This is a genomic window from Citricoccus sp., assembly GCF_032154715.1.
In the GTDB taxonomy this organism is placed as follows: domain Bacteria; phylum Actinomycetota; class Actinomycetes; order Actinomycetales; family Micrococcaceae; genus Citricoccus.
The window spans coordinates 1-42142 of record NZ_JALDXU010000019.1 but is presented as its reverse complement, the minus strand read 5'-3'; the positions used below and the strand labels follow the sequence as shown (position 1 = coordinate 42142).

The window sequence follows — 42142 nt, the reverse complement described above, 5'->3', positions numbered from 1 at the left end:
CACCGAGGGTCGTTCCCGAGATATAGGTTCCGGCCGCCAGCGCTGAGGAGGCGGCGCTGACCTCCTCGTTGAGGTAGGCCAGCGCCAGCGCCGGGACGCCGCCCAAGGCGAAACCCTCGAGGAGGCGGAACGCCAGGATGGCCTCGAGACCCGGCACCACGACCGCCGTCAGCGAGAAGGCGCAGGCCGCCATGATGGCCCACCCCATGACCCGCTTCCGGCCGTAACGGTCACCGGCGTAGGACCACGGGATCACGCCGATAGCCAGTCCCAGAGTGGCCAGGGAGACCATGAGGGCGGCATCGGAGGCGGTGATGCCGAGGTCCCCGCTGATCAGCGGGAGCAGGCCCTGCGGGGAGTACAGCTGGGCGAAGGTCGCGACGCCGGCCAGGAACAGTCCCAGCAACAGGCGGCGGTATCCGGGGGTCCCGGGGATGTGTCCGGACCACGGTCCTGATGCGCCTGTCTCCACGGCCCCGACTCTAGCGCCGTGACCAGGGCGGAGGCGCCGCGCTGGCCTAGGATTGACTCCCATGACGACTTCTGTGGATCTGAGCCAGTCCTTCAAGGCCTACGACGTGCGTGGCATCGTCGGGGAGACCATCACTGAGGGATCCGTCCGGGCCGTGGGCGCGGCCTTCGTGGACGTGCTGGGCCTGGCTGGTTCGCGGGTGCTGGTCGGCGGGGATATGCGTCCGTCCTCTCCCGGGTTCGCCCGGGCCTTCGCGCAGGGGGCGACCTCCCGCGGCGCGGACGTGGTGATGCTGGGCCTGATCTCCACGGACATGCTGTACTACGCCTGCGGCGTGGAGCAGGCTGCCGGGGTGGTGTTCACCGCCTCCCACAATCCTGCCGCCTACAACGGCATGAAGATGGCGAAGGCCGGCGCCGTGCCGGTGTCCTCGGACACCGGCCTCTACGAGATCCGTGATGTGGCCCAGCGCTACTTGCAGGCCGGTGACATCCCCGCGGTGGAGGCCACGGGTGTGGTGAGCGAGCAGGACATGCTCGCCGCATACGCCGCCTACCTGCGCTCCCTGGTGGACCTGTCCGGGATCCGGACGTTGAAGGTCGTGGTGGACGCCGGCAACGGGATGGCCGGCAAGACCACCCCGGCGGTCCTGGGAGACACCGTGCTTCCGGCGCTGCCCCTGCAGATCGAGCCGCTGTACTTCGAGCTGGACGGCACCTTCCCGAACCATCCGGCGAACCCGCTGGAACCGGAGAACCTGCGGGATCTGCAGGCCGCCGTCCTGGCCCACGGCGCGGACCTCGGCCTGGCCTTCGACGGCGACGCCGACCGCTGCTTCGTGATCGACGAGAAGGGAGCCCCGGTCTCCCCCTCCGCCGTGACCGGGCTGGTGGCCCGCCGCGAGATCGCCCGTGCGCAGGCCGGGGACACCGTCAACGGGGCCGTGCAGGCCCCCGAGTCCGAGCCGGTCATCATCCACAACCTCATCACCTCCCATGCCGTGCCCGAACTGGTCGCGGCCCAGGGCGGGCGTGCCGTGAAGACCCGGGTCGGACATTCCTTCATCAAGGCCGTCATGGCCGCCGAGGGCGCCGTGTTCGGCGGGGAGCACTCCGCGCACTACTATTTCCGCGACTTCTACAACGCGGATACCGGCATGCTCGCCGCCATGCACGTGTTGGCCGCCCTGGGCACCCAGGAGGTGCCGCTGTCCGAGCTGGCGGCCGAGTACGACCCGTACACCGCCTCCGGAGAGATCAACTCCGAGGTCGAGGACAAGGCCGGCGCCGTGGACCGGGTCCTGGAGGTGTTCGCCTCCGGGTGGATCGAGGGCGGCCGCGTCGACGGCGGCCTCGCGACGACCTGCGAGCCGTGCCTGCAGGACCAGCACCTGGCCGGCGTCGACGTGCTCGTGGACCGCATGGACGGCACCACCGTGACCGCGGTGGACGGCACCTGGTGGTTCAACCTGCGCCCCTCCAACACCGAACCGTTCCTGCGCTACAACGGCGAGGCCCACGACGCCGAGACCATGGCCCGTGTCCGCGACACCGTCCTGAAACTCGTCCGCCAGGACGCCTGACGTACTTTGCGGGCAGAGAAGAGTACTATTCTCTGCCCGCAAAGTGGTCGGGGTCTGGGGTGCGGGTGATGCGGACGCGGCCGACCCGGTGGCCGTCCATGTCCAGGACCTCCAGGCTCGCCCCCTCGGCCTCGATCCGGTCCCCTGATTCGGGCACGCGTCCCAGCTGGGCCATCACGAAGCCGCCGACGGTCTCGTAGGAGCCGTCATCCGGCAGTTCCACACCCGTCTGTTGGGCCAGCTCCTGCAGGATCAGCCCGCCGTCCACCTCGGCATCCTCTCCCCACGCCAGGGCATTGTCCTCCGCGGCCAGGCTGTCATCGAACTCGTCGTAGATGTCCCCCACGAGTTCCTCCAACAGGTCCTCCAGCGTGACGATCCCGTCCGTGCCACCGTATTCGTCGATGACCAGGGCGATCTGGTTGCCGCTGGAGCGCATGCGGCTCAGGGCCTGCAGCACGTCCACCGTGCCGGGCAGGACGGTGATCTCGCGGGCGATCCCGTCCAGGGTGGTGGACGGGTCCGGCACCCGCAACAGATCGCGGATGTGGATGAAGCCGAGGACGTCGTCCGAGTCCTCCCCGGTGATGGGATAGCGCGAGTTGGGCAGGTCGGCCAGCTGCCGCATGGCCTCGGCCACACTGAGGTGCCCGGCCAGGAAGTTCACCTCGGGCCGGGGCCGCATGACCTCTACCACCGTGCGCTCGGCGGCGTCGAACACGGACTGCAGCACGTGCCGGTCCGTGTCCTCGAGCGCCTCCGACGTGGACACCATCGAGCGGATCTCCTCGGCGGAGACCGCCTCCTGGTGGGCCTTCGGATCGCCGCCGAGCAGGCGGACCACCAGGTTGGTGGATACCGAGAGCAGCCAGATGGCCGGACGCATCAGGACCGCGAACGCTCCCAGCGGCGGGGCCAGGACTTTGGTGAAACCCACCGCGTTCTGCATGGCCAGCCGCTTCGGGACCAGTTCACCGAAGACGAGGGAGAGATAGGCGATGACCAACGTCATGCCGATGAGTGCCGCCGTGCTGGCGGTCTGCTCCCCCAGCCCCCAACCGACCAGGACGGGTGCGAGATCCGGTGCGATCGTCGAGGCCCCATAGGCCGAGGAGAAGAAGCCGGCCACGGTCACGCCGATCTGCACGGCGGACAGGAACAAGTTCGGGTCACGGACCAGCGCCGCCGTCTTGGCACCCCGCGGCCCGGTGTCCTCGATCGCCTGGACCTGGGATTGCCGCAGGTTGACGATGGCCATCTCTGTGCCGGCGAACACGCCGCCGATCAGCACGAAGAGCAGCACGAGGGCCACATTCAGCAGGGTGTTGAGGTCCATGGGACCACGTTATCTCCCGGCGGGACTGGTCAGCCGTTCAACGCCAGGACGAAGGGCAGCACCCCGCTGGCCCCGGCCTCCCGCAGCACACGGCCGGCCTCGGTCAGCGTCCAGCGGCTGTCCGTCCGATCGTCGATGAGAAGCACCGGACCGTGCTGACCAGCCTCCCTGGCCGAGGCCAGCTGGGAGGCCAGCTCCTCGGGCACGGAGAACATCCGCCAGACCGAGGCCAGCCGGAAGGCGCTGTTGCCCCCGGACTCCCCGCGGGGCCCACCGTCCACGAGGTCGAGCGAGCCCAGGTACGGCAGGCGGCCGATCCGGGCGATGCCCTCGGCGAAGGAACCCACCAGGTCAGGACGGGTGCGGGACGGCACGGAGACCACGGCGATGGGCCGTTCCGCCCAGTCCCAGGACGCCAGGACCTGGACGGCCCCCTGCAACAGGTCCTGCTCCACGGGGGCGTCCTGCACGCCGCCCTCCGCGGCGGCGAACAGGCTGCGCAGCCGTCCGCCCCAGCCCAGGTCCGTCAGCCGGGCCACGGCCCGCCCCTCACCCGCCTGGGACTCCTCCGGGATGCGGCCCTTCAGCGGCACCCCCAGCCGGTCCATACCGCTGGGCCAGCTCCGGCGCGGCTCGATGGGCACCCCCACCCGGCCCAGTGCCTTCGAGGCACTGCCCTTGGCCGTCTCGTCGATGCCCGTGGGGAACCATGGGCCGGCGCAGTTGTCACACCGGCCGCAGGGGGCCGCCTCCGGATCGTCCAGGACGTGCGAGAGGAACTCCATGCGGCATCCGGACGTGTTCTCGTAGTCCAGCATGAGCTTCTCTTCGGCCAGCCGGGCCTGGGCCACCCGGCCATAGCGTTCACCGTCATACGTCCACGGTTGCGCGGTCCGCTGCCAGCCGCCCTGGGTGCGTTCCACGGCACCGTCCACGGCCAGGACCTTGAGCAGCAACTCCAGCGGGGTGCGCTTCAGATCCACCCGGGTCTCCAGGGCGGGGACGGACAGCGGTTTCCCGGCGGCCTCCAGCTCTCCCAGCACGGCCCGGGCCCGGTGCTCCTCCGGCATGGACGTGGTGGCGAAGTAGCGCCAGATCTCACGGTCCTCGGTGCCGGGGAGCAACAGCACATCGGCATGGTCCGTGGCACGGCCGGCGCGGCCGACCTGCTGGTAGTAGGCCACCGGGGAGCTGGGTGCGCCGAGGTGGACCACGAAGCCCAGGTCAGGCTTGTCGAACCCCATCCCCAGGGCGGAGGTGGCGACCAGGGCCTTGACCCGGTTGTCCTTCAACGCCTGCTCGAGTTCGGCCCGCTGTTCCGGGTCCGTCCGCCCGGTGTAGGACACCACCTCATGGCCGGCGTCCCGCAGGGCACGCGCGGTGTCCTCGGCGGCCGAGACGGTGAGCGAGTAGACGATCCCAGATCCGGGCAGCGAGTCCAGGTGCGTCAGCAGCCAGGCGAGCCGACTGGCCGGGCTCGGCATGCGCAGCACGCCGAGCCGCAGCGAGGAACGGGCCAGCGGGCCGCGCAGGACGAAGACCTCCCCTGAACCGTCTGCGCCGGCCACGCCGAGCTGTTCGGCGACGTCTTGGACCACCCGCTCATTGGCCGTGGCCGTGGTGGCCAGCACCGGCACACGGCGGTCACCGGCACCGGGCAGTTGGGCGATGAGGTCCCGGATCCGCCGGTAGTCCGGACGGAAATCATGCCCCCAGTCCGAGATGCAGTGCGCCTCATCCACCACCAGCATCCCGGTCCGGCGGATGAGGTCCGGCAATTGCACATCCCGGAACTGGGGGTTGTTGAGCCGCTCGGGGGACACCAGCAGCACGTCCACCGTATCCGCGGCGAGCCGCTCCCGGATCTGGTCCCATTCGGTGGCGTTCGCGGAGTTGATGGCCTCGGCGCGCACCCCGGCCCGGGCCGCAGCGGAGACCTGGTCCCGCATCAGGGCCAGCAGCGGGGAGACGATCAGCGTGGGCCCCGCGCCCCGTGCACGCAGCAGCAGGGAGGCCACGAAGTACACCGCGGACTTGCCCCAGCCGGTGCGCTGGACCACCAGGGCCCGGCGCCGATCGGCCACCAACGCCTCGATCGCCTCGAACTGGCCGGGGTGGAAGTCCGCGTCCTCGCGGCCCACCAGCCGGCACAGGACTTCACGGGCCTCGGTCCGCAGAGCCTCCCGCGCCGTCGTGGTCTCGCCAAGGAAGTCACCGTCGTTGTCATGGAGCGCCATACGGCCAGTATTCCAGCCGGGACGGACACCCCAGCGCCCGGTGCGCCGAACGGTGGAGGACGGGGCCGTCGTCGTGCCCTGTGGAGGAGGCGGACGGCCGGGTCCGGCCCGGTTAAACGCTTCCGCCCGGCACCGAATCGGCACCGGGCGGAGGCGTAGCCAACACAGTCGGCGTGGTCAGCCGTTGACGCGCTGGCGCAATCCGTCCAGCTGACCGGCGATCGACGCCGGCAGGGAGGCGCCGAAGCGGGCGAACCACTCCTCGATGGAGGCCACCTCGTCCTTCCACTCCTCGGTGTCCACGCGGAGGGCGTCCTCGAGGTCGGCGTCAGACAGGTCCAGGCCGGACAGGTCCAGCGCGTCCGGCGTCGGGACGTAACCGATCGGGGTCTCGGTGGCGCCCGCCGTGCCCTCGAGGCGCTCCACGACCCACTTCAGCACGCGGGAGTTCTCCCCGAAGCCGGGCCACGCGAAGCCGCCGTCCCGGTTGCGGCGGAACCAGTTGACCAGGTAGATCTTCGGCAGCTTGGCCTGGTCCACCTCGCCGGAGACCTTGACCCAGTGCTCCAGGTAGTCGCCCGCGTCATAGCCGATGAACGGCAGCATGGCCATCGGGTCGCGGCGGACCACGCCCACGGCGCCGACGGCGGCCGCCGTGGTCTCCGAGGAGAGGGTGGCGCCCTTGAAGATGCCGTCCTCCCAGTCGAAGGACTCGGTCACCAGCGGGATGGTCGTCTTGCGGCGCCCACCGAAGAGGATGGCGTCCAGCTTGACCCCGTTGGGCTCGTTGTACTCGTCGGCCAGCATCTGTGTCTGGTCGATCGGGGTGCAGAACCGCGAGTTCGGATGGGCGGCCGGGGTACCGGACTCCGGGGTCCAGTCGTTGCCGCGCCAGTCGGTCAGGTGGGCCGGGACCTCGTCCGTCATGCCCTCCCACCACACGCCGCCGTCGTCGGTCAGAGCCACGTTGGTGAAGATCGAGTTGCCCTGGGAGATGGCCTTCATGGCGTTCGGGTTGGTGCCCCACCCGGTGCCGGGCGCCACACCGAAGTAGCCGGCCTCCGGGTTGACCACCCGGAATTCGCCGTCCTTGCCGGGGCGGATCCAGGTGATGTCATCACCCAGGGTCTCCGCCTTCCAGCCGTCGATGGTCGGCTCGATCAGCGCGAGGTTGGTCTTGCCGCAGGCGGACGGGAAGGCGCCGGAGATCGTGTAGGACTTGCCCTCCGGGTTGGTCAGCTTAAGGATCAGCATGTGCTCGGCCAGCCAGCCCTCGTCCCGGGCCATGACCGAGGCGATGCGCAGCGCGTAACACTTCTTGCCCAGCAGGGCGTTGCCGCCGTAGCCGGAGCCGTAGGACCAGATGGAGCGCTCCTCGGGGAAGTGCACGATCCACTTGTTCTCGTTGCAGGGCCATGCCACGTCGGCATCCCCCTCCTCGAGCGGGGCGCCGACGGAGTGCAGGGCCGGGACGAAGAACGCCTCGGTCTCCTCCATCTTCTGCAGCACGTCCGTCCCGATGCGGGCCATGATGCGCATGGAGTTCACCACGTAGGCGGAGTCCGTGATCTCGACGCCGAACTTCGGATCATCGGCCTCGAGGTGCCCCATGACGAAGGGGATCACGTACATCGTGCGGCCGTGCATGGATCCGGCGAAGGTGTCCTGGAGGATGCCCTTCATCTCGGACGGGTCCATCCAGTTGTTGGTGAAGCCGGCGTCCTCCTCCTTCTCGGAGCAGATGAACGTCCGGTCTTCGACGCGAGCCACATCGGCGGGGTCGGAGAAGGCGGCGTACGAGTTCGGGAACTGGTCCTCGGAGAGCTTGACGAACGTGCCCGCCTCGACCAGTTCGCCGGCCAGGCGGTCATATTCCTCCTGGGAACCGTCCACCCAATACACGGAGTCGGGCTCCGTGAGCTCGGCAACCTCCTTCACCCAATCGAGAAGCTTGCCGTAGCTGGTCGGCGCTTCCGCCACAGCGCGATCTGCGAACGCGAGTGAGGAGTTTTTGGCCATGGGGGTTCCCTCCATTGGGTTGCGGGTGCATTCCGGTTGGGCACAGGGGAATGCGGCCGTCAGCGGCCGGCACTCCATTGTGCGTACACCGTCTCCACGAGTCATTCTACCCACGGAGATTTCGCAGACGTTTCGGTGACGCCACCTGACATCTACGCACCCTGACACCGCGGACGACGGCGGCGCACCCGGCCCGCACCCGCCGCCCGCCCGCGCGGCGCACCTCCCCTCCGGATTTGGTGAACGGCCACCGGGCCGGTATAGTCTTTCAAGGCCGATCGTGGTCGATGCGCCCTTAGCTCAGCTGGATAGAGCGTCTGTCTACGGAACAGAAGGTCAGGGGTTCGAATCCCTTAGGGCGCACTCAAAGGTCTGAATCCATCAGGCCAGGTCAAGCCCGGATCCACGACGGATCCGGGTTTTTTGCTGTCGAGCGCGGCCTGGTGGCGTGAGACCCGGCCCCGTCGTCAGGGGCGGGGCACCACGAAGTGGGTCATCCGCGCGTCGCGCCCGTCCAGTGACGCCCACTCCCCCGGAACCGTGAAGACCTGCAGGCCCAGCGTGGGATAGCGCTCCGCCATGGACACGACAGCCTCCTCGTCGGACTCCACGGAGGCGATCCGCATGCCCAGGTCCTGCACCCATGGCATGTGACCGATGACCATCAGCGACCGCACCCGCTCCTCGGTCTCATTGATGACGGCCAGGGCGCGCGTGGCATCAGCCTCGTAGAGACGCGAGTCCAGGTAGGGGGTCGGCGCCTTCTCCCCCAGCTCGCCGCAGACCCAGGTGCAGGTCTGCCGGGTGCGCACGGCATCGGAGCACAGGATCATATCCGGATACACGCCCTGGTTCACCAGCCACTGACCGGCGGCGGGTGCCTCACGATGGCCGCGGCCGCCCAGGGGACGGTCGTGATCATTCACGCCGTCCGGCCAGTCCGACTTGGCATGGCGCAGCAGGATCAGCGTCTTGTCACCGGAGGTGTCGATACGGTCGGGCGTCGCGGCGTCGGCAGGCATACGGCCAGCCTACGTGCCCGCCCTGACTCAGATGCTGTATTCGGGGGCAGCCCAGACGACCACTTCGGGGTGCTCGTAGAAGCGGTACCCCTGCCCGCGCACGGTCCGGACCGTGCCGGAGAGCCGGCCCAGTTTGGACCGCAGCCGGCGGATGTGGACGTCGATGGTGCGCTCGTTCGGCACCTCGTCCGAGTTCCTCCACAGGGACTCGAGCAACTCGTCCCGGCCCACGGTCCGGCCGCCGTTCTCGACGAGGTAGTTCAGCAACTCGAACTCCTTGTAGGTGAGGTTCAGCCCCTCACCGTCCAGCTGGACCTCGCGGCGGGCCAGATCGATCAGGACGCCCGGCTGGCGAGTCGAGACGGGAGCAGGGGCCTGGAGCAGGTCCGGGCGGGTGCCCTGCTGAATGGTCGGATCTCCGAGGACCTGGCGGACCACCTCGAGGTCGGAGCCGGGAGCACCTGCCGGAGCGATCGCCACGGCCGCGGCGGACTGTGAACCGGGCACCAGGGATTCGACATAGTGGCGCAGCTCGTTGGCCAGCCGGGTCAGCGAGGTACCGGCGGCCGAAGCAGCCGACTCGTCCATGCCCACGTAGATGACGAAGCCGCGGGCCTCAGTCTCAGTGGCCACCGCCTGAGGACCCGGGATCCCGTTGGGGGCCAGGACCGGCATCGGTGCCGTCTGGGGCGCCTGCTGCTCGGCCTCCCCTGCGGGCTCCACGACATTCTGGACCGAGTGGAGCTGCCGGCTGGCCGGCGTCCCATAGGTGCCGCCGTGCTCACGGTAACTGCGGACCCGTGCCGCACGACGCTGGGCGTTGCGGACCGAGATGTGGACGTATCCCTGGGGGCTGGTTGTCATGTCGATGAATCCTTGCGTCAGTGTCCTGTTCGGCGTGAGGGCTGCGAGTCAGGCCGGATCACGGCCGTTCCCCGCCGCGGACACCCCGGACAGGAGCCGGCCCGGCCAGACTGCCGGCACCATCGCCGAACTGTCGTCGCCCCCGAGGGGACCGCCGAGTCGCGGAAGTTCATGTGACAACACTCAGCCGTCACATTCGTTCCTGGCAAGTAACAATGGGACGGAGGTCTCACTATGTGAGACGAATACCCCTCTTCGTGAGCAAGATCACACCCATTCCCGGTGGTGAGACACCTATTCCGGCGCAGTGGGGGCAACCTACTGCGAACAGGCCGCGTTCGCACTTTTGTTACCGCACCGGTGAGCGCCCCGGGTTACTCCGCCAGGCCGTAGAGGCGGTCGCCGGCATCGCCGAGGCCGGGGACGATGTAGGACTGCTCATCCAGGCGCTCGTCGATCGCGGCCAGGTAGATGTCCACCTCCACGTCCGCCAGCTCGCGCTCCAACCGGGAGATCCCCTCGGGAGCGCCCAGCAGGCAGATGCAGGTCACCCGCTGCGCATTGCGGGCGTACATGAACCGCACCGCCTCCACCAGGGTGCCCCCGGTGGCCAGCATGGGGTCCAGCAGGAAGACATGGCGGTTTGTCAGGTCCGCCGGCAGCCGTTCCGCGTAGGTGACGATGTCCAGGGTCTCCTCGTTCCGGGCCATGCCCAGGAACCCCACCTCGGCCGAGGGCGCCATCCGCACCATGCCCTCGAGCATGCCCAGACCCGCCCGCAGGATGGGCACCACCAGCGGGGTCGGCTTGGCCAGCGCGACGCCGGTCATCCTCGCCACCGGGGTCTCGATCTCCACGGGCTGGACTTTCACATCCCGGGTGGCCTCGTAGGCCAGCAGCATGACGAGCTCCTCGGTGAGTTGCCGGAAGATCATCGACGGCGTCCCCTTCTTGCGGAGAACGGTCAATTTGTGGCTGACGAGCGGGTGTTCCACGAGCTGTACGCGCATGGGGCCAACCCTACCGGGCGCACGGGGACCACCATCGGCCACCGGACCGCCGAGCCGGCAGGAGAAGGCCACGGGACGGCTAGGGTCGGCCCATGAAGACCTCGCACCACGAGTGGATGGGCGCGGCCCTGGACCAGGCCCGTGCCGCGCTGGACACCTCCGACGTACCGATCGGCGCCGTCGTCGTGGGCCCGGACGGGACCATCCTGGGCACCGGACGCAATGAGCGCGAGGCGACCGGGGATCCCACCGCCCACGCCGAGGTGCTCGCGCTGCGCGAGGCCGCCACCGCGCTCCGTGACGCGGGCGACGGGGACGGCTGGCGGCTGGGCGACTGCACGCTGGTGGTCACGCTGGAACCGTGTGCCATGTGCGCCGGGGCCCTGGTGCTGGCTCGCATCCCCCGGTTGGTGTTCGGTGCCTGGGATCCCAAGGCGGGAGCCTGCGGATCCGTGTTCGACGTGGTGCGGGAGCCCCGGCTGAACCACTGGGTGGAGGTCCACGCCGGCCTCCGCGAGGAGGAGTGCGCCGGGCTCCTGACCGCTTTCTTCCGGGAACACCGCCGCTGAGCGGAACGAGCTTGCCTGAGTGGTTTGGGCAGGGCTGGCCCCCTCCGGTACAGTGGTGCGGTCTGGTGACGTGTCCGAGCGGCCGAAGGTGCAACACTCGAAATGTTGTGTAGGTTCACCCCTACCGTGGGTTCAAATCCCACCGTCACCGCCAGTTAAGAAGGCCTCCACGGCCCGGGTTCCCGGGTGGTGGAGGCCTTCTCGCATGTCCGGACCGGGGCGGACCCAGCGGAACCAAAGCGGAACAAATCAGGGCCCCCCGGTGCTATGCCAGTGGTGCACACGGCAGACGACCCCGTCGAAAGGCAGCGCAGATGACCGGAACCTCCCAGACGACCCCTCCCCCGACGGCGGCCGAGATCGAGCGGTGGCGTGAGGACTTCCCACTGCTGGCCGCCGAGGTGAACGGCCATCCGCTGGCCTACCTGGACTCGGGCGCCACGTCGCAGAAGCCGCGGGCCGTGCTGGACGCCGAACGCGAGTACTACGAGAACCTCAATGCCGCGGTCCACCGCGGCGCCCACACCCTGGCCGCCGAGGCCACCGTGCTCTTCGAGGACGCCCGGGCCACGGTCGCCGAGTTCGTGGGTGCCGAGGAAGACGAGATCGTCTGGACCTCCAACGCCACCGAGGCGCTGAACCTGGTGGCCTATGCATTCTCCAACGCCAGCGTGGGCCGCGGTGGCGTTGCCGCCGAACGGTTCCGGCTGGGCGCCGGGGACGAGATCGTGGTGACGGAGATGGAGCACCACGCCAACCTCATCCCCTGGCAGGAGCTCGCCTTCCGCACCGGAGCCACCCTGCGCTACCTCCCCGTGGGCGACGACGGAGCCCTGCGGATGGAGGCGGCGGACGAGGTCATCACCCCCCGCACCCGCCTGCTGGCCTTCACCCACGTCTCCAACGTCCTGGGGCTGATCAACCCGGTCGAGGACCTCGTGGCCCGGGCCCGCGCCGTCGGAGCATTCGTGGTGCTGGACGCCTGCCAGTCCGTCCCGCACCTGCCCGTGGACCTGAAAACACTCGACGTGGACTTCGCCGCGTTCTCCGGTCACAAGATGTTGGCCCCCACCGGCATCGGCGCGCTCTACGGGCGCCGCGAACTGCTGGCGGCCATGCCACCCTTCCTCACCGGCGGCTCCATGATCACCACGGTCACCATGGAGGCCGCGGAGTATCTGCCGCCCCCGCAGCGCTTCGAGGCGGGCACCCAGAAGGTCTCGCAGGCCATCGCCCTGGCCGCCGCCGTGGACTACCTGAAGGGCATCGGCATGGAACGCATCGCCGCCCACGAGGACGAGCTCGGCGCGCGCCTGCTGGCCGGGCTCGCCGAGATACCCGGCGTGACGGTCCTGGGCGGATCCGCTCAGGGACCGCGCGTGGGCGCGGCCAGCTTTGACCTCGCCGGGGTGCATGCCCACGACGTCGGCCAGTTCCTGGACGATCAGGGCATCGCCATCCGCGTGGGCCACCATTGCGCCCAGCCCCTGCACCGTCGGCTCGGGTTCACGGCCTCCACCCGTGCCAGCACCTACCTCTACAACACCACCGAGGAGGTGGACCGCTTCCTGGAGGGGGTGGCCGCCACCGCGAACTTCTTTGGAGTGAAGGCGTGAGCTCGTCCGATCTGCAGAACCTGTACCAGCAGGTCATCCTCGACTACTCGAAGAATCCCTATGGCGTGGGCCTGTTGGGCGGTGCGGCTGGACAGTCGCACCAGCTGAACCCGACCTGCGGTGATGAGATCACCCTCGAGGTGCACCTGAGCGGCGAAGGGTCCGGCCGGGTGGTCGACCGGATCCGCTGGGAGGGCCACGGCTGCGCGATCTCGCAGGCCTCGGCCTCCCTGCTGACCGAGCTCGCCGAGGGGCTGACGGTGGAGGACTTGCGCACCCGCATCGACGCCTTCCGCACCGCCATGCAGTCCCGCGGCAAGGTCGCCCCGGACGAGGACCTGCTCGGCGACGCCGTGGCCCTCGGTGGGGTCTCGCGCTACGTGGCCCGGGTGAAGTGCGCGATGCTCGGCTGGGTCGCCGCGGAACATGCGCTGACCATGGCCGAGACCCGTTAGTTCTTGCGGTAGTTCTCCCGGGCGAAGGCGGAGTACGGGGCCGGCTCCACGGTGGCGCGGATCCGGACCTGGCGGTGGTTCTCCACCGCGGGTTTGGCCGAGGGCGTCGTCTCGCCCCACACCACGGTGACCTCGGTGCCGGGGGTGGCCACGTCGTGGTCGAGGCTCGCCAGCGAGACGAAGGCGTGCTCGTTGGTGAGGTAGCCGGCGTCGTGCGAGACCCCGACGTCCCGGCCGTCCACCATGACCCGGTCCACCTGGAATTGGCCGTAGCGCGCCTTGGGCATGTCGATGTACTTCGCCGGCACTCCGGGTTCGAACTGCGTCTGGATCGCGGCGGCGACGTCCTCCGGCCGCCACACCAGGGTGACTTTGTGGCGCTGCTGCCCGGCCGCGTGGCGTTCCAGGGCGGCCCGGCCGATGAACTCGTGGTCGAAGGACACGCTGCGCCCATAACCCAGGTCGTACGGCGTCAGGTAGTAGTCCTCCACCGCCGCGGAGTCGAAGCTGCCCGCGAGGGATCCGGCCCGGCTGGCCGGCAGCCACTCGCGGTAGGCCTCGGTGCGCTCGCCGCTGAAGATCGCCGGGAACGGGGAGGGCACCCAGGCGGACTCCAGATTGGAGGAGGAGTAGGCCTTCGAGCCGACCTGGACCAGGTCCAGCCCCTCCCCTGCGGCCAGCAAGGCGGACCGGACCCGCTCGCCCTCGGCCCACGGACCGAACAGCTCGAAGCCCGGCTGTCCCGCCATCCCATGGCGCAGCGAGCGGACCTGGACGCCGTCGATCTCGAAGGTGGCCATGCCGAAGAACCTGGTCTCCGGGACCACGGCACCCGTGGCCTTCTCCATGAGCTCGAGGGCGCGGGGGCCCTGGACCTCGAAGCGGTACTGCTTCGGGTCGCCCTGGCGCACGGCGGAGCTGGCATCACGTTCGAAGGTGACGTCATAGTCCCCGGTCTCCCCGTGATACTGCACCCAGTCCAGGACCATGTGCCAGCCGACCAGGTCGAAAGAGTCCTCCTCCAAGTAGAACAGGATGGCGTCGCCGATCAGATAGCCCTCGTGGTTGACGGCGATGAACTGCTTGGCCTTGTTGGGGGCGAACTTCGCGAAGCTGTTGACGCCCACGTCCGAGAGCAGCCTCAGCGCATCTGGGCCGGTGATGAACAGGTCGGTCATGTGGTGTGACTGGTCCAGCAGGGCCACCGAGGTGCGCCAGGATTCCTGCTCCGAGCGCCAGTTCGTGAACTCCGGCTGCACGGGGAACACGGTGGGCTTCGACGGGGCATGGCGCAGGTACTCGACGGGGGAACCAGCGCGGGCGATGGCTGCGGCCAGGGATTCGGGATGCTGAGACATAAAGGACTCCTGCGGTAGCGACGGTGCTCGGGTGGTGATGTCACCGTCAGCCTACGTATAGTTGCCTGAGTTGATCATAAGAATTGCTTATCCACCGATCTCCCAGATTGAGTCACGGAGCCATGGATCTGAACCTCTTGCGGACCTTCGTGGCCGTCTACGAAACGCGGAGCCTCACCTCGGCCGCGGCCCGGCTCTTCGTCACCCAACCCGCTGTGAGCCAGGCTCTGACGCGCATGCGGCGCCAGTGGGATGATCCGCTGTTCCACCGGGTGGGCCGGGCCATGGAGCCCACCGCGGCGGCCCAGTCGATCTACCCGCTGTTCCGCGACGCACTGATGACCATCGACCGGGCTCTGGACACGATCCACTCCTTCGACCCCGCCACCTCAGACCGCCGCTTCACCGTCGCCATGTCCGAGCTGGGCGAGATCGGTTATTTCCCGGCACTGTTCGCCGCCGTCCGTTCCGCCGCCCCAGGCACCGGGGTCGATGTGATCTCGCTGGACCTGGATCTCGTTCCCGACTGGCTGACCCGGGGAACGGTGGACCTGGCCGTGACCTCCCTGCCGATCTCCGGGGCCTTCGACCACCAGGTGCTGAAATCGGAGCGCTATGCCGTGCTCATGGGCGAGGACCATCCGCTGGCGGCCCCGCCACTGACACTGGAGGCCTACCTGAAAGCTGATCATGCCGTGGTGGCCGGGGATTCCGGCCGGCCGGCCCTGGACGCGGCGCTCCGGCGGTTCGGCGCCCCGATCCATCCAGCGGTCTCCGTGCGTCATTTCGCCTCGCTGCCGTCGCTGCTATCCGCGCCGAACCACCTGCTCGCCACCGTGCCGGCGTCGATCGCCCGGGGCTGGGCGGAGACCTGGCCCGTGGTCCTGAGGGATCTTCCGTTCGAGCTGCCGGGAGTCGAGATCTCCCTGCTGAAGCGGACCACCAGTCAGCACACCGCGGCGCTCGACTGGTTCCACGGCACCGTGCTGCACGCCCTGCGCGGCGACCCGGGCGAGTTCTCCTCCATCGGGGCGCGGAAGCCCCCCGACTCGAGGTCCTGACAGGATGGTCCCATGAGCGTGAAGGTCCTGGCCATCGGCAAGAAGCACGAATCCTGGGTGTCCGGGGGCATCGACCGCTACGCCAAGCGCCTCAAGAAACCCTTCGACGTCACCTGGCAGCTGCTCCCCCACTCCTCCCGCGAGGGCGACGCGGCCCGCGAGGAGGAATCGGCGCGCATCCTGGCCAAGGTCGGCGAGCGCGATCACCTGATGCTGCTCGACGAACGCGGCACCCACCTCGACTCCCCCGGCCTGTCCCGCCACCTCCAGGGCCGCTTCGACGCCGGTCAGGCCGTCACCCTCGTCATCGGCGGCGCCTACGGCGTGGACAGCTCCGTGCACACCCGGGCCAACACGATCTGGTCATTGTCCCCGCTCGTCTTTCCCCACCAGCTCGTCCGCCTGATCGTGGCCGAACAGCTCTACCGCGCGCAGGAGATCGCCGGCGGCCGGCCCTACCACCACGTGTAGGGCGGTGGACCCGAGTTCCTACGCGGTCGGGCCGGAGTCCCGCACCAGGAGGTTCGGGTGGACCTGGGTCCAGCCCTGATCCGCCAGCTCCGATGTATCGTCTCCGTCGCGGAACACAGCAGCCGCGCCCGTGCCATAGTCGAGGATGAGAACCGCCGCATCAGCCGGAGCGCCCTGAGACGGCCCTCCACAGGCCATCGCCCCCGGCTCCACCACCGTGAGGCAGAGACCTCCAGCGAGCTCCGGGTCCCGGGGTTCGGCCAGGTAGTAGGTCACGCCATCGTGCTCGGCCACGAAGCGAACGCTCTCGGGATCGGCGCCCTGCCACGCGTCCGCTTCCAGCGGCCCGGCCCCGACATCGATCGAATCGGCATCCGCCGCAGGCTCGTCGAGGAGGGCGATCCCGGTCTCGCTCTGGCTGCATCCGGTCACCATGAGCAGGGCTCCGAGACCCAGCATCCATCCGATCCTGCGCTTCATCGTCGCTCCCGGCTGCTCAGCGGTTCATGGTCCACCCACCCTAGAGGACCAATCGAAGAGTGTCCGGGGCCCGGCGTAGCATGGCCGCGATGGCCCGAAACTCTCGACCCGACGCCGCAGATCCCGCTGCGGACGAGGTGCTTGCCCGCTTCACCCCTGCCACCCGCGAGTGGTTCGAGGGGGCCTTCGCCGCGCCGACCACCGCCCAACTCGGGGCCTGGGATGCCATCTCCTCCGGCCAGCATGCCCTCGTGGTCGCGCCCACCGGCTCCGGCAAGACGCTCTCGGCGTTCCTCTGGGCCCTCGACGGGTTCCTGCGCTCCCCAGCGGCCAGCCAGCGCACGGAAACGCCGCAGAAGGCGAAGGCCAAGAACCAGACCCGCGTCCTCTACATCTCCCCGCTCAAGGCCCTGGGCGTGGACGTCGAACGCAACCTGCGGGCCCCGCTCATCGGCATCACGCAGACGGCCAAGCGCCTCGGCGAGGCCACACCGGAGGTGCGTGTGGGCGTGCGGTCCGGGGACACCCCCGCCCGCGAGCGCCGGCAGCTGGCCAGCCATCCCCCGGACATCCTCATCACGACCCCGGAATCGCTCTACCTCATGCTGACTTCCCAGGCGCGGTCCACCCTGGCGGGGGTTCAGACGGTGATCGTGGACGAGGTCCATGCCGTGGCCGGAACCAAGCGGGGCGCCCACCTCGCGGTCTCCCTCGAACGGCTCGACGCCCTGCTGGCGCATCCCGCCCAGCGGATCGGGCTCTCGGCCACGGTGGAGCCGAAGGAGGAGGTCGCCCGCTTCCTCGGCGGCGTCCAGCCGGTGCGTGTCGTGGCCCCGGCCTCCACCAAGTCCTGGGACGTGCACGTGACCGTCCCGGTGCCGGACATGACCGAGCTGCCCTCGGCCTCCTCCGCGCACGATCTGGGACCGGGGTCCGGGCTGCAGGCGAACGCCTCGATCTGGCCGCACGTGGAGGAGCGGATCGTCGACCTGGTCGAGGCGAACCGCTCCACCATCGTCTTCGCCAACTCCCGCCGGCTCGCCGAGCGGCTCACCGGCCGCCTCAATGAGATCTGGGAGGAACGCCAGGTCACGCAGACACCCCCGGAGACGCCGGACGCCGGACGGCCCGGTTCCCCGGCCCAACTGATGGGCGGTGCGGGACAGTCCGCCGGCCATGCCTCGCAGGGAACCGGCACCGAGTTCGCCCGCGCTCACCACGGTTCGGTGTCCAAGGAGCAGCGTGCCCTCATCGAGGACGCGCTGAAGTCCGGTCAGCTGCGCTGCGTGGTCGCCACCAGTTCGCTTGAACTGGGCATCGACATGGGGGCGGTGGACCTGGTCATCCAGGTCGAATCGCCGCCGTCGGTGGCCTCCGGGCTGCAGCGGGTGGGCCGCGCCGGCCACCAGGTCGGCGAGACGTCCTCCGGCTGGTTCTTCCCCAAGCACCGCGGAGACCTGGTGGACACCACCGTGGTGGTCGAGCGCATGCTCGCCGGCCGGATCGAGTCGATGTCCATTCCGGCCAACCCCCTGGACATCCTCGCGCAGCAGACCGTGGCCGCCAGCGCCCTGGACGAGCTCGACGTCGAGGCCTGGTTCGACCTGCTCCGCCGCTGCGCCCCCTTCGCCACCCTGCCGCACTCCGCGTTCGAGTCGGTGCTCGACCTGCTCTCCGGCCGCTACCCCTCCGACGAGTTCGCCGAGCTGCGCCCGCGTGTGGTCTGGGACCGGGAAGCCGGCACCCTGTCCGGCCGCACCGGTTCGCAGTGGCTGGCGGTCACCTCGGGCGGGACCATCCCGGACCGCGGCCTCTTCGGCGTCTTCCTCGCCGGCACCGAGGACGAGAAGGCGGGCGACACCACCGCGGGCGCCGCCAAAGCGTCCTCCGGCACCGCCCGCACGGGCGGACGCCGGGTGGGTGAGCTCGACGAGGAGATGGTCTACGAGTCCCGGGTGGGGGACGTGATCGTCCTCGGCGCCACGAGCTGGCAGATCCAGGACATCACCCATGACCGGGTCCTCGTGATCCCCGCCTTCGGGCAGCCGGGACGTCTCCCCTTCTGGCGGGGCGATGCCGAGGGCCGTCCCGCCGAGCTCGGTGAGGCGGTCGGGGCCTTCCGCCGCGAGGTCTCCGCCGGACTGGGCCCCGGGCTGGGCGAAGGCGAGGCCGGCGCCGGGAGCCCGAGGTCCGAGCGGCTGGCCGCGGCCGGACTGGATGAGTGGGCCCAGGACAATCTGACCGCGTACCTGACCGAACAGCGGGAGGCCACCGGGCAGCTGCCCACGGAGAAGACGCTCGTGGTGGAGCGGTTCCACGACGAGCTCGGGGACTGGCGCGTGGTGCTGCACTCCCCCTTCGGGATGCCGGTGCACGCGCCGTGGGCGCTGGCCGTCGGCGCCCGGCTGCATGCCCGGTACGGGATGGACGGCTCCGCGATGGCCGCCGATGACGGCATCGTGCTGCGGGTGCCGATGATGGAGGATGAGCCGCCCGGAGCGGACCTATTCCTTTTCACGGCGGAGGAACTCGAGGAACTCGTCACGGCAGAGGTGGGCGGGTCGGCGCTGTTCGCCGCCCGGTTCCGGGAGAACGCCGCCCGGGCGCTGCTCCTCCCCCGCCGGGATCCCGGCAAACGCACTCCGCTGTGGCAGCAGCGCCAACGATCGGCGCAGCTCCTGGAGGTCGCGCGGAAGTACCCGCAGTTCCCGATCATCCTCGAGACCGTCCGCGAATGCCTGCAGGACGTCTACGACCTCCCCGCGCTCAAGGATCTCGCCACCCGGATCGAGGCGAAGTCCCTGCGGCTGGTGGAAACCACCACCCAGACCCCCTCGCCTTTCGCCCAATCGCTGCTGTTCGGCTACGTGGCCCAATTCATCTACGAGGGCGACTCCCCCCTGGCCGAGCGCCGGGCCGCCGCCCTCTCCCTGGACCCCGGCCTGATCAACGAGCTGCTGGGGCGGGCTGAACTCCGGGACCTGCTGGACCCGGACGTCATGGCCACGGTGGAGGCGGACCTGCAACGGCTCTCCCCGGACCGCCGGGTCAAGGGTGCCGAGGGACTCGCGGACCTCCTCCGCCTGCTCGGCCCCCTGACCGCCGAGGACGCCGCCGCCCGCTTGCGCCCCCCTGAGACCAGCGATCCCCCAGAGACCAGCTATCCCGCAGAGAGCAGGGACGCAGGGACAGACGAGGCAATCGGCTTGCTGGACCAGCTCGTCACCGCGAACCGGGCCCTGCAGGTCAGGATCAACGGCGAGATCCGGTATGCCGCCGTGGAGGACGCGGCCCGGCTGCGCGATGCCCTCGGCGTGGCGCTGCCCCTGGGCCTTCCCCTGGCCTTCATCGAGCCCGTGGAGGATCCGCTCGGAGACCTCGTCTCCCGCTACGCGCGCACCCACGGGCCCTTCACCGCCGCCGAGGCCGGGGTGACGCTGGGACTAGGCGCCGCCGTCGTGCTCCAGGTCCTGCAGCGGCTCGCCGCCGAACACCGCGTGACCGAGGGGCAATTCCGCCCCACGGCCGGCCACGGTACTGACGGGGACGGCGCCCGGCCCTCCGGCCCGCACGAGACCGAGTGGTGCGAGGTCGAGGTGCTGCGGCGCATCCGGCGGCGGTCCCTGGCGGCGCTGCGGGCGGAGGTGGAACCGGTCGAGCAGGCCGCCTACGCCCGGTTCCTCGCCGACTGGCAGCACCTGTCCCCAGCCCGTGGGGGCGGTTCACCGGCCACGCTGTCCGGGATCGACGGGGTGGCCGCCGTACTCGATCAGCTCTCCGGCGTCCCCGTGCCCGCCAGCGGGTGGGAGAGCCACGTCCTGCCCTCCCGCGTCCGCGACTACACGCCGGCCCTCCTGGACGAATTGCTGGCCAGTGGCGAGTTCCTCTGGTCCGGCACCGCCGCCGCCAGTGGCAACGACGGCTGGCTCGCCTTCCACAGCGCCGACTCCGCGGACCTGTCCCTGGTGCGGGCCGAGGGCCTCGAGCTCGGTCACGTGCACCGGGCCCTGCTGGATGTGCTCGACGGCGGCGGGGCCTGGTTCTTCGGCCAGCTCGCCGAGCGGGCGCGCTCCGTCCTCGCTGCGGCAGCGTTCACGCCCGACGCACCCGGTGCGCCGACGCCGCGGGTCTCCTCCGGTGACCTCCTCCGCGCCCTCTGGGACCTGGTGTGGGCCGGGCTCGTGGGCAACGACACCTTCGCCCCGATCCGCGGGCTGCTGGGTCAGGGCCGCACCGCCCACAAGTCCAGGTCGCGCTCGCCCCGGGCCCGGCCGGCGCGGCCCGGCCGCAGCGCGAGGCTGTCCCGGTTGGCACGACTCCAGGAGGCCTCCGGCAGTCTCGGCGCCGACGCGGGACGGACCGACGCACTGGCGCGCCCGGCCGGCGGCCTGCCCGCGGATCTGGGCCCGATGGAGGTCGCCCGGGCCGCGGGCCGCTGGTCTCTGCTGCCGGAGCCCTCGACCGATCCGACCCTCCGGGCGCACGCCACCGCCGAGTATCTGCTGGACCGCTATGGGGTCATCACCCGCGGTTCCGTGATGGCGGAGGAGGTCCTCGGCGGCTTCGCAATGCAATACCGGCTGCTGACGCGCATGGAGGAAGCCGGTCAGGTCCGCCGCGGCTATTACGTGGAGCACCTGGGCGCGGCCCAGTTCTCCACGGGGGCCACGGTGGACCGGCTCCGCGGATTCGCCCAGCAGGATGTGCCGGCCCCCCAGCACGCCGGGGCACCGTCCCCCTGGCAGGGTGACCGCGCGGAGCCCGCTCCGCTGGCCATCGCGCTGGCGGCCACCGACCCCGCCAACCCCTACGGCGCGGCCCTGCCCTGGCCGGATGTGCCCGCCGGCCCGGACGGGGTGCGGCCGACGGGGCAACGCCCCGGGCGAAAGGCCGGCGCCGTCGTCGTCCTCGTGGCCGGCGAGCTGGCCCTGTACGTGGAACGGGGCGGGCGCACCCTGCTGCTGTTCGCGGACGAGCCCACGGAACTCGGCGCGATGTCCACCGCGCTGGCGTGGGCTCTGCGGACCGCGCGGGTGGAGAAGATGTCGCTGGAGAAGGTCAACGGCCTGCCACTCACCGGCACCCCGCTGGCCACGGCGCTGGCCGAGGCGGGGTTCTACTCGTCCCCGTCCGGGCTGAGGTTCAGGTCGTGAGCCATGCCCGAAGGTGATTCCCTCGTCCGGCTCGCCGACCGGCTGCGGCCGGTGCTGGAGGGCCAGGACCTGCTCCGCACCGACTTCCGCGTCCCCCGCCTGGCCACCGTGGACCTCAGCGGCAGCGCCGTGCGCTCGGTCCGGTCCCGGGCCAAATACCTCCTGCTCGAGGTCGACGCCGCCGAGGGACTGACCGTGCTCTCCCACCTCAAGATGGAGGGCCGCTGGGAGACGTACACCCGGGTGGACGGCACCGGATCCCCGGTCACGCCGCGCTGGCGCCATCCCGCCTGGCAGGCCCGGTGCGTGCTGGAGACGGCCCAGCACCAGGTGGTCGGATTCCAGCTGGGCCTGATCGAGGTCCTGCCGACGGCTGAGGTCCCGGACCGGCTGGGCTTCCTCGGTCCCGACCTGCTGGACCCGGAGTGGGCGGACCCGGACCGGGCCGGCGAGCTGAGGGCCGAGGCGGTCCGGCGGCTGCTCGCGGAGCCGGAGCGGCCCCTCGGACTGGCCCTGCTGGACCAACGGCTGCTCTCCGGCATCGGCAACATCTACCGCTGCGAGGCCCTCCTGCTGGCCGGGCTGGACCCGCACCGGCCGGTCGCCTCCGTCCCCGATCTGCCGGGCCTGGTGGACCTGGCCCGGGACCTGATGCGGGCCAACACGGCACCGGCCCCGCCCGGCCGGCCGGCACCCCGGCGCACCACCACGGCCGTGGTGCCCGACGCGGGCGCCCCCTACGGCGTGCGCGTCACGTTCCCCGCCGCCCTGCCCCCACGGCGGAACACGCCGCCGTACTGGGTCTACGGCCGCCAGCGCGAGGGATGCCTGCGCTGCGGCGGGCCGGTGACGGTCGCAACTCTCGGTGACGGCACCGGGGAACGTACCCTGTACTGGTGCAGGCAGTGCCAACGGTGACCGTCCACGTGCCGCGGCACCTCCGATCCCGAGGAGACTGAGATGGCCGATCCCTTCCCGCAGGACCGCGCCCATTCCACGGTGGCCCTCGTGCTGGCCGGAGGCCAGGGCAGCCGGCTGTCCCCGCTGACCGATGCCCGGTCCAAACCGGCCGTGCCGGTGGCCGGCCAGTACCGGCTCATCGACGTGGTCCTGTCCAACCTGGCCAACTCTGGCCTGAGGGACGTGTGGATCGTGGAGCAGTACCGGCCCTTCACCCTCAATCAGCACCTCGCCGGTGGCCGGCCCTGGGACCTGGACGGCACCCGTCACGGCCTGCGCCTGTTGCCCCCGGCCGAGGGACGCGCCGAGGAGGGCTTCGCCGCCGGCAACGGGCATGCCCTGCACCAGCAGGTGCCCCTGCTGGAGTCCTTCGGCGCGGACACCGTGGTGGTGGTCAGCGCCGACCACCTGTACCAATTCGACCTGCGGCCCGCGCTGGAGCAGCACCGCACCCGGCGGTCCGAGCTGACCGTGGTGACCACGCAGACGGACGAGGACCCCTCCCGCTTCGGGGTGGTGCAGGTGGACGCGGACCGCGCGGTCACCCGCTATGACCACAAGCCCGAGGATCCGGACGGCAGCCTGGTGGCCACGGAGATCTTCATCTACGACGTCGCCGCCCTCCGGCAGGTGACCCGCCGGCTCACCGTGGAGCAGGGGGACGAGGACGGGGACTCCCTGGGCGACTACGGGGAGTCGATCGTGCCGCACTTCGTGGAGCACCGGAGAACCCACGCCTACCGGCTGGACGGGTATTGGCGGGACGTCGGCACCGTGGAGGCCTACTTCAAGGCGCACATGGAACTTCTGGACGGCACCGGCCTGGACCTGGACCGGCCCGGCTGGCCCCTGATCACGAATCCGAAGCATGCCCCTCCGGCCTGGATCGGCACCCGGGCCACGGTGTCCGCCTCCCTCGTGGCGGCCGGTTGCCGGATCAGGGGTGAGGTCGAGCACAGCATCGTCGGCCCCGGTGTGGTGGTGGAGGCCGGCGCCCGGGTGTCCCGGTCGGTCCTGCTCGGCGACTGCGTGGTCCCCGCGGGAGCCGAGTTGGAGTCGGTCATCGCGGACGTCGGCGCGGAGATCCCCACCGGACGCTCCGGCCGGACAAAGCCCGGCCCCGGCAACATCACCGTCCTCGTGCCGGCCGACCGCGGGCCCGCCAGCGCGGACGAGACCACCGGGACCTGACTCACGCGCCCGTCCCCGGGAGTTCCGTGGCGGCGTACAGGGCGGCCCTGCGGGTCTGGAAGACTGGGGCCGTGTCCCAGCCACCGCCCCTGCCCGTCCGTGACGGCGTGAACGCCACCCGGCTCACCGTTCCGGACCACGGTTGGGACACCATCCTGGCCTACGTGCTGCACCGGTGGGGCCATGTGGACCCGGTGGGGATCGTCGAGCGATTCCGGACAGGCGAGGTCCGCGCCGCCGACGGCACCACGGTCACCGAGCACACCCCCCTCAGCGCCCATGACTTCGTCTGGTACTACCGCAGTGTTCCGCAGGAGGCGCCCATCCCCTTCCCCATCACGGTGCTCCACCAGGACGAGCACCTGGTAGTGGCGGACAAGCCGCATTTCCTCCCCACCACCCCAGGCGGCCGCTTCGTGCAGGAATCGGCGCTGGTGCGGTTGCGCAACCAGCTCGGACTGGACCACCTCGTGCCCATGCACCGCCTCGACCGGGCGACCGCCGGCGTGGTGATGTTCTCCACCAACCCGGACACCCGGGGCGCCTACCAGGTGCTCTTCGAACGGCGCCAGATCTGGAAGGTCTACGAGGCCGTCTCGGCGCTTCCCGACGGCGGCGCGGCAGGCCGGTTCCCGCTCACCTACCGCAACCGGATGGACAAGGTGAAGGGCGTGCTCACCGCCCGCACGCTGGACTACGGCCCTCGGGACTCGGGCCGCTCCCCGGGCCGGGCCACCCGGCCGGGCCGGAAGACGAACCGGCCGACCGTGGGGGCCAATGCTCAGACCCGCGTCGAGCTGATCGGAACGGGCGTCTCCGCGGGCACCTGGGCCGGTGCCGGCGTCGCCCACGTCCGGTTGCACCCGCACACCGGACGCACCCATCAGCTGCGCGTGCACCTGGCCGCCCTCGGGCTGGGGATCCTCAACGACCCGTTCTATCCGGACCTGCTGGACGCCGCCCCGGACGACTACGACCGGCCGCTGCAGCTGCTGGCCCAGACGATCGGGTTCACGGATCCGCTGACCGGTGCCCCGCGGCGCTTCAGCTCCCGGCTGGCCCTGGCCGAACGTCCGAGGCCGGTGGCGTGACCGGCATGCCGCCGGGCCTGGACACCGCCTGGGTCGAGTCGCTGGGCGGGTGGTTCCACGTGTTGACCGCCGTCCTGGTGGCCGTCGACGCGCCCGTGCCGCCGGTGCCGAGCGAACTGTTCGTCATCGGCTCGGGAGCCATGTCCCAGCTGGGCAGCGTGGCGCTGGTCCCTTCAATAATGGCGGCATGGCTGGGGTGCTGGGCCGGGGACGTCGGGCTGTACGCCCTGTTCCGGTTCCAGTTGACCGGACTGCTGGACCGGGCCTCATGGGGCCAGCGCATCCACCGGGGGATCCTGCGGCTGCTGGACAAGGCCGGGCCGGCGCCGGGATACGCCTCCCTGTTCGTGTTGCGCTTCGTGTCGGGAGGCCGGACGGCGTCCATGGCCGCCGCCGGGATCGCCGGCATCCCCTGGGGCCCGTTCCTGGCCCTGTCAGGCATCGGTTCCGCCGTGTGGTCCGTCTACATGGTGGGCCTCGGGTGGTTCACCGGCAGCGCGACAGGCCTGCCGTTCTGGGCCAGCGCCGTGGTGGGCATGGGATTGGGTACCCTTGCAGGGTTGATCATTGCGGGGATCGTCGCCATCCGGCGGCGATCGGGGAGAGGTGATGGGTGAACGCTGAGTCGTCGTCCTCTGCTGCGCTGGAACGGATGAAGGCCGCGGCGGAGAAGCCGTCCGGTCCGGCAGCCACCGGAGCGGGTGACGGACCACGCCCCGATCCTGTCCCCGGCAGTGCCCCTGAAGCGGACGCTGAAGCCACCAGGGATTCTTCGCCGACGCCCGTCGCGGACCAGCCGCGCCTACGGCACGCCAACACCCACGAGACCCAGGGCCCCCTCGAGTCTTTCAACGACTGGCTCGATTCCCTCGGCGAGCCCGACTGGGACAAGGTCACCCAGTCCATCTACGAGTCGCCGGCGACCATGAAGGCCGCCTACGAGCGGCAGAAGGCCCACCGTGAGGCGGAACGCCAGCGGCGCGCCGAGGAGAAGGCCGAGGCCGAGCGGAGAGCAGCCGCCGAACGCGCGGAGGCCGAGCGGCAGGCAGAGCTCGAGCGCCAGCGCGCCGCCGAGCAGGCCGAGGCAGACCGGATTGAAGCCGAACGGCTCGCCGCCGAGGCGGCCGAACTCGAGGCCCGGCGCCAGGCCGAGGAGGACGCCCGCCTCGAGCAGGAGCGGCTGCTGGAACTCCAGCGTGCCGAGGAAGAGGCCCTGCGCCGGGAGATGGAACGCCAGGAGCACGAGGAGTGGCTGGCCCGCCAGCGCGAACGCGAGACGTGGGCCCTGCAGGTCGCGGCCCGGGAGTCCGATGGGACCGACTGGGTGCCCCCGGCGGAACGGCGCGCCATGCTCGAGGAGCGCGGCGAGAATCTGACTGACGCCCAGCTGCTGGAACGGGCCCGGGCCTCCTTGCCGGAATGGCGTCACCGTGACCGGATCGTGGAGAAGGCCCAGGCCATCGAGGCCTCCACCGTCCGGCGCACCCGGCCGGCGGCCGCCGCCGCGGGGCCGGAGCCGGCACCTGCCCCTCACGGTTATATCCCGCCCTACAACCTGCCCTCCCGGGAACCGGACCCGGCACCGACCTCGTTGGACCTGCTCCGTCGGATCACCGTGACCGTGGCCTACCTGGCATTCGTGCTCGGTGGCGTCTACGGCCTCGGTTTCCTGGGCGAGGACGCCACCGGCCCCTGGCTGCACGACCTGCATCAGGGGCGGTTCGCCGGCGGCTTCTCCATGCTGTCCATGGCCTTCTGGCACCAGCTCATCTGGCCGGTGCTGTGGGTGGCCCTGGGCATCTACACGGTGCACCAGTGGTTGCCGAGCCAGGCCTCCGCGGACCGTCAACGCGCCACCGGCTGGCGCATGGCAGCGGCCATGGTGGCCACGGTGGCGTGGTTCGTCCTGGCCCGGACCGGGGCCATGCTCGGGGTCGAACTGTTCGTCTGGCTGGCCCTGGGCTATCTCCTCGTGGACAGCGTCCACCAGCTGAACCTCTACACCGCGCGGAACCGGCTGGAGAGGGCCATCACGGACGGCATGATCGGGCTGTTCACCGGCTGGGCCCTGATCTTCGCGGCCACCAACGCGTCCATCTGGCTGCAGTCCCTCGGCATCAACCTGCTCTGGCTCCCCGGCCCGGTCTGGGCCGTGCTCACCCTGGTGGTGGTGGTCTGGGGAACCGCCATGATGTCCATGACCGAGCGCGGCCGCATCAGCATCGCCCTCGGCCTCTCCTGGGGTCTGGCCGCGATCCTGGTGCCCCGGCTCGTGGGGTCCATGACCTCCGTCTGGGTCGCGATCGTGGCCGCCATGGCCCTGTTCATGGTGCTGCTGGCCACTGAGAACCGCCGCTACCGGATCAACCACGCCGAGCATCGGGCCGCCCTGGGCCACGAGGTCGACGAGGTCTAGCCGACCGGCGACCAGCGGCCGCGGTCCCGGCGGAGCACGTCCAGGCGTCCGGTCGTGGCCACGTCCCGGACGCCCGCGCGCATCCGGCCGGCCGCGGCCAGAGCGGCGCGGTTCTCCGAGTCCCACGTGGAGTCGGGAACCGTGAACCGCAAGACGATGCGCGGCACCCTGGCCACCACCTCCAGGTCCTTGGCCTCCACGTTGTGGGTGGCGGCGAGGGCCGCCTCGGCACGGTCCATCACCTCTTCGGGGCCATGGCCGGGCAGCAGGTCACCGATCTGGAGTCGGGCGCGGAAGGACGGCATGGGATCAGTCTAGGAATACTGCCGGACCACCCCGTGGTTGTGCCTGACATGAGTCTTCTCTTCGATCCCGTCACCGTGTCCGGCCTCACCCTGCGCAACCGGCTGATCCTGCCGCCCATGTGCCAGTACAACGTCACCGCCAAGGACGGCGTCCCCGGGCCCTGGCACCTGACGCACCTGGGTGCCCGCGCCTCCGGTGGCTTCGGGATGGTGGTGGCCGAGGCCACCTCGGTGCTGCCCGAGGGCCGCATCTCGGACCAGGACACCGGCCTGTGGAACAACACCCAGCGCGATGCCTGGGCCCCGATCGTGGACTTCATCCGTTCTCAGGGCGCCGTCCCGGCCATCCAGCTGGCCCACGCCGGTTCCAAGGCCTCCACGTGGCCCGCCCACCCCGGGTTCCAGGATGACGCCATCCCGCTGGATGAGGGCGGCTGGGAGACCGTCTCCCCGTCCGGCGTCCCGGCCGTCTCCGCCGTCGGCCCCACCCGGGAGTTGAGCGGTGCCGAGATCGAGCAGGTCATCGAGGCCTTCGCCGCGTCCGCCCGCCGCGCTGACGAGGCCGGGTTCGACGCCGTGCAGATCCATGGCGCCCACGGTTACCTCATTCACCAGTTCCTGTCCCCCGTGACCAACCGCCGGACCGATGAGTGGGGCGGCTCCTTCGAGAACCGGACCCGCCTGGCCCGTCGGATCGTGGAGGCCGTCCGAGAGGTCTGGCCGGCGGAGAAGGTTCTCGGCATCCGGCTCTCCGGCTCCGACTGGCTCGAGGACAGCTGGGGCGAGCAGGACACCGTCCGCCTTGTCCGCGACCTCACCGGCCACGGCCTGGACTGGGTGGATGTCTCCTCCGGTGGCATCGGGGATACCTTCCAGGGACCGACCGGGCCCGCCTACCAGGTCCCCCTGGCCGACGCCGTCCTCGCCGGCACCGCAGACCTCCCCCTGGGTGCGGGACAGGGCCTGCAGGTGTCCGACGACGGCGCCTCCCGCCGCCTGTTCGTCTCGGCCGTCGGGGCGATCACCGACCCCGAGCTTGCCGAGTCCGTGCTCGCCGAGGGCCGGGCGGATGCCGTCGACATCGGCCGGGCCGCCCTGGTCCACCCCAACTGGCCCGTGGAGGCAGCCCAGTCGCTCGGCGACGAGCGGTGGCGGCAGCTGCTGGCCCCGGCCTACCACCGCGGCTCCTGGGGCCGGCTGTCCACGCCGGTGCGCCAGCGGGAAGCCGCGGCCGCAGGCGTGGCCGGCTGATCTGACCGGGTGCTGCCCTTCCTGCTGATCCAGACCCGCGCGGATGATGCCGTCGCGGCGGACGAGGTCCGTTCCACCACCGCACTCGGCGGCTTCTCCGACGGCGAGCTGACCCCGCTGCGGCTGGACCGTCTCGTCGCGGCCGCCCGGCCGTCGTCGGGCGGCACCGCTGACCTCGACTGGGAGGCCCTCCTGGGCCGCCATTCCGGGGTGGTGGTCGGCGGCAGCCCGTTCAACTCCTCCGACCCGGAGGAGTTGAAGTCCGACCTGCAGGTCGCCGTCGAGGTCGAGCTGCGGCGGATGCTGGATGTGGTGCTGGACCGGGACGTCCCGTTCCTCGGCGCCTGCTACGGCGTCGGCACCCTCGGCCTGCACCAGGGGGCCACGGTGGACGAGACCTACGGGGAACCGGCCGGGGCCGCCGTCGTGCGTGTGACCGAGGCCGGGCGGCAGGATCCGCTGCTGGCCGGCGTGGCTGTGGAGTTCACCGCCTTCGTGGGGCACAAGGAGGCCGTCCGCCTTCTGCCGCCCCACGCCGAGGTGCTGGTCACCGGCGAGGCCTGCCCGGTGCAGATGTTCCGGATCGGACGGCATCAGTACGCCACCCAGTTCCACCCCGAACTGGATCTGCCCGGACTGCTGTTCCGCCTGGAGACCTATGCGGGCCACGGCTACTACGAGCCAGCCGAGACGGAAGAGCTCTTCACCCGAGTGCGGGCGGCCACGGTGACCGAGCCGCAGAAGATCCTGGCGAACTTCCGTAATCGGTACGCGCGCTGACCGGCTAGCGAGGGGCGTGGCCGGACTTCCGCTCCTGCAGCCAGGCGGTGACCTCTTGCTCGGTGATGCCCCGATCTTCCCAGTCCCGGTACCAGGCCGGCTTGAGTGCACGGGGCAGCCGGTGGCTGGTCCACACGGCGGCCACCAGGCTGGCGATCAGGCCCACCGTCAGTGCGAGCGACCACCCCCCGGGGGCCGAGCCGGTGCCACCGGCCGCGAGGATGAGGCCCCCGAAGACGGCCACGAACAGCACGCCGGTCCCCGCCAGGGCCATGGGCAGCAGCGCCCAATACCGTCCCGTCAGGGTCAGCGGCGGCCGGACCAGCACCCAGCTCCGGAACCGTCCGCTGTAGGACAGCCACGCCGTCAGCAGGAAACCTACCCCGACCAGGGCCACCACGGCGCCCACCACCACACCCGTCGTCAGATCAGACACGACTGCTCCCCTCGCTCCCCTACGATCACGCCTGGACGGCGGACCGTTCCAGCCCCTCGGGCGCCAGCCGGACCAAGAGGTCACGGTACACGTTCCGGGTGGCGGTGGCCTCCAGGATGATGCCCTCCCCGGTGGCGACCATGCGGTACTGGCCGTGGATCCCCGCTCGCAGGTAGGTGACCGGCGCACGGTCATCGGCAGGCTGCACGGTCCAGACCAGCCAGGGCTCCTCCCAGACGCGGACGAGTTCCGGGCTGGAGGCCTCTGGAGGAGCTGTCCGCGCGTCGATACGGGCCAGCACGGCGTCCCGGTCCAGCGGCGCGGCACCGACGTCGAGGCCCCACGCCGGGGACAAGCCCAGCCAGGCAACCACATCATGGGTGGCCTCGGCCTGGTCCAACAGTTCCGGACGCAGTGCGCCGACGGGAGCGTCGTTGTCGGCCGCGGTCGTCAACGAGGGGCCGGCCAGCACGAGCGCCTCATCCCGGGACCCGAACCACATCTGGTACATCGAGTTCCGCGCTTCGGTCTGAGCGGTGATCCGGAACGAGGCCGTGGTCTGGCGCCAGGCGGCGGTGAACACAGCGCCCTGCTCGGTCAACCGGCCCTCGGACTCAGCCAGACCCTGAGCCACCAGCCGGTCCAACTCCGGTCCCGCAGCCCCGATCTCCAACCGGCCCAGGCCGCCGGTGATCCGGACACCGTCGGCATCCTGAGCCACGGAAGTGGTGGCGGACAACCGCTCGAGCAATCTGACCTCCTCGGCTCCCAGCCACGGAGCGGCACTGCGGTAGGGCTGGCGTTCAGCCAACTGACCCAGCCGCTCCAGGGGGCGCTGCCCGCGCACCGAGGCGAACTCCTCCAGTGCGGGTTCGCGGTCCGGCGTGAAGGCGAACTCTGGGCCGGCGCACTCGTTCAGGCCCGCCGGGTCCACGGCGACACTCTCGGCGATGCGCCGGAAGCTGGCATCCCACTCGGCCATCTCAGCCTCGGCGCAGGACAGGGTCAGCACCACGGCCGCCCCGGAAAGCAGGAAGGCATACTGCACGACGTGCACCAGGTGACGGTCCGCTGCATAGGTGTACTCCAGCCTGCGGCCGGAGAGTCCTCCGTGGCGGACGGGATCCAGCTCGTCGACGGCCAGGACCTGCGGCATCGCCTGGATAACCGTGACCGCGGCCATCAGTACGGTGGACAGCTGGGGCACCGTTCCCTCGAAGCGGTTCGAGGTCAGGACGGCGTTGGCCGTGAATCCGCCGCCTCCGCCGCCGATAGTGCCAACAGACAGATCGGTCCACACACCATGGATGCCGGGGGCCGTACTGAAGCCCTCCAAAACGGTCCACCGTTCCGGCAGTCTCAGCGACAACCCACCGGCTTGATGATCGGTCCAAGGTCCCCCCGCGGGTCCGGGTGGAACATTTCTCTGGCCCATGTCACACTCCTCCGCCACGGCGATGTCCTTTCCGGTTCTTCCGTGCCGCGATGATCTCGCGGATCTCGGCATCGGTCCTCCCCCGATCTTCCCACTCGCGGTACCAGGCCGGCTTCAGGGCACCCGGCAACCAATGGCTGAGGACGAAGGTGGCCACGAAGGCCACGGCAACCACGGCTAACCACACTGTGTCTGCGAGCGGTGACCGTGATTCCGGATTGGGCAGGGATATCGTGAACCACACATGCACCCCGCTGTACATCACGGCCGCGCCGAGCACCACTAGGGGAAACAGGGACCACAACGGCCCGAAGGGTGCCCCGACGGGACGGAACAACATCCACTTCAGATACTTGCCCCGGTAGGAGACCACTGAAATGACGATCAGGCAGGCCCCGGAGATGATCAGGAACAAGCCCACCGCTGCCGCCTCGAGGTCCATGTCCACCGTCCTTACAGAGTCCGTGTCCTGCAGTGCGGGCCACCCGATTCGAGAGCGACTCAGCCCCACAGACTATTCCATGCGTTGCCGATGGATTCTCCGATTCCCTCGCCGTCGAGCAGATTGTCGACCGAGTTGCCTAGCCATTCGCCGCCGATCCCACCGACAATGCCGCCGACGACGCCACCTATGACGGTGCCCACGCCCGGGAAGATCAAGGTGCCGATCGCGGCACCCCCCGCCGCCCCACCCAGGCCGCCGAGGAATCCGCCGCCGGCTCCCAGCGCTGCGGACTGGGCGGCGCTGCCCCACTGCTCCCCCGTGCTCATGTCGGGGTTCTCCAAGAGGTCCTGATTCCACTCCTCCGTCCCGTTGCCCCAGACGGAGAGTCCGATGTCCAACGAACTCAGGAAGTTGCCCCCGATTTTGGCCCAGCGTGGCGGTTCGCCCACTGGCGTCCTGTTGCTCGCCAAGTCCACCGTCGTCACATCCACCCTCGTCCGATGCTCCGTCACGCTCTGCTCAACGGACAGCTCCGAGTAGGAGAGCCTCGAGCCGTCGGCCATCTGGATCTCCAGATGGAAGGCCGAAACCCGCGTCTCGATGGTGACGCTCTCGAGGATCTCGAATGAGTACTGGTCCACCCTCAGCCGGTCCAGCAGCTCCTGTGTGGCACTGCTGACGGCGCCTGTCGAGGGGTGCCCTGCACCTCCTGGCCCGGGTGCCGCGGGGTTGGCCGCCTTGATGGACTCGGCGCAGGTCTGTTCCAACTCCAGCAGCAGGTCGGCCACGGCGTTGACCTCGGTCTGTGCGGCCTGTTCTTTGTTCTCCCGGTGGTTAGGGTCCTCCGGGGTGGACTCTGCCCAGCACATCTGGGCCTGGCCAACCGCGGCGTCGTAGCGCGACTTGAGTGCATCGATCCCGTCGCAGTAGTCCGCGAGCGCCTGCTCGATGGCCTGCGTGGACAGGCTGACACCGTCGCCGTAGTCCAGCATCACCTCCAGGGCATTGACCATCTGCTCCTGGCCCGTGGGGCTGATGATGGCAGCGTCGATCGGGGTCCAGGCATTGCGGGTGTCGATGCAATTCTGGTCCACGTCGTCACCCACCGTCTTGATCTGCGTGGCGTCGGAACGCAGCGCGGAGGTATCCGGGAGTTCCGGCAGCCCGGAGAGGTCAACCGCCATCAGCTGGCCTCCTCGTCACTCGTCACCACGTCGTCCATGGCGTTCCGGGCGTCTACGGCCATGGTCTCCGAGCCGTTCACCCAGGCGTTGATGATCTTCTGGCCCTCGTTGCCCACATTCAGGCCGCGCCACTTGGCCAGCGTGATGAGCTTGCCGATGTACTCGTCGTGCGTGGACTGCAGGGCTCCGGTGATCAGGGCCGACTTGCAGGTACCGATCGCCGCCTCGAAGGCGCTGCCCGCCGAGGTCTCCAGGCCGTCGAAGTCGTTGGCCTGCTCCAGCGTGTTGTCCACCACGGTCTGCGCGGTCCCCTCGTGCACCGTCCAATCCGGAATCGCCACGTTGTCCTCACTGTTCCGATGTCCGGGGCGAAGCCCCCGCTCCTGGCCCCGGGCAGCGGTCTTGCTCGGGTCAGTACGAACTTTATGGGCCCCCGATCCCTCGCCGCCACCGGCGGGCATGGGGAGTTCTCCCCATGCCCGCCAGGATGATTGTGCTCCTGGACCGCCCCCTCCACGGTCCGTCGGCGTGACCGGTGCACCGGACTCGGGTAGAACTAAGGCATGAACGTTCGCACCCCCGACCCGAATCCCGGGTGGCTGTCGGAAGAGGAACTGTACGAGGCCCGCCGCCGCCTGCCCATGGTCTACGTGGAGGCCCTGCCGGTCCGCCTGGACCCCCTCGGATACGTGTCGGAGATCGGCCTGCTGTACCTGGCCGACGGTGACGGCCACTTGCGCCGTACCCTGGTCTCCGGCCGGGTGCAGTACCGGGAGACCGTGCGCGCCGCCCTGATGCGCCATCTGGAGAAGGACCTGGGCCCGCTCGCCCTGCCGCAGCTGCCGCCGTCCATCACCCCGTTCACGGTGGCCGAGTACTTCCCGAGCCCCTCCGAGACCGGACTGACGGACGACCGCCAGCACGCCGTGGCCCTGGCGTACCTGGTCCCCGTGACGGGTGAGTGCCAACCCCGCGGCGACGCCCTCGAGCTGTCCTGGGTGACTCCGGAGGAGGCAGTCAGCGAGGCGATCCAGTCCGAGTTCATCGGGGGCCGCGGGAACCTGGTGCGCCAGGCGCTCGCCCACGTGGGCTGGGGGCGTTGAGCCATGACCGCCCCGCACCCCCAGAACAAGGGGACGCAAGACGCCGCGGGGGACTACCTGCGCTCCGTCAAGGCCCAGCAGGTCGGCCCGGGCGACCGGTTCCTGACCCGTCAGGGTGAGCCGTCGGCCCCCGTGTCCCAGATCCGCACCACCCGCGACGACTTCGGCACCCCGGCCCTCGTGGTCGCCACGCTCTCCGATGGCCGCGAGGTGCGCATCGCCTACGGCTCCACAATCCGCGTGCGCACGCACCGGCCGGCACCGAACCTGGACGTCAGCACGGACCTCTCCCCTGTGGAGGAGGGCAGCCCGGAAGCCACGGTCGTGGAGGTTGCCCAGCTGCACCCGGACAACCAGCACGTGCTGGCCGTGGCCTCGAAGCTGTCCCGGGGCATCAACCTGCGCTCGGGCGCCCAGCTCGAGGACATCGACACGCTGGCCCGGCACCTGTTCATCGACCTGGACGACCCCGACGGCGCCCTGCGGCTGACGACCCTGTTGACCCAGCTGCCCTATGACGGGGCGATGGGCCGGTGGAAGTCCATCGAGTCCTCCCTCGCCCTGGCCGCCACCATCCACTTCCACCGCGGCGAGGAGGCGGAGGGCCGGGCGGCCGGTGACCGCCTGGCCGAGCCGGACCGGGACGAAGAGGATCCGATCCGCGCCCAGCGGGCCGCCGAGATCCGCCAGCGGCAGATGAACGAGCCGAACCTCTACGACCGTGAGGTGCTGCGCGCCGAGGCCAACGGTGATCCGGTCGGCGAACGCGGTTGGCGCGAGTCCCGGCTCGCCACGCTGATGTACCTGCGGGCCCGTGGTGGCTCGGAGACCTTCACGGAAGAGGAGCTGGACCGGCGCGTGCGCCGTGAGGTCGCGTCGTTACGCACCCTGGCGGAGACGCTGGCCTCCGAGGACTGAGCCGCCGGAAGAACGGGACAGCCCTAGCCGAGCTGGTTCTTGATGGCCACGCGTTCCTTCTGCAGCCTGCGTACCCGGTGACCGAGCTTGACGAGCCGCACGGAGCCGAAGAGCCCCATGACGAGTACGCCCGCGATCGCCGCGAACAGCATCGCGATACCCAGGGGCAGGCTGAACGTCCAGCCGAAGTAGGCGAAGTCCGCCTCCACGTTGTTCTGGAGGATGAAGATCAGCAACAGCACGAGCACCACGGCCCCGAGGATCAGGGCGATCCAGGTGCCTCCACTGACGCCGGTGCGGCTGGGTTGGTCCAGCGAGGCGTCGATGGCCCCGCGGGGTACCGTCCCACCCGCCGCGCCCCGTTCCCGGCCCTCGGTGACCTCCGGAGCGTCCACGGGATCGGCCTCGGTCTCGTAGTCCAGCTCGACCTCGCCCCGCGACACCGGTTCCACGGCACCCGAGGTGGTGCCCAGCGGCTCGCCCGCGGCCGGATTCGCCACAGGATCGACGGGATTCTGGGTGGAGGCTGTCTCGGGACGCTGCTCGCCTCGAAAGGAATCGGGTCTACGGTCCATGTCAGATCTCCCTCTCGTTACCGCCTGGTCCAGGTCAAGCTACTGCCGATCACTCTTCCACTCAACTCCGTCGGTGCGCCACCCCGGGCGGATGATCGGCCCCGGACCAGAGGCCCTCGGAACACCAGCACCGTGCTGCCGCACCGGCCCCCCTCATGCTCCGGTGGTCATGCTTCTCTCCCGTGATACATACCATGGAGGGCAGACTCTCGACCGAAGGAACCCCGCCCACCGTGACCTATCAGACGTCCCCCCACAACCCAGCGCACGCCCCGGCCTCCCCGCGGGACTTCTCCTTCGCCGTCGGCTCCCGCCTGACCGGACCGGACGGGCAACCGCGACCGGGCCGCACCGGGACCATCACCACCCCGCACGGGGCCATCCAGACGCCGGCGTTCATCCCGGTGGCCACCCAGGCCACCGTGAAGGCCGTGCTGCCCGAGGCCATGGCGGACCTCGGTGCGCAGGCCCTGCTGGCCAACGCCTACCACTTGTACCTGCAGCCGGGAGCGGATCTGCTGGACGAGGCCGGCGGTCTGGGACCGTTCATGAACTGGCACGGGCCGACGTTCACGGATTCCGGCGGCTTCCAGGTGATGAGCCTCGGCTCCGGGTTCAAGAAGGTCATCGACATGGCCGGGCCGAAGGCCCCCTCCGGTCAGGGTGCCGATGACGCCGTGGCGCCGGGCAAGGAGCGTCTGGCCAACGTGGACGAGGACGGGGTCTGGTTCAAGTCCCACCTCAACGGGGACCAGCACCGGTTCACCCCGGAGGTCTCCGTGGGCATCCAGCACCAGCTCGGCGCGGACATCATGTTCGCCTTCGACGAGCTCACCACCCTGCACAACTCCCGCGGCTACCAGGAGGAGGCATTGGAACGCACCCGCCGTTGGGCCCAGCGCTGCCTCGACGAGCACGCCCGCCTGACCGGCGAGCGCGCGGCCAAGCCCTACCAGGCCCTGTTCGGGGTCATCCAGGGGGCCCAGTACGAGGACCTGCGGCGCCAGGCCTGTGGCGACCTGGCCGGCATGCGCACGGGCTTCCCCGACGCCGGCGCCCACGGCAGCACCGGTCAGCCACTCGAGCACGGCTTCGACGGCTATGGGATCGGGGGGGCCCTGGAGAAGGAGAACCTGGGCACGATCGTCCGGTGGTGCGCCGAGGAACTGCCGGAGGACAAGCCACGGCACCTGCTGGGCATCTCCGAACCGGATGACCTGTTCACCTCCGTGGAGAACGGAGCGGACACCTTCGACTGCGTCTCCCCCACCCGTGTGGCCCGCACCGGTGCCTTCTACACCGCCGACGGCCGCTTCAACCTGCCCGGGGCCAGGTACAAGCGCGACTTCTCCCCCCTGGAGGAGGGCTGCGACTGCTATACCTGCGCCCACTACACGCGGGCCTACATCCATCACCTCATCAAGGCCAAGGAGATGGTGGCGCACACGTTGATCTCCGTCCACAACGAGCGCTTCACCGTGCGCCTGGTGGACCGGATGCGCGTCTCCATCCAGGACGGCACGTTCTGGGACCTGAAGGACGAGGTGCTGGGCCGCTACTACGCCCCGAAGGCCTGACGGGCCGTCACGCCAGGAGCGCGTCCAGGACCGTGGACCAGTCCCGTTCGGCGGTCCGGGCCGCCTCCGCGGCTGGCAGGTCCGCACCGGAGGGCACGTGCAGGTAGCCACGCACCACGGACATCCGGGACTCGCCGTACTGCATGGTGCCGAACTCGTAGACGCCCGGCGCGGCTCCGGCCGCCCCGGCAGTCCCCTCGCTCACGCGCAGCACCACCGAGTCCTGCTGGGTCGGCCCCTCCCCGGCCGGTCCTCCGCTCGCCTCGATCACCGTGCCGGTCACCGCGAGATTCTGCCCACCGGCCTCGGCGCCGGCGGTGGCCTGCTGCCCGACGACGGCCCCGTCCAGTCCCAGCAGCACCGTCAGCCGGTGCCCCGCCGGGACCTCGCGCATCACCAGGGCCTGGGCGGTGTCCCGCCCGGCGAAGTGGGCGTGGAACTCGGTGAGCAGCCGCAGCGCGGACCGCCAGCCGGGCAGCGTGCCCTCGATGTCCTCTCCCCAGGCCTCCGCCTCGGTGGCCACGCCGCTGGTGAGCCGGACGAGGGTGGCCGGCGGGCCGTCGTCGGGCACGGGTTCCAGGGTGATCTCGGTGGTCCAGTCCGGGACCGGGGTGCCGTCCCCCATCCAGTCCGGTTCCACGTACGCATAGCGGTGGGGAGGATCCCAGGCGGTGATGGTGCCCTCGGAGTCGCCGAAGTCGCCATGGTGGGTCACCAGGGAGCCGCCGACGCGGGGCTCCAGCTCGGCCTCGACGAACCAGCGCCGGTAGCCGGGGCCGGTGGCGACCGATTCCCACACCTCCTCGGCGGGGCCGGGCACGGTCACCTCCACGATGGCGAGACAGCCCTGCCCCTTCCTCTCGATACGGGCGGTGGGTTCACCGCTGGCTTCCGGAAGTCCCTGTGTTTCGCTCATGAGCCCAGCGTGCCACCCGGGGCGTACAGTGCTCCACGGTAGAGGACCGACCAACCCCTGGAGGAACTGCATGAACACCGGTGAGATCCGCCCCGTCCCCACCCCCGAACACCACACCCCCTACGTGGCGGCGGCGGACCGCTATGAGTCCACCGGCTACCGCCGGGTCGGCGCCACGGGACCCGCGCTGCCCCCGATCAGCCTGGGACTGTGGTGGAACTTCGGGGACAACCGCCCCTTCTCCACGCAGCGCGAGATCCTGACCCACGCCTTCGACCGCGGCATCACCCACTTCGACCTGGCCAATAACTACGGGCCGCCCGCCGGGTCCGCCGAGGAGAACTTCGGCCGAGTCCTGGCGAAGGACCTGGGCCGCTACCGGGACGAACTGATCATCTCCTCGAAGGCGGGCTGGAACATGTGGCCGGGGCCGTACGGCAACCTGGGTTCCCGCAAGTACATCCTGGCCTCCGCCGAGGCCTCCCTGCAGCGGATGGGCCTGGACTACGTGGACCTGTTCTACTCCCACCGCGCGGATGCGGAGACGCCCCTGGAGGAGACCATCGGCGCCCTGCACAGCCTGGTCACCCAGGGCAAGGCGCTCTACGTGGGCCTGTCCTCCTACTCGCCCGAGCGCACGGTCGAGGCCCAGCGCATCGCCCGGGACCTGGGCACTCCCCTGGTGATCCACCAGCCCGCCTACTCCCTGCTCAACCGCTGGGTGGAGGACGGCCTCCTGCAGACCCTGCAGGAGCAGGGCATGGGGTCCATCGCCTTCACCCCGCTGGCCCAGGGCCTGCTGACGGACAAGTACCTGCACGACGACGGCGCCGTCCCCTCCGGCGGCCGCACCTCCCTGTCCGGTCACCTCACCGAGGAGAACCTCGCCACCGCCCGGGCGCTGAACGAGGTCGCCGGCGAGCGCGGTCAGTCCCTGGCCCAGCTGGCCATCGCCTGGCTGCTGCGCGAGGGCGGGGTCACCTCGGTGCTGCTGGGTGCTTCCTCGACCGGCCAGCTGGACGAGAACCTGGGCGCCCTGGCCAATAGGGCGTTCACGGACGAGGAGTTGGCGCGCATCGATGCGATCACCGGCCGCGAGTCCACCATCGACATCTGGAACGTCTCCGCCCGGATCGACTGACCCTCCCCCCGCCACACACACCCATCGAGGTCGCACGAATGACCCCCGGATGGTCCGGAAACGCACCAATTCGTGCGACCTCGATGGAGGGGGGTGTCAGCGAGAGGAAGAGACCGAGGTGGCGAGGGCCCGGAGGGAGGTCAGCAGGGTCTTCGTGTAGCCGTGCTCCGGGTCCTCGAACACCTGGTCGGCGTCTCCGTGCTCCACGGCCACCCCGTCCTTCATGACCAGGATCTCGTCGCTCAGGTGGTGGATGACACCCAGGTCGTGGGAGATGAACAGGTAGGTCATGCCCAGCGTCTCCTGCAGTTCGGAGAGCAGGTCCAGCACCTGGGCCTGGACGGAGACGTCCAGGGCGGAGACGGCCTCGTCCAGCACCACGACCTTCGGCTCCGGGGCCAGGGCCCGGGCGATCGAGAGCCGCTGCCGCTGCCCGCCGGAGAGCCGCAGCGGGTGCTTGGCCAGGTGCTCCGGGGCCAGGCCGACCACCCGGGCCAGCTGCGCCGCCCGCTCGGACTGCTCCTGCCGGTAGGCCCGCCGCGCCCGCCCGGAGGCGAACGCCCGGGGGACCGCGCCGGCGTCGAGCGCGTCGGTGAGGATCCGCTCACCGCTCCACCGTGGGTCGAAGGAGCTCAGCGGATCCTGGTAGACCACGGTCACCTCCCGGCGGCGGGGCCTCCTCCCGGCCAGGGACAGCTCGCTCCAGGGCTGGCCGTCCAGCAGGACGGTGCCCGCGTCCGGGGTGATGAAGCCCAGCGCCATGGAGGCCGTGGTGGACTTCCCGGAGCCGGACTCCCCCACGATCCCGAGGGTCCGTCCGGCGTGGACGTCGAAGGAGACGTCCCGCACCACGGTGCGGTCCCGGCCGTCCGGCCCCCGGTAGGACTTGGTCAGCCTGCGGGCGGACAGCACGGCGGGCGCCTCAGCCGCCGGGAGGGTGGCCTCGGAGGCCGCGGCGCGCTCGAGCGCCCGGAGCCGACCGTCCTCGGTGAGGTACTCGCCGCGGGTGTGCCCGGACGGCACGGCGTCCAGCAGCTGGCGGGTGTAGGGGTGCTGCGGGTTCTCCAGGACCTCGGCCGCGGTCCCGGACTCCACGATCCAGCCGCCCTGCATCACCACCACACGGTCGGCCAGCCGTCCCACCACCGAGAAGTCATGGCTGATCAGCAGGATCGCGGTGCCGTCCGCCTTGCGCTGGGCCAGCAGGTCCAGGACCTGGGCCTGGACGGTGACGTCGAGGGCCGTGGTCGGTTCGTCGGCCACCACCAGGGACGGGTGGTTGGCGATGGCGGAGGCGATCAGGGCGCGCTGGCGCAGGCCCCCGGAGAGCTGGTCCGGGCGCTGGCCCGCCACCAGGTGTGGGTCCGGGACACCGACCTCCGCGAGCAGCTGTTCCACCCGGGTGGTCCGCTCCGCACGGTCCCGCACGCCGTGCAGGCGCAGCGATTCGCCGATCTCCGCTCCCACGGTGCGCAGCGGGTCGAGGGAGACGAGGGCGTCCTGCAGGATGAAGCCGATGTCCTTGCCGCGGACGGACCCCCAGTCCGTGTCCTTCAGCGTCCGGATGTCCCGGCCCAGCGCGGTGGCCGTGTCCGCCCGCACGTGGGAGTCGGGACCGGTCAGGCCGATGAGGGTCCGTGCGGTGACGGACTTGCCCGAGCCCGATTCGCCGATGATCGCCACGCACTCCCCGGGCAGGATCTGCACGGAGACGTCATGGACCACGTGGCTGCGGCGGCCGTGGGAGTCCGAGAACCAGACGTTGAGGTTCTCCAACTCGGCCAGGGGGCGGGGAGCTGATCCGGCGGTGCCGGCCTCGCGGGCCGAGTCCGTCAGGAGGGGCGTGGCGGTGTCGGTCAGGGTGGTCATCAGCGTTCTCCTTCTAGGGTGGACTCCACGAACTTGCCGAGGACGGTGGCGGTCAGGGCCGTGGCCAGCACGGCCAGGCCCGGGATGATCTCCAGCCACCAGGCCTCGATGATGTAGGGACGGCCGGCCTCCAGCAGGGCACCCCACTCGGGCGAGGGCGGGGCCACGCCGAAGCCGAGGAACGCCAGGCCGGAGGCCCAGACGATGGACTGGCCGATGCCGAGGGTCAGGACCGCCAGCAGGGGCCGCAGGGCGTTCGGCAGGATGTGCTGCGTCAGGACCCGGCCCGGGTGGTGCCCCAGGGCCTGCGCCGCCTGCACGTACCCGGACCGGCGGACACTCATCACCTGGGCGCGGACCAGCCGTGCGTAGCCGGGGGCGATCCCGAGCCCGACGGCGAGGATCAGGGTCTGGACCGAGGGCCCGTAGACGGCGATGAACACCATGGCCAGCAGCAGGATCGGGAAGGCGAAGAGGACCTCGATCCCCCGGCCGATGACGGCGTCCGCCCAGCGTCCGCCCAGGGCGGCCCAGGAGCCGAAGACCACGGCGAGTCCGACGCCCACGGCCGCGGCGCCCAGTCCGATCAGGAGGGACTGGGCCGTGCCGTGGACGATCCTCGAGTACAGGTCCCGTCCCGACTGGTCGGTGCCGAACCAGTGCTCCCAGCTGGGCGGGGCCAGCGGGGCCTCCAGGGTGATGGCCCGCGGGTCATGGGTGGCCAGGGCGCCGGGCGCGAATGCGGCGAGGACGAGCAGCCCCGCGAACAGGCCGGCAATCCACACGGTGGCCGGAACCCGCCGCCAGGCCGCGGACGACGCCGGCCCCGCCGGGTGGGGTGCGG

Annotated in this window: 37 protein-coding genes and 2 tRNA genes; 20 read left to right on the top strand and 19 right to left on the bottom strand. The window is 70.5% G+C overall.

Going from position 1 to position 42142, the window contains the following annotated elements; genetic code table 11:
• Nucleotides 1–472: MFS transporter (locus RUH65_RS05375; protein ID WP_313816225.1), on the bottom strand; the 472-nt coding region annotated here is incomplete at its 3' end.
• A gap of 61 nt (nucleotides 473–533) precedes the next feature.
• On the opposite strand from RUH65_RS05375, the gene manB reads away from it, so the two are divergent.
• Nucleotides 534–2054, top strand: coding sequence for a phosphomannomutase/phosphoglucomutase (gene manB, locus RUH65_RS05370; protein ID WP_313816224.1), 1521 nt, complete (start codon nucleotides 534–536; stop codon nucleotides 2052–2054).
• A 25-nt stretch (nucleotides 2055–2079) separates the two neighbouring features.
• Here manB and RUH65_RS05365 read toward each other — a convergent pair whose 3' ends face one another.
• The 3 genes from RUH65_RS05365 to RUH65_RS05355 form a co-directional block, all read right to left on the bottom strand.
• Nucleotides 2080–3390 carry a hemolysin family protein gene (locus RUH65_RS05365; RefSeq protein ID WP_313816223.1) on the bottom strand — a complete coding sequence of 437 codons (1311 nt, stop codon included), beginning with the start codon at nucleotides 3388–3390 and terminating at the stop codon, nucleotides 2080–2082.
• Between the two features lie 29 nt (nucleotides 3391–3419).
• Entirely contained in the window at nucleotides 3420–5627 is a 2208-nt protein-coding gene (locus RUH65_RS05360; protein ID WP_313816222.1) for a DEAD/DEAH box helicase, read from the bottom strand.
• A gap of 177 nt (nucleotides 5628–5804) precedes the next feature.
• Nucleotides 5805–7646, bottom strand: coding sequence for a phosphoenolpyruvate carboxykinase (GTP) (locus RUH65_RS05355; protein WP_313816221.1), 1842 nt, complete (start codon nucleotides 7644–7646; stop codon nucleotides 5805–5807).
• A 289-nt stretch (nucleotides 7647–7935) separates the two neighbouring features.
• Between RUH65_RS05355 and RUH65_RS05350 the strand changes: the two genes are divergently transcribed.
• Nucleotides 7936–8009: transfer RNA gene (locus RUH65_RS05350), tRNA-Arg, on the top strand.
• 104 nt (nucleotides 8010–8113) lie between these two features.
• Here RUH65_RS05350 and RUH65_RS05345 read toward each other — a convergent pair.
• The 3 genes from RUH65_RS05345 to upp all read right to left on the bottom strand — a co-directional run bounded on the left by RUH65_RS05345 (nucleotide 8114) and on the right by upp (nucleotide 10542).
• Nucleotides 8114–8668: a histidine phosphatase family protein gene (locus tag RUH65_RS05345; protein WP_313816220.1), complete on the bottom strand. Its 555-nt coding sequence runs from the start codon at nucleotides 8666–8668 to the stop codon at nucleotides 8114–8116.
• 27 nt (nucleotides 8669–8695) lie between these two features.
• Nucleotides 8696–9532, bottom strand: coding sequence for a winged helix-turn-helix domain-containing protein (locus RUH65_RS05340; protein ID WP_313816219.1), 837 nt, complete (start codon nucleotides 9530–9532; stop codon nucleotides 8696–8698).
• Between the two features lie 374 nt (nucleotides 9533–9906).
• Nucleotides 9907–10542: a uracil phosphoribosyltransferase gene (gene upp, locus RUH65_RS05335; protein ID WP_313816218.1), complete on the bottom strand. Its 636-nt coding sequence runs from the start codon at nucleotides 10540–10542 to the stop codon at nucleotides 9907–9909.
• A 92-nt stretch (nucleotides 10543–10634) separates the two neighbouring features.
• Here upp and tadA point away from each other — a divergent pair, with 92 nt between their 5' ends.
• The 4 genes from tadA to sufU all read left to right on the top strand — a co-directional run bounded on the left by tadA (nucleotide 10635) and on the right by sufU (nucleotide 13182).
• Nucleotides 10635–11111, top strand: coding sequence for a tRNA adenosine(34) deaminase TadA (gene tadA / locus RUH65_RS05330; protein WP_313816217.1), 477 nt, complete (start codon nucleotides 10635–10637; stop codon nucleotides 11109–11111).
• 64 nt (nucleotides 11112–11175) lie between these two features.
• Nucleotides 11176–11265 (top strand) — tRNA-Ser (locus RUH65_RS05325).
• Between the two features lie 160 nt (nucleotides 11266–11425).
• Complete coding sequence (locus RUH65_RS05320; protein WP_313816216.1) at nucleotides 11426–12727, top strand: cysteine desulfurase; 1302 nt, start codon at nucleotides 11426–11428, stop codon at nucleotides 12725–12727.
• The gene (gene sufU / locus RUH65_RS05315) at nucleotides 12724–13182 is read left to right on the top strand and encodes a Fe-S cluster assembly sulfur transfer protein SufU (RefSeq protein WP_313816215.1); all 459 of its coding nucleotides are present in this window, start codon (nucleotides 12724–12726) and stop codon (nucleotides 13180–13182) included. Before RUH65_RS05320 ends, sufU begins: the two co-directional genes overlap by 4 nt.
• On the opposite strand, the gene RUH65_RS05310 is transcribed toward sufU, so the two are convergent.
• Nucleotides 13179–14540, bottom strand: coding sequence for an aminomethyl transferase family protein (locus tag RUH65_RS05310; RefSeq protein ID WP_313816214.1), 1362 nt, complete (start codon nucleotides 14538–14540; stop codon nucleotides 13179–13181). The two genes, sufU and RUH65_RS05310, sit on opposite strands and share 4 nt — an antisense overlap.
• 122 nt (nucleotides 14541–14662) lie before the next feature.
• Here RUH65_RS05310 and RUH65_RS05305 point away from each other — a divergent pair, with 122 nt between their 5' ends.
• Both RUH65_RS05305 and RUH65_RS05300 read left to right on the top strand, forming a co-directional pair.
• Nucleotides 14663–15601, top strand: a complete 939-nt coding sequence (locus tag RUH65_RS05305; protein WP_313816213.1) for a LysR family transcriptional regulator — start codon at nucleotides 14663–14665, stop codon at nucleotides 15599–15601.
• A gap of 12 nt (nucleotides 15602–15613) precedes the next feature.
• Nucleotides 15614–16072 (top strand): 23S rRNA (pseudouridine(1915)-N(3))-methyltransferase RlmH, encoded by a 459-nt coding sequence (locus tag RUH65_RS05300; RefSeq protein ID WP_313816212.1) that lies wholly within the window; start codon nucleotides 15614–15616, stop codon nucleotides 16070–16072.
• 18 nt (nucleotides 16073–16090) lie between these two features.
• Here the strand turns inward: RUH65_RS05300 and RUH65_RS05295 are convergent, their stop codons facing one another.
• Entirely contained in the window at nucleotides 16091–16552 is a 462-nt protein-coding gene (locus tag RUH65_RS05295) for a hypothetical protein (protein WP_313816211.1), read from the bottom strand.
• Nucleotides 16553–16641: 89 nt separating this feature from the next.
• On the opposite strand from RUH65_RS05295, the gene RUH65_RS05290 reads away from it, so the two are divergent.
• The 6 genes from RUH65_RS05290 (at nucleotide 16642) to RUH65_RS05265 (ending at nucleotide 27363) form a co-directional block, all read left to right on the top strand.
• On the top strand, nucleotides 16642–21705 hold the full coding sequence (locus RUH65_RS05290) for an ATP-dependent helicase (RefSeq protein WP_313816210.1): 5064 nt from the start codon (nucleotides 16642–16644) through the stop codon (nucleotides 21703–21705).
• 3 nt (nucleotides 21706–21708) lie between these two features.
• Nucleotides 21709–22623 carry a DNA-formamidopyrimidine glycosylase family protein gene (locus RUH65_RS05285; protein ID WP_313816209.1) on the top strand — a complete coding sequence of 305 codons (915 nt, stop codon included), beginning with the start codon at nucleotides 21709–21711 and terminating at the stop codon, nucleotides 22621–22623.
• Between the two features lie 42 nt (nucleotides 22624–22665).
• Entirely contained in the window at nucleotides 22666–23856 is a 1191-nt protein-coding gene (locus RUH65_RS05280) for a sugar phosphate nucleotidyltransferase (RefSeq protein WP_313816208.1), read from the top strand.
• Between the two features lie 71 nt (nucleotides 23857–23927).
• On the top strand, nucleotides 23928–24947 hold the full coding sequence (locus tag RUH65_RS05275) for a pseudouridine synthase (RefSeq protein WP_313816207.1): 1020 nt from the start codon (nucleotides 23928–23930) through the stop codon (nucleotides 24945–24947).
• A 5-nt stretch (nucleotides 24948–24952) separates the two neighbouring features.
• Complete coding sequence (locus RUH65_RS05270) at nucleotides 24953–25564, top strand: VTT domain-containing protein (protein ID WP_313816226.1); 612 nt, start codon at nucleotides 24953–24955, stop codon at nucleotides 25562–25564.
• The gene (locus RUH65_RS05265) at nucleotides 25561–27363 is read left to right on the top strand and encodes a hypothetical protein (RefSeq protein ID WP_313816205.1); all 1803 of its coding nucleotides are present in this window, start codon (nucleotides 25561–25563) and stop codon (nucleotides 27361–27363) included. The genes RUH65_RS05270 and RUH65_RS05265 overlap by 4 nt, the downstream gene beginning before the upstream one ends.
• Here the strand turns inward: RUH65_RS05265 and RUH65_RS05260 are convergent.
• Nucleotides 27360–27668 (bottom strand): hypothetical protein, encoded by a 309-nt coding sequence (locus RUH65_RS05260; protein WP_313816204.1) that lies wholly within the window; start codon nucleotides 27666–27668, stop codon nucleotides 27360–27362. The genes RUH65_RS05265 and RUH65_RS05260 overlap by 4 nt on opposite strands.
• Nucleotides 27669–27716: 48 nt before the next feature.
• Here RUH65_RS05260 and RUH65_RS05255 point away from each other — a divergent pair, with 48 nt between their 5' ends.
• Nucleotides 27717–28919 (top strand): NADH:flavin oxidoreductase/NADH oxidase, encoded by a 1203-nt coding sequence (locus tag RUH65_RS05255; protein ID WP_313816202.1) that lies wholly within the window; start codon nucleotides 27717–27719, stop codon nucleotides 28917–28919.
• Nucleotides 28920–28928: 9 nt separating this feature from the next.
• On the top strand, nucleotides 28929–29699 hold the full coding sequence (locus tag RUH65_RS05250) for a glutamine amidotransferase (RefSeq protein ID WP_313816201.1): 771 nt from the start codon (nucleotides 28929–28931) through the stop codon (nucleotides 29697–29699).
• Nucleotides 29700–29703: 4 nt separating this feature from the next.
• Here RUH65_RS05250 and RUH65_RS05245 read toward each other — a convergent pair whose 3' ends face one another.
• The 5 genes from RUH65_RS05245 to RUH65_RS05225 form a co-directional block, all read right to left on the bottom strand.
• On the bottom strand, nucleotides 29704–30135 hold the full coding sequence (locus tag RUH65_RS05245; protein ID WP_313816200.1) for a hypothetical protein: 432 nt from the start codon (nucleotides 30133–30135) through the stop codon (nucleotides 29704–29706).
• Between the two features lie 25 nt (nucleotides 30136–30160).
• Nucleotides 30161–31435 carry a hypothetical protein gene (locus tag RUH65_RS05240; RefSeq protein ID WP_313816199.1) on the bottom strand — a complete coding sequence of 425 codons (1275 nt, stop codon included), beginning with the start codon at nucleotides 31433–31435 and terminating at the stop codon, nucleotides 30161–30163.
• Between the two features lie 136 nt (nucleotides 31436–31571).
• Nucleotides 31572–32012 (bottom strand): hypothetical protein, encoded by a 441-nt coding sequence (locus tag RUH65_RS05235; RefSeq protein ID WP_313816198.1) that lies wholly within the window; start codon nucleotides 32010–32012, stop codon nucleotides 31572–31574.
• A gap of 59 nt (nucleotides 32013–32071) precedes the next feature.
• A complete protein-coding gene (locus tag RUH65_RS05230) occupies nucleotides 32072–33199 on the bottom strand; it encodes a hypothetical protein (protein ID WP_313816197.1) in 1128 nt (375 codons plus the stop codon).
• Nucleotides 33199–33540, bottom strand: coding sequence for a DUF6507 family protein (locus tag RUH65_RS05225; protein WP_313816196.1), 342 nt, complete (start codon nucleotides 33538–33540; stop codon nucleotides 33199–33201). The genes RUH65_RS05230 and RUH65_RS05225 overlap by 1 nt, the downstream gene beginning before the upstream one ends.
• A gap of 222 nt (nucleotides 33541–33762) precedes the next feature.
• Here RUH65_RS05225 and RUH65_RS05220 point away from each other — a divergent pair, with 222 nt between their 5' ends.
• Nucleotides 33763–34302, top strand: a complete 540-nt coding sequence (locus RUH65_RS05220) for an NUDIX hydrolase family protein (protein WP_313816195.1) — start codon at nucleotides 33763–33765, stop codon at nucleotides 34300–34302.
• Nucleotides 34303–34305: 3 nt separating this feature from the next.
• On the top strand, nucleotides 34306–35220 hold the full coding sequence (locus RUH65_RS05215) for a DUF6707 family protein (RefSeq protein ID WP_313816194.1): 915 nt from the start codon (nucleotides 34306–34308) through the stop codon (nucleotides 35218–35220).
• Between the two features lie 23 nt (nucleotides 35221–35243).
• Here RUH65_RS05215 and RUH65_RS05210 read toward each other — a convergent pair whose 3' ends face one another.
• Complete coding sequence (locus RUH65_RS05210) at nucleotides 35244–35795, bottom strand: LapA family protein (RefSeq protein WP_313816193.1); 552 nt, start codon at nucleotides 35793–35795, stop codon at nucleotides 35244–35246.
• A gap of 194 nt (nucleotides 35796–35989) precedes the next feature.
• Here RUH65_RS05210 and tgt point away from each other — a divergent pair, with 194 nt between their 5' ends.
• Complete coding sequence (gene tgt, locus RUH65_RS05205) at nucleotides 35990–37372, top strand: tRNA guanosine(34) transglycosylase Tgt (protein ID WP_396179644.1); 1383 nt, start codon at nucleotides 35990–35992, stop codon at nucleotides 37370–37372.
• A gap of 7 nt (nucleotides 37373–37379) precedes the next feature.
• Here tgt and RUH65_RS05200 read toward each other — a convergent pair whose 3' ends face one another.
• Nucleotides 37380–38288, bottom strand: a complete 909-nt coding sequence (locus RUH65_RS05200; protein ID WP_313816191.1) for an SRPBCC domain-containing protein — start codon at nucleotides 38286–38288, stop codon at nucleotides 37380–37382.
• 70 nt (nucleotides 38289–38358) lie between these two features.
• Here RUH65_RS05200 and RUH65_RS05195 point away from each other — a divergent pair, with 70 nt between their 5' ends.
• A complete protein-coding gene (locus tag RUH65_RS05195; protein WP_313816190.1) occupies nucleotides 38359–39429 on the top strand; it encodes an aldo/keto reductase in 1071 nt (356 codons plus the stop codon).
• A 96-nt stretch (nucleotides 39430–39525) separates the two neighbouring features.
• On the opposite strand, the gene RUH65_RS05190 is transcribed toward RUH65_RS05195, so the two are convergent.
• Nucleotides 39526–41298, bottom strand: coding sequence for an ABC transporter ATP-binding protein (locus tag RUH65_RS05190; protein WP_313816189.1), 1773 nt, complete (start codon nucleotides 41296–41298; stop codon nucleotides 39526–39528).
• On the bottom strand, nucleotides 41298–42142 hold an 845-nt coding region (locus RUH65_RS05185), incomplete at its 5' end, for an ABC transporter permease (protein ID WP_313816188.1). The genes RUH65_RS05185 and RUH65_RS05190, both read right to left, overlap by 1 nt.

Bases quoted from the DNA above. Each gene is read 5' to 3' on its own strand.
- manB (WP_313816224.1), top strand. From the start codon at position 534: ATGACGACTTCTGTGGATCTGAGCCAGTCCTTCAAGGCCTACGACGTG.
- RUH65_RS05365 (WP_313816223.1), bottom strand. From the start codon at position 3,390: ATGGACCTCAACACCCTGCTGAATGTGGCCCTCGTGCTGCTCTTCGTG.
- RUH65_RS05360 (WP_313816222.1), bottom strand. From the start codon at position 5,627: ATGGCGCTCCATGACAACGACGGTGACTTCCTTGGCGAGACCACGACG.
- RUH65_RS05355 (WP_313816221.1), bottom strand. From the start codon at position 7,646: ATGGCCAAAAACTCCTCACTCGCGTTCGCAGATCGCGCTGTGGCGGAA.
- RUH65_RS05345 (WP_313816220.1), bottom strand. From the start codon at position 8,668: ATGCCTGCCGACGCCGCGACGCCCGACCGTATCGACACCTCCGGTGAC.
- RUH65_RS05340 (WP_313816219.1), bottom strand. From the start codon at position 9,532: ATGACAACCAGCCCCCAGGGATACGTCCACATCTCGGTCCGCAACGCC.
- upp (WP_313816218.1), bottom strand. From the start codon at position 10,542: ATGCGCGTACAGCTCGTGGAACACCCGCTCGTCAGCCACAAATTGACC.
- tadA (WP_313816217.1), top strand. From the start codon at position 10,635: ATGAAGACCTCGCACCACGAGTGGATGGGCGCGGCCCTGGACCAGGCC.
- RUH65_RS05320 (WP_313816216.1), top strand. From the start codon at position 11,426: ATGACCGGAACCTCCCAGACGACCCCTCCCCCGACGGCGGCCGAGATC.
- RUH65_RS05310 (WP_313816214.1), bottom strand. From the start codon at position 14,540: ATGTCTCAGCATCCCGAATCCCTGGCCGCAGCCATCGCCCGCGCTGGT.
- RUH65_RS05305 (WP_313816213.1), top strand. From the start codon at position 14,663: ATGGATCTGAACCTCTTGCGGACCTTCGTGGCCGTCTACGAAACGCGG.
- RUH65_RS05300 (WP_313816212.1), top strand. From the start codon at position 15,614: ATGAGCGTGAAGGTCCTGGCCATCGGCAAGAAGCACGAATCCTGGGTG.
- RUH65_RS05295 (WP_313816211.1), bottom strand. From the start codon at position 16,552: ATGAAGCGCAGGATCGGATGGATGCTGGGTCTCGGAGCCCTGCTCATG.
- RUH65_RS05290 (WP_313816210.1), top strand. From the start codon at position 16,642: ATGGCCCGAAACTCTCGACCCGACGCCGCAGATCCCGCTGCGGACGAG.
- RUH65_RS05285 (WP_313816209.1), top strand. From the start codon at position 21,709: ATGCCCGAAGGTGATTCCCTCGTCCGGCTCGCCGACCGGCTGCGGCCG.
- RUH65_RS05280 (WP_313816208.1), top strand. From the start codon at position 22,666: ATGGCCGATCCCTTCCCGCAGGACCGCGCCCATTCCACGGTGGCCCTC.
- RUH65_RS05270 (WP_313816226.1), top strand. From the start codon at position 24,953: ATGCCGCCGGGCCTGGACACCGCCTGGGTCGAGTCGCTGGGCGGGTGG.
- RUH65_RS05260 (WP_313816204.1), bottom strand. From the start codon at position 27,668: ATGCCGTCCTTCCGCGCCCGACTCCAGATCGGTGACCTGCTGCCCGGC.
- RUH65_RS05255 (WP_313816202.1), top strand. From the start codon at position 27,717: ATGAGTCTTCTCTTCGATCCCGTCACCGTGTCCGGCCTCACCCTGCGC.
- RUH65_RS05235 (WP_313816198.1), bottom strand. From the start codon at position 32,012: ATGGACCTCGAGGCGGCAGCGGTGGGCTTGTTCCTGATCATCTCCGGG.
- RUH65_RS05230 (WP_313816197.1), bottom strand. From the start codon at position 33,199: ATGGCGGTTGACCTCTCCGGGCTGCCGGAACTCCCGGATACCTCCGCG.
- RUH65_RS05220 (WP_313816195.1), top strand. From the start codon at position 33,763: ATGAACGTTCGCACCCCCGACCCGAATCCCGGGTGGCTGTCGGAAGAG.
- RUH65_RS05215 (WP_313816194.1), top strand. From the start codon at position 34,306: ATGACCGCCCCGCACCCCCAGAACAAGGGGACGCAAGACGCCGCGGGG.
- RUH65_RS05210 (WP_313816193.1), bottom strand. From the start codon at position 35,795: ATGGACCGTAGACCCGATTCCTTTCGAGGCGAGCAGCGTCCCGAGACA.
- tgt (WP_396179644.1), top strand. From the start codon at position 35,990: ATGGAGGGCAGACTCTCGACCGAAGGAACCCCGCCCACCGTGACCTAT.
- RUH65_RS05200 (WP_313816191.1), bottom strand. From the start codon at position 38,288: ATGAGCGAAACACAGGGACTTCCGGAAGCCAGCGGTGAACCCACCGCC.
- RUH65_RS05195 (WP_313816190.1), top strand. From the start codon at position 38,359: ATGAACACCGGTGAGATCCGCCCCGTCCCCACCCCCGAACACCACACC.
- RUH65_RS05190 (WP_313816189.1), bottom strand. From the start codon at position 41,298: ATGACCACCCTGACCGACACCGCCACGCCCCTCCTGACGGACTCGGCC.